Annotated in this window: 53 protein-coding genes and 2 riboswitches; of the genes, 16 read left to right on the top strand and 37 right to left on the bottom strand. The window is 69.5% G+C overall.

Annotation, left to right across the window (positions count from 1 at the left end; translation table 11 throughout):
* Window positions 1–31 precede the first annotated feature (31 nt).
* Window positions 32–601, bottom strand: coding sequence for a TetR/AcrR family transcriptional regulator (locus AC1MFI_RS10005; RefSeq protein WP_479816581.1), 570 nt, complete (start codon window positions 599–601; stop codon window positions 32–34).
* A gap of 54 nt (window positions 602–655) precedes the next feature.
* On the opposite strand from AC1MFI_RS10005, the gene AC1MFI_RS10000 reads away from it, so the two are divergent.
* Window positions 656–1,159, top strand: coding sequence for a DUF4188 domain-containing protein (locus AC1MFI_RS10000; protein WP_479816580.1), 504 nt, complete (start codon window positions 656–658; stop codon window positions 1,157–1,159).
* A gap of 253 nt (window positions 1,160–1,412) precedes the next feature.
* On the opposite strand, the gene AC1MFI_RS09995 is transcribed toward AC1MFI_RS10000, so the two are convergent.
* The 3 genes from AC1MFI_RS09995 to ychF form a co-directional block, all read right to left on the bottom strand.
* A complete protein-coding gene (locus AC1MFI_RS09995) occupies window positions 1,413–2,225 on the bottom strand; it encodes an aldo/keto reductase (RefSeq protein WP_479816579.1) in 813 nt (270 codons plus the stop codon).
* A gap of 379 nt (window positions 2,226–2,604) precedes the next feature.
* Window positions 2,605–3,417, bottom strand: a complete 813-nt coding sequence (locus AC1MFI_RS09990) for an aldo/keto reductase (RefSeq protein WP_479816578.1) — start codon at window positions 3,415–3,417, stop codon at window positions 2,605–2,607.
* A gap of 143 nt (window positions 3,418–3,560) precedes the next feature.
* Entirely contained in the window at window positions 3,561–4,646 is a 1,086-nt protein-coding gene (ychF, locus tag AC1MFI_RS09985) for a redox-regulated ATPase YchF (protein ID WP_479816577.1), read from the bottom strand.
* Window positions 4,647–4,728: 82 nt separating this feature from the next.
* Here ychF and AC1MFI_RS09980 point away from each other — a divergent pair, with 82 nt between their 5' ends.
* A complete protein-coding gene (locus AC1MFI_RS09980) occupies window positions 4,729–6,045 on the top strand; it encodes a DNA recombination protein RmuC (protein ID WP_479816576.1) in 1,317 nt (438 codons plus the stop codon).
* Between the two features lie 30 nt (window positions 6,046–6,075).
* Here AC1MFI_RS09980 and AC1MFI_RS09975 read toward each other — a convergent pair whose 3' ends face one another.
* The 3 genes from AC1MFI_RS09975 to AC1MFI_RS09965 all read right to left on the bottom strand — a co-directional run bounded on the left by AC1MFI_RS09975 (window position 6,076) and on the right by AC1MFI_RS09965 (window position 8,844).
* Window positions 6,076–6,741 carry a class F sortase gene (locus tag AC1MFI_RS09975; RefSeq protein ID WP_479816575.1) on the bottom strand — a complete coding sequence of 222 codons (666 nt, stop codon included), beginning with the start codon at window positions 6,739–6,741 and terminating at the stop codon, window positions 6,076–6,078.
* A gap of 101 nt (window positions 6,742–6,842) precedes the next feature.
* Window positions 6,843–7,940 (bottom strand): 4-hydroxy-3-methylbut-2-enyl diphosphate reductase, encoded by a 1,098-nt coding sequence (locus tag AC1MFI_RS09970; RefSeq protein ID WP_479816573.1) that lies wholly within the window; start codon window positions 7,938–7,940, stop codon window positions 6,843–6,845.
* A gap of 61 nt (window positions 7,941–8,001) precedes the next feature.
* Window positions 8,002–8,844, bottom strand: coding sequence for a hypothetical protein (locus AC1MFI_RS09965; protein ID WP_479816572.1), 843 nt, complete (start codon window positions 8,842–8,844; stop codon window positions 8,002–8,004).
* A gap of 198 nt (window positions 8,845–9,042) precedes the next feature.
* Between AC1MFI_RS09965 and xseA the strand changes: the two genes are divergently transcribed.
* The 3 genes from xseA to AC1MFI_RS09950 all read left to right on the top strand — a co-directional run bounded on the left by xseA (window position 9,043) and on the right by AC1MFI_RS09950 (window position 11,474).
* Complete coding sequence (gene xseA, locus AC1MFI_RS09960; protein ID WP_479820841.1) at window positions 9,043–10,359, top strand: exodeoxyribonuclease VII large subunit; 1,317 nt, start codon at window positions 9,043–9,045, stop codon at window positions 10,357–10,359.
* Window positions 10,360–10,524: 165 nt separating this feature from the next.
* Window positions 10,525–10,755, top strand: a complete 231-nt coding sequence (locus tag AC1MFI_RS09955; RefSeq protein ID WP_479816571.1) for an exodeoxyribonuclease VII small subunit — start codon at window positions 10,525–10,527, stop codon at window positions 10,753–10,755.
* Window positions 10,756–10,814: 59 nt separating this feature from the next.
* Window positions 10,815–11,474: a class I SAM-dependent DNA methyltransferase gene (locus tag AC1MFI_RS09950; RefSeq protein ID WP_479816570.1), complete on the top strand. Its 660-nt coding sequence runs from the start codon at window positions 10,815–10,817 to the stop codon at window positions 11,472–11,474.
* A gap of 17 nt (window positions 11,475–11,491) precedes the next feature.
* On the opposite strand, the gene AC1MFI_RS09945 is transcribed toward AC1MFI_RS09950, so the two are convergent.
* The 9 genes from AC1MFI_RS09945 to AC1MFI_RS09905 all read right to left on the bottom strand — a co-directional run bounded on the left by AC1MFI_RS09945 (window position 11,492) and on the right by AC1MFI_RS09905 (window position 20,196).
* On the bottom strand, window positions 11,492–11,863 hold the full coding sequence (locus AC1MFI_RS09945; RefSeq protein ID WP_479816568.1) for a VOC family protein: 372 nt from the start codon (window positions 11,861–11,863) through the stop codon (window positions 11,492–11,494).
* A gap of 76 nt (window positions 11,864–11,939) precedes the next feature.
* Window positions 11,940–12,764, bottom strand: a complete 825-nt coding sequence (locus AC1MFI_RS09940; protein ID WP_479820839.1) for a PPK2 family polyphosphate kinase — start codon at window positions 12,762–12,764, stop codon at window positions 11,940–11,942.
* A gap of 59 nt (window positions 12,765–12,823) precedes the next feature.
* On the bottom strand, window positions 12,824–14,041 hold the full coding sequence (locus tag AC1MFI_RS09935) for a pyridoxal phosphate-dependent aminotransferase (RefSeq protein WP_479816566.1): 1,218 nt from the start codon (window positions 14,039–14,041) through the stop codon (window positions 12,824–12,826).
* An 86-nt stretch (window positions 14,042–14,127) separates the two neighbouring features.
* Complete coding sequence (locus AC1MFI_RS09930) at window positions 14,128–15,105, bottom strand: ABC transporter substrate-binding protein (protein ID WP_479816563.1); 978 nt, start codon at window positions 15,103–15,105, stop codon at window positions 14,128–14,130.
* On the bottom strand, window positions 15,102–15,848 hold the full coding sequence (locus tag AC1MFI_RS09925) for an ABC transporter permease (RefSeq protein ID WP_479816561.1): 747 nt from the start codon (window positions 15,846–15,848) through the stop codon (window positions 15,102–15,104). Before AC1MFI_RS09925 ends, AC1MFI_RS09930 begins: the two co-directional genes overlap by 4 nt.
* Window positions 15,848–16,543 (bottom strand): ABC transporter permease, encoded by a 696-nt coding sequence (locus tag AC1MFI_RS09920; RefSeq protein WP_479816559.1) that lies wholly within the window; start codon window positions 16,541–16,543, stop codon window positions 15,848–15,850. Before AC1MFI_RS09920 ends, AC1MFI_RS09925 begins: the two co-directional genes overlap by 1 nt.
* Before the next feature lie 2 nt (window positions 16,544–16,545).
* Window positions 16,546–17,664 carry an ABC transporter ATP-binding protein gene (locus AC1MFI_RS09915; RefSeq protein WP_479820838.1) on the bottom strand — a complete coding sequence of 373 codons (1,119 nt, stop codon included), beginning with the start codon at window positions 17,662–17,664 and terminating at the stop codon, window positions 16,546–16,548.
* 271 nt (window positions 17,665–17,935) lie between these two features.
* Window positions 17,936–18,919 (bottom strand): N-acetylglucosamine kinase, encoded by a 984-nt coding sequence (locus tag AC1MFI_RS09910; RefSeq protein WP_479816557.1) that lies wholly within the window; start codon window positions 18,917–18,919, stop codon window positions 17,936–17,938.
* 35 nt (window positions 18,920–18,954) lie between these two features.
* On the bottom strand, window positions 18,955–20,196 hold the full coding sequence (locus AC1MFI_RS09905; protein WP_479816555.1) for an MFS transporter: 1,242 nt from the start codon (window positions 20,194–20,196) through the stop codon (window positions 18,955–18,957).
* 166 nt (window positions 20,197–20,362) lie between these two features.
* Between AC1MFI_RS09905 and AC1MFI_RS09900 the strand changes: the two genes are divergently transcribed.
* The 3 genes from AC1MFI_RS09900 to AC1MFI_RS09890 are packed head-to-tail and all read left to right on the top strand — an operon-like array spanning window position 20,363 to window position 21,949.
* Window positions 20,363–20,845, top strand: a complete 483-nt coding sequence (locus tag AC1MFI_RS09900) for an Lrp/AsnC family transcriptional regulator (RefSeq protein WP_479816553.1) — start codon at window positions 20,363–20,365, stop codon at window positions 20,843–20,845.
* A 46-nt stretch (window positions 20,846–20,891) separates the two neighbouring features.
* Window positions 20,892–21,767 carry an alanyl-tRNA editing protein gene (locus tag AC1MFI_RS09895; RefSeq protein WP_479816551.1) on the top strand — a complete coding sequence of 292 codons (876 nt, stop codon included), beginning with the start codon at window positions 20,892–20,894 and terminating at the stop codon, window positions 21,765–21,767.
* A gap of 11 nt (window positions 21,768–21,778) precedes the next feature.
* Window positions 21,779–21,949: a hypothetical protein gene (locus AC1MFI_RS09890; protein WP_479816549.1), complete on the top strand. Its 171-nt coding sequence runs from the start codon at window positions 21,779–21,781 to the stop codon at window positions 21,947–21,949.
* Window positions 21,950–21,966: 17 nt separating this feature from the next.
* Here AC1MFI_RS09890 and AC1MFI_RS09885 read toward each other — a convergent pair whose 3' ends face one another.
* Entirely contained in the window at window positions 21,967–22,839 is an 873-nt protein-coding gene (locus AC1MFI_RS09885) for a pentapeptide repeat-containing protein (protein ID WP_479816547.1), read from the bottom strand.
* Window positions 22,840–23,244: 405 nt separating this feature from the next.
* Entirely contained in the window at window positions 23,245–24,252 is a 1,008-nt protein-coding gene (locus AC1MFI_RS09880) for a DMT family transporter (protein WP_479816545.1), read from the bottom strand.
* 72 nt (window positions 24,253–24,324) lie between these two features.
* On the opposite strand from AC1MFI_RS09880, the gene AC1MFI_RS09875 reads away from it, so the two are divergent.
* Window positions 24,325–25,254: a LysR family transcriptional regulator gene (locus AC1MFI_RS09875; RefSeq protein ID WP_479816543.1), complete on the top strand. Its 930-nt coding sequence runs from the start codon at window positions 24,325–24,327 to the stop codon at window positions 25,252–25,254.
* A 182-nt stretch (window positions 25,255–25,436) separates the two neighbouring features.
* Here AC1MFI_RS09875 and AC1MFI_RS09870 read toward each other — a convergent pair whose 3' ends face one another.
* The 9 genes from AC1MFI_RS09870 to galU form a co-directional block, all read right to left on the bottom strand.
* Window positions 25,437–26,258, bottom strand: a complete 822-nt coding sequence (locus AC1MFI_RS09870; RefSeq protein ID WP_479816541.1) for a sigma-70 family RNA polymerase sigma factor — start codon at window positions 26,256–26,258, stop codon at window positions 25,437–25,439.
* Window positions 26,259–26,578: 320 nt separating this feature from the next.
* Window positions 26,579–28,954 carry a 5-methyltetrahydropteroyltriglutamate--homocysteine S-methyltransferase gene (metE, locus tag AC1MFI_RS09865; protein ID WP_479816539.1) on the bottom strand — a complete coding sequence of 792 codons (2,376 nt, stop codon included), beginning with the start codon at window positions 28,952–28,954 and terminating at the stop codon, window positions 26,579–26,581.
* Window positions 28,955–29,006: 52 nt separating this feature from the next.
* Window positions 29,007–29,918 (bottom strand): methylenetetrahydrofolate reductase, encoded by a 912-nt coding sequence (locus AC1MFI_RS09860; protein ID WP_479816537.1) that lies wholly within the window; start codon window positions 29,916–29,918, stop codon window positions 29,007–29,009.
* Window positions 29,919–29,929: 11 nt separating this feature from the next.
* A riboswitch (SAM riboswitch) is annotated at window positions 29,930–30,036 on the bottom strand.
* Window positions 30,037–30,143: 107 nt separating this feature from the next.
* A complete protein-coding gene (locus AC1MFI_RS09855; protein ID WP_479816535.1) occupies window positions 30,144–30,587 on the bottom strand; it encodes a PIN domain-containing protein in 444 nt (147 codons plus the stop codon).
* A 3-nt stretch (window positions 30,588–30,590) separates the two neighbouring features.
* Window positions 30,591–30,764 (bottom strand): hypothetical protein, encoded by a 174-nt coding sequence (locus AC1MFI_RS09850; RefSeq protein WP_479816533.1) that lies wholly within the window; start codon window positions 30,762–30,764, stop codon window positions 30,591–30,593.
* Between the two features lie 28 nt (window positions 30,765–30,792).
* Window positions 30,793–30,921, bottom strand: a riboswitch (SAM riboswitch).
* A 64-nt stretch (window positions 30,922–30,985) separates the two neighbouring features.
* On the bottom strand, window positions 30,986–32,275 hold the full coding sequence (locus tag AC1MFI_RS09845) for a phosphotransferase family protein (protein ID WP_479816531.1): 1,290 nt from the start codon (window positions 32,273–32,275) through the stop codon (window positions 30,986–30,988).
* A 62-nt stretch (window positions 32,276–32,337) separates the two neighbouring features.
* Window positions 32,338–33,312 (bottom strand): hypothetical protein, encoded by a 975-nt coding sequence (locus AC1MFI_RS09840; protein ID WP_479816528.1) that lies wholly within the window; start codon window positions 33,310–33,312, stop codon window positions 32,338–32,340.
* Between the two features lie 120 nt (window positions 33,313–33,432).
* Window positions 33,433–34,038 carry a GNAT family N-acetyltransferase gene (locus AC1MFI_RS09835; protein ID WP_479816526.1) on the bottom strand — a complete coding sequence of 202 codons (606 nt, stop codon included), beginning with the start codon at window positions 34,036–34,038 and terminating at the stop codon, window positions 33,433–33,435.
* 30 nt (window positions 34,039–34,068) lie between these two features.
* Window positions 34,069–34,971 carry a UTP--glucose-1-phosphate uridylyltransferase GalU gene (gene galU, locus AC1MFI_RS09830; RefSeq protein WP_479816524.1) on the bottom strand — a complete coding sequence of 301 codons (903 nt, stop codon included), beginning with the start codon at window positions 34,969–34,971 and terminating at the stop codon, window positions 34,069–34,071.
* A 57-nt stretch (window positions 34,972–35,028) separates the two neighbouring features.
* Here galU and AC1MFI_RS09825 point away from each other — a divergent pair, with 57 nt between their 5' ends.
* The 3 genes from AC1MFI_RS09825 (at window position 35,029) to AC1MFI_RS09815 (ending at window position 36,866) form a co-directional block, all read left to right on the top strand.
* Window positions 35,029–35,679 (top strand): 5-formyltetrahydrofolate cyclo-ligase, encoded by a 651-nt coding sequence (locus AC1MFI_RS09825; RefSeq protein ID WP_479816522.1) that lies wholly within the window; start codon window positions 35,029–35,031, stop codon window positions 35,677–35,679.
* A gap of 86 nt (window positions 35,680–35,765) precedes the next feature.
* A complete protein-coding gene (locus AC1MFI_RS09820; protein WP_479816520.1) occupies window positions 35,766–36,095 on the top strand; it encodes an FmdB family zinc ribbon protein in 330 nt (109 codons plus the stop codon).
* A gap of 99 nt (window positions 36,096–36,194) precedes the next feature.
* Complete coding sequence (locus AC1MFI_RS09815; protein WP_479816518.1) at window positions 36,195–36,866, top strand: SAF domain-containing protein; 672 nt, start codon at window positions 36,195–36,197, stop codon at window positions 36,864–36,866.
* A gap of 45 nt (window positions 36,867–36,911) precedes the next feature.
* On the opposite strand, the gene AC1MFI_RS09810 is transcribed toward AC1MFI_RS09815, so the two are convergent.
* The 4 genes from AC1MFI_RS09810 to AC1MFI_RS09795 form a co-directional block, all read right to left on the bottom strand.
* On the bottom strand, window positions 36,912–40,985 hold the full coding sequence (locus tag AC1MFI_RS09810; RefSeq protein WP_479816516.1) for a DUF4011 domain-containing protein: 4,074 nt from the start codon (window positions 40,983–40,985) through the stop codon (window positions 36,912–36,914).
* A 91-nt stretch (window positions 40,986–41,076) separates the two neighbouring features.
* Window positions 41,077–42,663 carry a glutamine-hydrolyzing GMP synthase gene (guaA, locus tag AC1MFI_RS09805; protein WP_479816514.1) on the bottom strand — a complete coding sequence of 529 codons (1,587 nt, stop codon included), beginning with the start codon at window positions 42,661–42,663 and terminating at the stop codon, window positions 41,077–41,079.
* Between the two features lie 96 nt (window positions 42,664–42,759).
* On the bottom strand, window positions 42,760–43,266 hold the full coding sequence (locus AC1MFI_RS09800) for a DUF3817 domain-containing protein (RefSeq protein WP_479816512.1): 507 nt from the start codon (window positions 43,264–43,266) through the stop codon (window positions 42,760–42,762).
* Window positions 43,241–44,137 carry an SURF1 family protein gene (locus AC1MFI_RS09795; RefSeq protein ID WP_479816510.1) on the bottom strand — a complete coding sequence of 299 codons (897 nt, stop codon included), beginning with the start codon at window positions 44,135–44,137 and terminating at the stop codon, window positions 43,241–43,243. The genes AC1MFI_RS09800 and AC1MFI_RS09795 overlap by 26 nt, the downstream gene beginning before the upstream one ends.
* A 131-nt stretch (window positions 44,138–44,268) precedes the next feature.
* On the opposite strand from AC1MFI_RS09795, the gene AC1MFI_RS09790 reads away from it, so the two are divergent.
* Genes AC1MFI_RS09790 through AC1MFI_RS09780 form a run of 3 tightly spaced genes read left to right on the top strand, consistent with a single transcriptional unit; the run spans window position 44,269 to window position 47,727 of the window.
* Window positions 44,269–44,889: a hypothetical protein gene (locus AC1MFI_RS09790; RefSeq protein ID WP_479816508.1), complete on the top strand. Its 621-nt coding sequence runs from the start codon at window positions 44,269–44,271 to the stop codon at window positions 44,887–44,889.
* The gene (locus AC1MFI_RS09785) at window positions 44,844–45,989 is read left to right on the top strand and encodes an ABC transporter transmembrane domain-containing protein (RefSeq protein ID WP_479816506.1); all 1,146 of its coding nucleotides are present in this window, start codon (window positions 44,844–44,846) and stop codon (window positions 45,987–45,989) included. The genes AC1MFI_RS09790 and AC1MFI_RS09785 overlap by 46 nt, the downstream gene beginning before the upstream one ends.
* Window positions 45,982–47,727 (top strand): ABC transporter ATP-binding protein, encoded by a 1,746-nt coding sequence (locus AC1MFI_RS09780; protein WP_479816504.1) that lies wholly within the window; start codon window positions 45,982–45,984, stop codon window positions 47,725–47,727. Before AC1MFI_RS09785 ends, AC1MFI_RS09780 begins: the two co-directional genes overlap by 8 nt.
* A 12-nt stretch (window positions 47,728–47,739) precedes the next feature.
* On the opposite strand, the gene AC1MFI_RS09775 is transcribed toward AC1MFI_RS09780, so the two are convergent.
* The 3 genes from AC1MFI_RS09775 to AC1MFI_RS09765 form a co-directional block, all read right to left on the bottom strand.
* Complete coding sequence (locus AC1MFI_RS09775; protein ID WP_479816502.1) at window positions 47,740–48,231, bottom strand: PTS sugar transporter subunit IIA; 492 nt, start codon at window positions 48,229–48,231, stop codon at window positions 47,740–47,742.
* Window positions 48,232–48,248: 17 nt separating this feature from the next.
* Window positions 48,249–49,388: a GuaB3 family IMP dehydrogenase-related protein gene (locus tag AC1MFI_RS09770; RefSeq protein ID WP_479816500.1), complete on the bottom strand. Its 1,140-nt coding sequence runs from the start codon at window positions 49,386–49,388 to the stop codon at window positions 48,249–48,251.
* Window positions 49,389–49,518: 130 nt separating this feature from the next.
* A complete protein-coding gene (locus tag AC1MFI_RS09765) occupies window positions 49,519–50,013 on the bottom strand; it encodes an FBP domain-containing protein (RefSeq protein WP_479816498.1) in 495 nt (164 codons plus the stop codon).
* Between the two features lie 322 nt (window positions 50,014–50,335).
* Between AC1MFI_RS09765 and AC1MFI_RS09760 the strand changes: the two genes are divergently transcribed.
* Window positions 50,336–51,118, top strand: coding sequence for a hypothetical protein (locus AC1MFI_RS09760; RefSeq protein ID WP_479816496.1), 783 nt, complete (start codon window positions 50,336–50,338; stop codon window positions 51,116–51,118).
* A gap of 77 nt (window positions 51,119–51,195) precedes the next feature.
* On the opposite strand, the gene AC1MFI_RS09755 is transcribed toward AC1MFI_RS09760, so the two are convergent.
* From AC1MFI_RS09755 to guaB, 3 genes are all read right to left on the bottom strand, one after another.
* Entirely contained in the window at window positions 51,196–51,525 is a 330-nt protein-coding gene (locus AC1MFI_RS09755) for a hypothetical protein (protein ID WP_479816494.1), read from the bottom strand.
* Window positions 51,526–51,880: 355 nt separating this feature from the next.
* Window positions 51,881–53,710, bottom strand: coding sequence for an ABC transporter ATP-binding protein (locus tag AC1MFI_RS09750; RefSeq protein WP_479816492.1), 1,830 nt, complete (start codon window positions 53,708–53,710; stop codon window positions 51,881–51,883).
* 45 nt (window positions 53,711–53,755) lie between these two features.
* Complete coding sequence (guaB, locus tag AC1MFI_RS09745) at window positions 53,756–55,282, bottom strand: IMP dehydrogenase (RefSeq protein WP_479816490.1); 1,527 nt, start codon at window positions 55,280–55,282, stop codon at window positions 53,756–53,758.
* Window positions 55,283–55,547: the final 265 nt, after the last annotated feature.

Below are 55,547 nucleotides of genomic sequence, written 5' to 3'. Positions count from 1 at the left end.
CGCCCATGGGCTGTTCGCGGACTGATCCTCCTCAGTGCCCGAGCGAGCGATCGATCTGTCGCATGGCGGCGTCATAGACCGCGTCCCAGGTCCAGCCGGCCGCCGGCGCACCCGCCAACTCCAAGGACACCAGCCCGTGGACCTGCCCCCACACAACGCCGACCATCGAGGCGATCTCGTCATCCGCTGCTCCAGGCAGCGCTGCGGCAATCGCGCCGAACAGTGGAGCGATCGACGGCTCAGCGGCACCCGGCGTCGGCTGGCACTGCACCTGACCGGCCAGTGAACCGCCGAACATCAGGCCGTAGAGGATCGGATGCGCCAGCGCCCAGGCTCGGTAGGCCCGGCCCAATACTTCGAGGCCGGCGGCGGCGGCCTCCTGTTGGGAGGCGGCAAAGGACGCGAAACCGTCATCGAGCACGGCAGTCAGCAGTCCTGCCTTCCCCCCGAAGAGCGAATACACCGCCGTCGTCGACGTCCCGGCGGCAGCGGCAATAGTGCGCAACGAGACGGAGGCGGCACCGTCACGGGCGATGAGGAGGGCTGCGGTGTCGAGAAGCCTGCGGCGCAGGGTCTCATCGTGGACCAGAGGTCTTGCCATGGGACCAGTATTCCATAACACTGTTCTGTAACAGCGTTATCAAAGGAGAAGCACATGTCGAAGCAAGTGCACGCGGGACGTTTCACCGCCGATCCCGGGGGTGGCCCGGTGACGGTCTTCCTGATCGGTATGCGCGCCAACCGCTGGTGGAAGTTCGGAAAGGTCGCACGGGTGGGGGCGGCCATGCCCAAGATGCTTGCCCACCTGGCCGCGACGCCGGACGCCGGGCTGCTGAGCTACCAGCAATGGTTCGGGCGGACGACCATCATGGTCAGCTACTGGAAGAGCCCGGAGCATCTCCAGCGGTTCGCAGCCGACAGGTCGGCGCCGCACCTCGAGCCCTGGCGCCGGTTCATGCGCGAATCGGCCGGCACGGGCGACGTCGGCGTATGGCACGAGACCTACGAGACGATGCCGGGCGGCAGGGAAAGCATCTACAGCGATATGCCGGTCTTCGGGCTGGCAACGGCCACCGGCCACGTACCGGTGGGAGCTGGACTGAACACCGCGCGCCAGCGCCTGAAGGCGGACGAGGTCAAGCGGCGTGTGCCCGAATGAGCCGTCCCCAGAAGGGGCTAGAGGTTGAAGCGTAATTCCACCGCATTCCGTAGCCGAATCACCTTGGATGGCGACATCCTTCACCCGCTGTCGGGAAGCCACGTCCTGTGCGATCGCAGCACGAACCTCGAGACGGCCCCGGGGGTGAACCACAGCTAGCAGAGCTGTTGCTCACCGGATCATCAAGCGCAGGAACGTCGTGACCCACAACATCCAGCGGCCGGGTTGGCGGTGATCCCGAAGCCACCGTGTATCAAAGCATTTCGAGGGGTTCTGGGTGTGTCGGCGGCGGGAAAGCGCGATCGAGGCGCTCGAGATCGGTGTCGCTGAGGTGAAGGTCGCGGGCGGCGGCGTTCTCGAGCACATGCTCGACGGTCGAAGCCTTCGGGATCGCGAGCACGCTGCTGGTGCGCATTGTCCACGCCAGAGCGACCTGCGCAGGCGTCGCGCCAAGCTCACGTGCGATCTGTGTCAGATCCGGGTTGCCGAGCAGTCGTCCCTGCTCCACGGGCGAATAGGCCATCACGGGCATCTTCATCGAAGTGGACCATGGCATCAGGTCGAACTCCGGACCGCGACGGGTCAGGTTGTACAGCACCTGATCGGTCTGGCACCCCTCAGGCAAACTCTGGAGCTCGTCGGTGTCGAGGTTACTCACACCCCACGCACGGATCGAGCCCTCTTCGATGAGGGACTCGAACGCTGCGACGGTCTCCTCGAGAGGGAATCTCCCCCGCCAATGCAGGAGGTACAGGTCCAGGCAGTCAGTGCCCAGACGGTCCAGGCTTGCATGACAGGCCTCGATCGTCCCTGATGCGGAGGCGTTCGAGGGTAGGACCTTGCTCACCAGGAAAACCTCATCGCGCCTACCCCTGATGGCTTCACCGACAAGGTCCTCACTGCGCCCGTTACCGTACATCTCGGCGGTATCGATCACGGTCAGACCCAGATCAATACCTGTGCGCAGCGCCCGGATCTCAGCGTTCCGGCTGGCAGGAGAGTCACCCAGGTTCCACGTTCCCTGCCCCAGAGCAGGAACCACAGTGCCGTCCGGAAAAGTAATCACACGCCAACGCTACAACCAGGGCCATCAGCTAACGAGGTGTGATGGTAACCAGACTGTGGGTCGGGTCAAAGTGCCACCAATCGGTGCAGCAGACCCTACACTGATGTTCCGGTTATTCGGACAACGCACGTAGATATATCGAACTAAACATTGAATCTAAACTCCACCGCATTCCGTAGCCGAATCACCTTAGATGGCGACATCCTTCACCCGCTGTCGGGAAGCCACGTCCTGTGCGATCGCAGCACGAACCTCGAGACGGCCCCGGGGGTGAACTACAGCTAGCAGAGCTGTTGCTCACCGGATCATCAAGCGCAGGAACGTCGTGACCCACAACATCCAGCGGCCGGGTTGGCGGTGATCCCGAAGCCACCGTGTATCAAAGCATTTCGAGGGGTTGTGGGTGTGTCGGCGGCGGGAAAGCGCGATCGAGGCGCTCGAGATCGGTGTCGCTGAGGTGAAGGTCGCGGGCGGCGGCGTTCTCGAGCACATGCTCGACGGTCGAAGCCTTCGGGATCGCGAGCACGCTGCTGGTGCGCATTGTCCACGCCAGAGCGACCTGCGCAGGCGTCGCGCCAAGCTCACGTGCGATCTGTGTCAGATCCGGGTTGCCGAGCAGTCGTCCCTGCTCCACGGGCGAATAGGCCATCACGGGCATCTTCATCGAAGTGGACCATGGCATCAGGTCGAACTCCGGACCGCGACGGGTCAGGTTGTACAGCACCTGATCGGTCTGGCACCCCTCAGGCAAACTCTGGAGTTCGTCGGTGTCGAGATTACTCACACCCCACGCACGGATCGAGCCCTCCTCGATGAGGGACTCGAACGCTGCGACGGTCTCCTCGAGAGGGAATCTCCCCCGCCAATGCAGGAGGTACAGGTCCAGGCAGTCAGTGCCCAGACGGTCCAGGCTTGCATGACAGGCCTCGATCGTCCCTGATGCGGAGGCGTTCGAGGGTAGGACCTTGCTCACCAGGAAAACCTCATCGCGCCTACCCCTGATGGCTTCACCGACAAGGTCCTCACTGCGCCCATCACCGTACATCTCGGCGGTATCGATCACGGTCAGACCCAGATCAATACCTGTGCGCAGCGCCCGGATCTCAGCGTTCCGGCTGGCAGGAGAGTCACCCAGGTTCCACGTTCCCTGCCCCAGAGCAGGAACCACAGTGCCGTCCGGAAAAGTAATCACACGCCAACGCTACAACCAGGGCCATCAGCTAACGAGGTGTGATGGTAACCAGACTGTGGGTCGGGTCAAAGTGCCACCAATCGGTGCAGCAGACCCTACACTGATGTTCCGGTTATTCGGACAACGCACGTAGATATATCGAACTAAACATTGAATCTAAACTCCACCACGTCGCCATCGGACATGACGTACTCCTTGCCCTCGATGCGCACCTTGCCGCGGGACTTGGCCTCACTCATCGACCCGGCGTCAATCAGGTCACCGAAGTGCACCACCTCGGCCTTGATGAATCCGCGCTGGAAGTCCGAGTGGATGACGCCGGCGGCCTCGGGCGCCGTCGCACCCTTCTTGATGGTCCAGGCGCGGGTCTCCTTCGGACCGGCTGTCAGGTAGGTCTGCAGGCCGAGGGTGTGGAAGCCGACGCGCGCCAGCTGGTCGAGGCCGGACTCCTCCTGGCCGTTCATCTCGAGCATCTCGCGGGCCTCGGCCTCGTCGAGTTCCACGAGGTCGGCTTCGAGCTTGGCGTCCAGGAAGATGGCGTCTGCGGGTGCGACGAGCTGGCGCAGTTCCGCCTGGCGCTCGGTGCTGCCGAGGACGGCGTCGTCGACGTTGAAGACGTAGATGAACGGCTTGGCCGTCAGCAGGCTGAGCTCGCGCAGGTGCTCCATCTCGAGCTTGTCGCTCGTGACGGACGCGAAGATCGTGTCCCCGCGCTCGAGCACGGACTGGGCGGCCTGCATGGCAGCCAGTTGCGCGGCCTCGCGCTTCTTGATCTTCACTTCCTTCTCGACGCGCGGGATCGCCTTCTCGAGCGTCTGGAGGTCGGCGAGGATCAGCTCGGTGTTGATGGTCTCCATGTCGGAGCGCGGGTCGACCTTGCCGTCGACGTGGATGACGTCGGGGTCATCGAACACGCGGATGACCTGGGCGATCGCCTCGGCCTCGCGGATGTTCGCCAGGAACTGGTTGCCGAGGCCCTCGCCCTCGGACGCACCCTTGACGATGCCGGCGATGTCCACGAAGGACACGGTCGCGGGCAGGATCTGCTTGGACCCGAAGACCTCCGCCAGCTGCGCGAGGCGCGGGTCGGGCAGGTTGACCACGCCGACGTTCGGCTCGATGGTCGCGAACGGGTAGTTCGCCGCCAGGACGTTGTTGCGCGTCAGCGCATTGAAGAGGGTTGATTTGCCGACGTTGGGCAGTCCGACGATGCCGATAGTAAGAGCCACGGGAGACAAGTCTACCGGGCGCCGACACACCGCCCGGCGGTAGCGAGGCCCGAATGTCGGAGGTCCCTGCGACAGTGTTGGCATGAGCACCACAGCTGTCCTCCTCGTCCTCCTCGCCTTCGTCCTCGGATGCGCGGTCGGCGCCTTGGTGGTGGCGCGCGCCCTCCGTGCACGCACAGAGGAACTCCGGTCCGAGCTCGACGACGCCACGGCACGTCTCGGAAGCACGACGTCGAACCTCGCGGCAGCCGTCGCCCAACGTGACCTGCTGCAGCAGCACAATCGCGAGCTGACGGGCAAGACGTCGACCGACAACGACGTCCTGCGTGCCCTGGCTCCCGTGGCCGAGAAGCTGACCCAGGTGCAGCGGCAGGTGGGTCTGCTCGAACGCGACCGCGTGGAGCAGTACGGCCAGCTCGCGCGGCAGCTCGAGGAGGCACGCACAGCAGATGCGTTGCTCCTCTCCACCACCCACTCGCTCGCGGGCGCCCTCCGCAGTAACAGCGCCCGCGGCCAGTGGGGCGAGGTGCAGCTGCGGCGCGTGGTCGAAGCGGCGGGCATGATCTCCCGTGTCGATTTCCTGGAGCAGGTGTCCTTCGCCGCAGGGGACGACGGCGAGCGGGCTCGGCCGGACATGGTGGTGCAGCTACCGGGCGACAAGCAGATCGTGATCGATGCCAAGGTGCCCCTGAGCGCCTTCCTCTCCGCACAGGAACTCGCGGCCCCGGGTGACGGTTCCGCAGGAGCCGAGGATGTCGGTGCCCTCGGCTCCCGACGCGCCGAACTGCTCAAGCAGCACGGAAAGGCCCTCCGCGCGCACATCGACGCCCTCGCCCGGAAGAAGTACTGGGAAGGCGCCGCCAACTCCCCCGAGCTCGTCATCTGCTTCATCCCGGTCGAGTCCGTGCTCTCGGAGGCACTGCGGGCCGATCCGGAACTGCTCGACTACGCCTTCTCCCAGAACGTCGCCCTGGCATCGCCGGTGTCGCTGCTCGGCATCCTCAAGGGTGCTGCGTTCAGCTGGCGGCAGGCCGTGCTGACGGACAACGCCCGCGAGCTCTTCGACCTGTCGAAGCAGCTCTACGAGCGCCTCGGCACAATGGGCGGTCATGTGACGCGCCTCGGGGCGTCCCTGAAGACATCGGTCGAGCGCTACAACTCCTTCGTCGGCGCCCTCGAATCCAGGGTCCTTCCCACGGCCCGCCGGATCGGTGCGTTCGATTCGGCGTCCCTGGACGTCGTCGACGCCGCAGTGGACGGCGCCGATGTGAGTGTCCTCGGAGCTGCACGCGCGCAACGTGCAGGCAGCACGGCAGGGCCGGCCGGCCAGGCGGCGGCGATCGACGCGACGCCCCGCTCCCTGACCGCCCACGAACTGCTCGACGGCACCGACGGGTAGGCCGGTGCCGTCAGCTCCGCAGGAGGCCTCTCAGGTGACGAGCTTCGCGTAGACGACGTAGTTGTCATCGAACTCTCCGGTGTCCGGATCGTAGCCGTCACAGGTGATGAGACGTAGCTCGGCTCCCTCCGTATTGCCATACACAGAAGCGGTGGGGAACGAGTCCTTGGGGTACTGTCCGGCGTGGTCCATGGTGAAGACGGCCGTTGTCCCGTCTTCCCGAAGCACTTCGATGGTGTCCCCCGCCTTCAGGGCCCGCAGGTCCGCGAAGACTCCGGGGCCGCCATCGGTGGCGTTGACATGTCCCAGCAACACTGCGGGTCCTCGCTCGCCCGGTGTCGGCGACTGGTTGTACCAGCTTGCGGGGGCGCCCGGCCCATCAGGTGGTACCTCGAGCGTCCCGTTCTCCCGCAGCCCGGTACTCAACACCTTCGAGGATGCGCCGGTGGAGGGAATCGTGAAGGACACGGGCGGTGACTCGGTGAGCACCGAGGGCAGGTCCGACGCCGCGACCTGCGGTGGCGGAGCGCCGCCGTCGGTCTCCGGCGACGTCGGTCCGGATGCCGGTGGCGATGCGCCATCTGGAGCCCCGGTGCCGGTTTCTGTCGGGGCGATGGCGCACCCGGTGAGAATCAGGAGGGTGACGGCCGCAGATACCAGGTGGCGCCTGCCAGCATCACCGCGCGGACCCATCATGGGACCAGGTGCCCGATCAGTGCGTACTGCTGTTACTGGTCCTCGTGAGGATAACTGCCGGCCCTCGTCCCCCGGCCCCGACGGTGAACGCGTCCGCATCATCAGTTCAGGGAGGTGCGGTCCTGCCGCTGGCCCCGGCCACCGCGGCCCTGCGACGGATCGCCCATCGCCTTGAGTGCGGCGCGGATCTCCTTCGGCAACGAGAAGATGATGTCCTCCTCGGCCGTCACGACCTCCTCGACCTGGCCGTAGCCGTACTCCGCGAGCAGCCTCAGCACGTCCTGCACGAGGTTCTCCGGAACCGAGGCACCCGAGGAGATGCCGACCGTGGACACTCCCTCGAACCAGGACTCGTCCACCTCGTTCGCGAAGTCGACCCGGTGCGCCGCCTTCGCGCCGTACTCGAGGGCGACCTCCACGAGGCGCACGGAGTTCGAGGAGTTGGCGGAGCCGACGACGATGACGAGGTCCGTCTCCGGCGCGATCTTCTTTATGGCCGCCTGGCGGTTCGACGTGGCGTAGCAGATGTCGTCGCTCGGCGGGTCCTGGAGCGTCGGGAATCGCTCCTTCAGGAGGTTCACCGTCAGCATGGTCTCGTCGACGCTCAGGGTGGTCTGCGAGAGCCAGATCAGCCGTTCGGGGTCGCGCACCTGCACCTTGTCGACGTCCTCCGGACCGTTGACGATCTGGATGTGGTCGGGAGCCTCGCCGGCCGTTCCCTCCACTTCCTCGTGGCCTTCGTGGCCGATCAGGAGGATGTCGAAGTCGTCGCGCGCGAAGCGCTGCGCTTCCTTGTGCACCTTCGTCACGAGGGGGCAGGTGGCATCAATGGTCCGCAGGCCGCGGTCCTCCGCGGACCGGACCACGGCAGGCGAGACCCCATGCGCCGAGAAGACCAGGAGCGCCCCTTCGGGGACTTCATCGGTCTCGTCGACGAAGATTGCGCCCTTGGACTCGAGCGTCGAGACGACATGCAGGTTGTGCACGATCTGCTTGCGCACGTACACGGGCGGTCCGTAGTGCTCCAGCGCCTTCTCGACGGCGATGACGGCGCGGTCCACGCCTGCGCAGTAGCCGCGGGGCGCCGCGAGCAGCACCTTCTTGTCCCCCGCTACCGGCGCAGCAGCGAGCACGTCCGCCGGGGAGCGGCGCCTGCGCGGAATGGTGGGCATGGGGACCTGAACGGTGGTACTGGTCATGAGCCGATTCTACCGGGTCGTCCACTCGCCACCGTCGGATCCGGCGTTGCTCAGCTGTGAGCTAAGCCCTACGCCTACGGGCGAGGGCGACGTGCGCGACGACGCCGATCACGACCGCGAGCAGGCCGCCGATGATCACGGGCGTGCTGGAGGCGGCGATGTCCGCTCCGGCCCGTTCGGCGAGGCCCCGGATGAACACATCGGCAACCGCACTCGTACCGGGCGCCCTGGCCGCCGTCGCGGGGACCCAGCCCGCGGCGAGGTATCCGAACACGCCGATCCCCACCACTCCGAGGCCGAGAAGTGCGAGCGTGGTGCCGCGCCGTCGTGCAATCACGAGTGCCAGCAATGCCAGCACCGCCGCGCCCGCGAGGAACAGGGGCCATGACTGCACCGCCTCGGCGACGCCGCTCAGCAGCCCTCCCCTTTTCAGGGAGCCGATGTCGATCGTGGTGTCCTCGGGGACCGGGACCTCCAGGCCCAGGCTTCCGTTCAGGCTGTCCGCCAGGAGTGCCGCGACCGGCGCGAGGTCGAGGGTGAGGATGGCAGGCGCGGGTTCCGACGGGTCGGGTGCGTGCGCGAAGGTGACGGCGTGCGACAGCCGCAGCGTCTCCGTCCAGGCCGCCGGATAGCCTGAGGCACCCGTCACCGTGCCCGCGGCGTCGCGGATGAGTGGTTCGACGAAGGAGCCGAACTGCTCGGGCAGGCCGGTATTCGCTGCGACCTCCTGAACGAGGGAATCGGCGAGCGCCGCCTGGAAGTCGGCGTCGTCGCCCAGCGGCGCAGCCAGCGCAACGAAGCCGGACTCCTCCACGAGGTTCTCGTGCAGCCAGGCCGATGCCAGCCCGGCAGCCATGGCGACGAGCGCGAGCAGGGCCAGGAAGGCAGAGACGACAGTGCGCATGGAGTCCTCGTGTTGGGGGGCGAACTTCCGATTATGCCCGTTCCCCCGTCCGGCGGCACGGCGGGTTCCCGTGTGTTCCACCCCTGCCGCAACACACATGCCACAGCTCGGGACAGCCCCTGGGGGTCGGGAGTGGTAGAGATGGACAGTGCAATCTCCAAGAACGGGAGCAGGGATCTTCCCGAGGACAGGACGGCCATGACGAGCGAGGGAACGCGGGCGCAACCCGCCGGCATCGCCGGCACCCCCCGGCAGGCGACCACCCTGCCCGGGACGGCGGCCGAGACCTCACCCGACTCCCCCTGGCCGCTTCACCTGCTGTCCGAGAAACTGAAAGCCCACATCGACCGCGCGCCCGCCGCGTGGGTCGAAGGACAGGTCATCGAACTCAACCGGCGCTCCAGCATGTGCTACATCACCCTGCGCGACGTCGACACGGAAGTCTCCCTGTCCCTCTCGGTCTACGGCTCGGTGATGGACAGGGTGTCCTCGCCCCTGGAGCGGGGGTCCCGCGTCGTCGCCCGCCTCAAACCGGACTTCTGGGTCAAGACGGGGCGCCTCTCGATGCAGACCATCGACATCAGGCCCGTAGGTATCGGGGACCTCCTCGCACGTATAGAGCGTCTCCGGCAGGCACTGGCCGCGGAGGGGCTCTTCGCCGCAGCCCGGAAGAAGCAACTGCCGCTGCTCCCGCATCGGATCGGGCTCATCACCGGCCGTGATTCGGACGCGATGAAGGACGTCATGCGCAATGCGGCGCTGCGCTGGCCGGCCGTCGAATTCGAGGTACGCGAGGTCGCGGTGCAGGGCGTCAGCAGTGTCGCCCAGGTCACCGCGGCACTCGCCGAGCTCGACGCGCACCCGCACGTCGACGTCATCATCATCGCGCGCGGCGGTGGCGCCCTCGAGGATCTCCTGCCCTTCAGCGACGAGTCGCTGGTCCGGGCGGTCGGCATGGCCGTCACGCCGGTGGTCAGCGCCATCGGGCACGAAGCGGACCGCCCCCTGCTCGACGAAGTGGCCGACCTCCGCGCCTCGACGCCCACGGACGCCGCGAAGCGCGTCGTTCCGGACGTCACGGAGGAACTCGGCCGGATCGGCCAGGCGCGCTCGGCGCTGGAGCGGTCCATCCGCATGCTCGTCCACCGCGAGAGTGAGAGCCTCGCCACTCTGCGCTCCCGCCCGTCGCTGGCCAAGCCGGAAGGCATGATCGACGTGAGGGAGGCCGACGTCGAGCGGCTGCGGTCCCGTGCCCTCCGATGCATGTCCGCGGCGGTGGAGCGGGAAGCGGACTCGGTCCAGCACCTGCGCGAACGCGTCCGTTCGCTGTCCCCGCAGAAGACCCTGGATCGCGGTTATGCAGTGGTGCAGAAGGCCGACGGCCACATCGTCCGGGCTCCGGCCGACGTCCGGCCCGGGGAAAGCCTGCGGATCCGCGTTGCCGGCGGGCCGTTCGGTGCTGTGTCCCAGGAGGCACAGGCACCCGACACTCAGACCCGGGCAGGATCGCCATGACGGCACTCCGGTCACGACTGTTCGTCCGGCCGCGAGGCGTTCGGCCGGGAAGCTCCGCCGCGGCGGCCGTCCGATGGCATCCAGGAATCCAGCCGCTCCATCGGCCAACCAGCGCGTCGACGACCCTGCCCGGGTGAAAGCAACTCACGGAACGAGGAACCTGCCATGACGGAGAACAACCAGACGCAACCGGCGGACGTACAGACGCTGTCCTATGAGCAGGCGCGGGAAGAGCTCGTTGCGGTCGTAACGCGTCTCGAGGCCGGAGGAGTGAGCCTCGAGGAATCACTCGCGCTGTGGGAGCGGGGCGAAGCGCTCGCCGACCGGTGCGAGGCATGGCTCGAAGGGGCGAAGGCCAGGTTGGCGGCCGCACGGGACAAGGCCGAAGGCCAGTAGCGAGTCCGTCCCAGCTGCCCCCGGCGCTGAACGACGCCCGAGGGACCTAGGCTGGCCGGATGACCGGACGACCAGCAGACAGCGCCACGGAAGCGGCCTACGACCGGGTGGCCGCGAGCTACGCCGCCGCCCTGCCGGACGATTCGTCCGAAGCTCCCGCGGATCGGGGGATGATCGCCGAGTTCGCCGGCCGCTTCCACGCGGGCGGCCGACGGGTGGTCGACGCGGGGAGCGGAGCCGGGCGCATGGCACCCGTGCTGGCCCGGCACGGCCTGGACTACATCGGCGTGGACCTCTCCCCCGCGATGGTCCGGACGGCAGCCGGCCTGCACCCTGACCGGCATTTCGTGGTGGGCGGCTTGGCGGACCTGCCGCTGCCGAATGGCCACGCCGATGGCGTCCTCTCCTGGTACTCGATCATCCACACCCCTCCGGACGGACTGCCGGAGGTCCTCGCGGAATTCCGGCGCGTCCTCACGCCGGGAGGAGTCCTGCTCCTCGGTTTCCAGGCCGGGAGTGGCCCCCGGGTCATCCGGAACGCCTACGGCCACGACGTCGACCTCACCGCGCACCTGCACCGGCCCGGTGACCTGGAGCGGCACCTCGAGTCACTCGGCTTCCTGATCGAGGCGACCCTCGTCCGGAGCCCTCGTGACGGGGAAAGGCACGACCAGGCGATGGTCCTGGCCCGGCTGCCCGCGCGCGGCTCATCACCCTGACTCCGCCTGCACCGGAGCTAGGAGCGCTGCACCAGCTCCTGCAAGGCCCAGGAATTACCGTCCGGGTCCTCGAAGTACACGAATCTCCCCCACGGCTGCTCGTCGAGGTCGCTGGCTTCGACGCCGCGCTCGAGGAGTTCCGACCGTGCCCGCGCTGCATCTGCCACGACCGCCTGGATGCCGCCCAGCGAGCCCGGGGCCATGTCGCTGATCCCCTCCCCGAGGGCGATGGAACAGGCGGAGCCTGGTGGGGTGAGCTGCACGAAACGGAGGCTCTCGCTGACGCGGTGGTCGTGGTCCAGGGTGAAACCGGCCTGATCGCGATAGAAGGCGATGGCGCGGTCCACGTCGCTGACGGGAACGGCGATGAGTTCGATCTTCCAGTCCATGAGAGCCTCCGTATCGTTGGAGCCTTCAGGCTAGGACCTCATGCGGTCAACCCGGGTCCGCGGACAGGGAGGGCCATCAGGAAGCCGCAAGACGCCGCTTCTCCGCCTCTACGTCGAACGTCGCCCGCGGCCAGCTCAGCTGCATGTCCTCCAGCGTGGCGGTGAGTAGCTGCTGCACGGCGAGCCGGGCGTACCACTTGCGGTCGGCGGGGACGACGTACCAGGGCGCGTTCGGCGTACTCGTCCGTTCGACGACCGCTTCGTAGGCCTCCTGGTACTGCTCCCAGTACGCGCGCTCGTCCACGTCCCCCGGGCTGTACTTCCAGTACTTGTCCTTGCGTTCGAGGCGTTCGGCGAGCCGCGCCTTCTGCTCGTCCTTGCTGATGTGCAGCATGACCTTCAGCACGCGGGTACCGGAGGTGGCGATCTCCTCCTCGAACCTCCGGATCGCGGGGTACCGCTTCTCCACCTCCGCCGGTGCCGAGAGGCCCCGCACGCGGTGGATCAGGACGTCCTCGTAGTGGGACCGGTCGAAGACGCCGATCACCCCGGGCTCCGGGAGCCGCCGGCGGACGCGCCACAGGAAGTCGTGGCGCTGCTCCTCCTCCGTCGGTGCCTTGAAGGCCTGGTGCTGCACGCCCTGGGGATCCACCAGCCCGACGACGTGGCGGACGATCCCGCCCTTGCCCGAGGTGTCCATGCCCTGCAGGACGAGCAGGACGGCGATCTCGCTCCCTGCCCGGCTCTCGGCGAACAGCTTCTCCTGGAGGGACGAGAGCACGTCCGCGCCGGCGGCGAGCGCGGCTGCGCCATCCTCCTTGCCGCCGTCGAACCCCGGCGTGGCGTGCGGATCCACCGCGGCCAGTGAGAAGTCCGGCCCTGCCATCAGGAGGCGCCGCATCTCGGCGGCAGTGCTCTCAGCGGTCGGGTCCACGGGTCCTCCTGCGATCGGGCGGGGGGTCAGGGCTTGTAGGTCGACAGGAAGTCGGCGAGCCGTCCGATGGCATCCTCGATGACTTCCACGCTCGGCAGTGTGACCATGCGGAAGTGGTCGGTATTGATCCAGTTGAAGGCGCTGCCATGCGAGATCAGGATCTTCTGCTGCTTGAGGAGGTCGAGGGCGAACTTCTCGTCGTCCTTGATCGGGTGGATCTCGGGGTCGAGCTTCGGGAAGAGGTACAGGGCTCCCTGCGCCACCTCGCAGCTCACGCCGTCGATCGCATTGAGCATCTGGGCAGCCTTGTCACGCTGCTGCTTGAGGCGCCCACCCGGCAGGATCAGGTCGTTGATGCTCTGGTGCCCGCCGAGGGCCGTCTGGATGGCATGCTGCGCGGGGACGTTCGCGCACAGGCGCATGTTGGCCAGGAGGTTGATGCCCTCGATGTAGTTCGCGGCGTCGCGCTTCGGCCCGGAGATGGCCATCCAGCCACTGCGGAACCCGGCGATCCGGTAGGCCTTGGAGAGTCCGCTGAAGGTCAGGCACAGGACGTCGTCACCGGCGACCGACGCCGCGTTGATGTGTACGGCGTCGTCGTAGAGGATCTTCTCGTAGATCTCGTCCGCGAACAGGATCAGCCCGTGCTCGCGGGCGAGGCGGACGATGCCCTCGAGGATGGGCCGGGGGTAGACGGAACCGGTGGGGTTGTTCGGGTTGATGAGGACGATGCCCTTGGTGTTCGGCGTGATCTTCGACGCCATGTCCTCGAGGTCCGGCCACCAGTGGTTGTCCTCGTCGCAGAGGTAGTGCACGGGGGTACCGCTGGCGAGCGCCACGGAGGCGGTCCAGAGCGGATAGTCCGGGGTGGGGATCAGGATCTCGTCGCCGGCGTTGAGCAGCGCCTGCATCGAGAGGGTGATGAGCTCGCTCACGCCGTTGCCGAGGTAGACGTCGTCCACGTCGATCGAGTTGATGCCGCGGCTCTGGTAGTACTGCACGACGGCGGTGCGCGCCGAGAAGATGCCGCGGGAGTCGCTGTAGCCCTGCGCCTTGGGCAGGTTGCGGATCATGTCCACGAGGATGGCGTCCGGAGCCTCGAAGCCGAAGGGCGCCGGGTTGCCGATGTTCAGCTTGAGGATCCGGTGGCCCTGGGCCTCCATGATCATGGCGTGTTCGAGCAGCGGCCCCCTGATGTCGTAGAGGACGTTACGGAGCTTTCCCGACTGCTTGTAGGTGGCCATTGGATCAGGATGCCACAGCAGGGGCCCGGCACGCGGCATAGCAATGCCGGGCACCGGGCCCCTGCTGACGGATCGGACAGCGTGGACTAACCCGCGAGCCCCTTCTCCTCAAGCCAGTCGGCCGCGGCGTCCGCGGGATTCCGCTTCTCGTCGCCGCTCACTTCGCGGTTCAGGGCCAGCAGGTCCTCGGTGGTCAGCTGCGCCGACACCTCGTTGAGGACGGTGCGCGCTTCCTCCGCGACCGTGTCGGTGTTGACGAGCGGCAGCACCTGCTGGGCGATGAAGTTGTTCTCCGGGTCGTCGAGGACCACGAGGTCGTTGTCGGCGATGGACGGCGTCGTCGTGTAGATGTCGGCCGCCTGCACGTCGTCGTTCAGCAGCGCCTGCAGCGTGATGTCACCGCCGCCGTCGTTGATGGCCTCGAAGCCGCCGGGCTCGCAGTTGTACTTCGCCTTGAGGCCGGGCAGGCCGTAGGCGCGCTCCTGGAAGGTGCTCGGCGCGCCGATGGTGATCTCGCCGCACACCTTCGCCAGGTCGGCGATCGACTTCAGGTTGTACTTCTCGGCCGTGGCAGCCGTCACGACGAGAGCATCCTTGTCCTCGGCCTCCGAGGGCTCGAGCACGCCGAGCTTCACGTCGGGCGACTTCGCGGCGAGCGCATCGGGCAGTGCCGCCACGATGTCCTCGGCGGATTCCGCCGTCGCAGCAGGATCAGCGAACAGCAGCAGGTTGCCGCTGTAGTCCGGGATGATGTCGATCGACCCGTCCTCGATGGCGGTGTAGTAGATCTCCCGCGAACCGATGTTGAGCTTGGTCGTCGCCTCGACGCCGGCTGCGTTGAGCGCTCCGGCGTAGATCTCCGCGATGATCTGGCTCTCGGGGAAATCAGCCGAGCCGACGACGACGGAGCCGCCGGCCTCGGCGGACGCGGATGCGGGATCCTCTGATTCACCCTGGGGGTCGCTGTTGGCACCGCAGGCAGTCAACGCCAGCGCGGCCGTCAGGCCGCCAGCCAGTCCCATCAAAGCGCGCCGCCTGGCGCGTTGTACTGACAGGTTCTTCATGTTGTTCCTCCTTGTGCACTGGCGACGGCCTTCTGCCGGCCAGATCCTTGGGCCCTTCCCTGACCGGAGACGCGCAGTCCCGGGGGTATGGCGAATTTCTGCAGCAGTCCCAGAAGCAGATCGACGGCGATCGCCAGGGCTGTGATGACGACGGCGCCGCCGAAGAGGCGCCCGTAGTCCGCGAGCTGTGTTCCCTCGACGAGGAAGACCCCGAGGCCCCCGAGGTTGATGAAGGCGACGACGGCGGCGGTCGCGATGACCTGCAGCACCGCGGCACGGACCCCGCCGAGGATGACCTGCAGGCCGTTGGGCACCTCGACCCGGAACAGGATCTGGAGTTCGCTCATGCCCATGCTCCGTGCGGCATCCACCATGGTGCGGTTCACGGACGAGATCCCCGCGTAGATCCCGCTCAGCAGCGGGGGGACGGCGAGGAGCACGAGTGCCCAGATGGGAGGCATGAGGCCGAGGCCCGCGAGGAGCACGAACAGGAACACCATCCCGAGCGTCGGCAGGGCCCGGAGTATGCCCACGCCGGAGACGATCACCACGCGGCCGCGACCGGTGTGACCCACGTAGAGCCCGATCGGGACCGCGATCACGAGGGCGATCAGCATGGTCAGCCCGGTGTAACCCAGGTGCTCGACGACGCGCGTGGGGATGCCGCGGTCGCCCTCCCAGTTGGCGGGAGCAGTCAGCCACTCCCCCATCTGGACGAAGAGGTTGTTGCTCGAGTAGTCCATCAGGCGCCCGCCACCTTCGCCTCGAGCGCCACGATCTTCTCGCCGGGCCCGCCGCTGGCCGGGGCCCTGCGCGCCCAGGGGGTCAGCAGGCGTTCCGCGAGCACGAGGGCGAGGTCCATCACGAGGGCCAGGAGCAGGATGATCACGATCCCGACGGCGATCTCGGTCGGGAACGACCGGAACAGGCCGTCCGTGAACAGCGTCCCGAGGCTCGGCACACCGATGAGCGCCCCGACGCTGACGAGTGAGATGTTGGTGACCGAGACCACGCGCAGCCCGGCGAACAGCACGGGCAGCGACAGCGGGAGGTCCACGGTCAGGAACCGCCGCACGGGACGATAGCCCATGGCGACGGCGGCCTGCCGCACGCCGTCGTCGATCGATTCGAGCGCGTCCAGCGTGGACCGGACGAGCAGCGAGAACGCATAGACGGCCAGCGCGACGATGACGTTGACGGGATCGATCACCTTGGTGCCCAGGACCACCGGGAGGAACACGAACATCGCCAGCGACGGGATGGTGTACAGGATGGACGAGCCCGTCAGCAGGACGGAACCGACAACCGGGTTGAGCCGTGCGAGCTGGGCCAGCGGCACCGCGGCGAGGACGCCGAGGATCAGGGGGACGATGGCCTGGACGAGGTGCAGGCGGGTGTGCAGCCAGATGAAGTCGAGGTTGGAGACGAACCAGTCCACGCCTACACCGCCGTGTTGTGGTCGGCCCGGCCCCGGTCGAGCCGTGCGGCTTCGATGAGTTCGAGGATCTCGGTGGCACGTACGACGCCGACCGCCCGGCCGTCGTCGTCGACCGTCACGCCGAGGCCCGAGGGCGAGGACAGGGCGGCGTCCAGCGCGCGTCGCAGGGTGTCGCCGCGTGTGTACAGGGAACCGCCGGGAACCGCCTCGGCCTGCCGCGTGATGCTTCCGCGTGTGGCCCGCGGGACCCAGCCGTGCGGGCGGCCCGCGGCGTCGACCAGCAGTGTCCAGGGCGAGAGCACCGAGACGGTCGGATCGGCGAGGCGGTCCACCTCGATGGTCTCGATCGGATGGATGGTCACCCGGTCACCCTCCTGGAAGGAGAGGTGACGGAATCCCCGGTCGCGTCCCACGAAGCCCGCCACGAAGTCGTCGACGGGCGCGCGGAGGATCTCCTCCGGTGCCGCGAACTGCGCGAGCCGCCCGCCGACGGCGAAGACGGCCACCTTGTCGCCGAGGATGGTGGCCTCGTCGATGTCGTGGGTCACGAAGACGATGGTCTTGGCGAGGTCCCGCTGCAGGCGCAGCAGCTCCTCCTGCAGCTCCGCGCGCACCACGGGGTCCACAGCGCTGAACGGCTCGTCCATGAGGAGCACGGGCGGGTCCGCGGCGAGGGCCCGGGCCACGCCGACGCGCTGCTGCTGGCCGCCCGAGAGCTGCCCCGGGTACCGGCGGCCCAGCTCCTGGGCGAGGCCGACGACGTCGAGGAGTTCCTGCGCACGCCTGCGCGCCTCCGCCTTCCCGACGCCGTTGAGGCGCGGGACCGTGGCGATGTTGTCGAGCACCGACCGGTGCGGCAGCAGCCCGGAGGACTGCATGACGTAGCCCATCGAACGCCGCAGTTCTGCCGCCTTCTGCCGGGAGACGTCCTGCCCGTCGAGGAGGATCCGGCCCGAGGTCGGTTCGACCATCCGGTTGATCATGCGCAGAGAGGTGGTCTTGCCGCAGCCCGACGGACCGACGAACACGGTGATCTTCCCGCGGTCGATGTCCATGCTGAGGTCGTCCACCGCCGGCCGGCCGCCGTCGTAGGTCTTCGTGATGTTGCGGAACTGGATCATGGAGCGACCGGAGGAGTGCTCGGAGATGGTCATGGCAGCTACGCCTTTCATGGCAGGAGCTTCTCGGCCGGGCTGCGCCCGCGGGCCGCACGAGATGCGGTTCCGGCTTGCCGTCTGGTCGGATGCTGGGCTCGGCGCGCAGCGGTCAGTTCAAGCTGTCGGAGTTCTGAGTCTAACCCTGTGTTCGGAGCAGACAAGGGTGCATATGGGTCAGGAATGCGTCCCGCTGGGGCACCGGCGATCCGGGACGACTGCGCGCTCGGGGCCGCAGCTACGTCCGCCCGGTCACGAGGAACCGGACGCCCATCACCGGGTCCTCCTGCAGGAACACGACGTCGGTGATGTCCTCGGCCGCCAGTCGTGTCCGGAGGTTCGACTGCAGGTCCGGCTGGTGCATGGCGAGGCCGCCACCGAGCACCACCGGGCCGGGTACGCCGATCACGCTCACGACGTCGAGCACGAGGCGCGTGAGGTCGGCGGCGGCACGGTCGATGATTCCTGCCGCGTCCCTGTGGCCCTTGGCCGCGGCGTCGAAGACCGCGCCGGACTGCGCGGCCCAGTAGGTCCGGCCGGCTCCGGAGTGGAAGAGCCCGATGAGTTCGGGCGGAGTGGCGATACCGTTCCGTGCGAGGACCACCGAGTCCAGGTCATCCGGCTGCGCGCCGATGTCATGCCGGTGGAGTGCCCGGCGCACGGCTTCGCGGGCCACCCAGTACCCGCTGCCCTCATCGCCCAGCAGGTAGCCCCAGCCACCCGAACGCGCCTCCCTGCCGTCCTCCCCGACGCCCCAGGCCACGGAGCCGGTCCCTGCGATGACGGCGATACCCGTGCTCGCCCCGCCGGACGCGAGGATGAGCCGCGTGTCGTGGACGACGTCGATGCGGGCTCCCGGCACGTACGGACCGATGAGGGCGCGGAGGCGATCGGCGTCCGCGGGCGTGTCCACTCCACCCAACCCGGCGACGACGCGCCCGACGACACCGGGAGTACCGCCGCGCTCGTCGGACAGGAGCTCACCGAAGAGCCGACCGAGGCTCCGAGCGGCTTCATCCGGCGTCACGTTCTGGACGTTCGCGCTTCCCGCCCTGGCCTCGGCGACGAGCACCCCGCCGCGCCAGAGGGCTCCGTGGGTCTTGGAACCGCCGATGTCGAGGCCCACCAGGACCTGCTGACCCTGGCCGGCAGGCCGGCCCTCGTCGAGCCGGCGTGTGCCTGGGGAAGCGGGCGGACCGGAGGCCTCAGGGGTGTTCGACATGTCTACAGCCTACAAAAAGCCGAGGGCGGCCTGTCCTAGCGAGCAGTGCGGAGGCGGGCGACCAGCGATCCCGCCGCGAGCACCGCGCAGACGCCGGACACCGCGAGCGCGAAGACGGTCACCGAGGCGTTCAGGCCCCAGATCCCGGCGGCGGCGCCGAGCCCCAGGACGGGGACGGCGCTGCCGAGATAGGTGATCACGTACACGGCGCTGATCGTCTGGGCGTGCAGCGCCGGATCGACCTTCACCGACACCTCGTTGAAGACCACACGGAAGGCCATCCCCTGACCGAACCCGGCGACGACGCATGCGCCGACGAGCAGGGGCAGGCTGCCGGCACCTTCCGCGACGGGCAGCAGGCCGACTCCCAGCGCCATGGCCACGAGGCCCACCGGCACCACGAAGCGCCCGCGCGGCGACACCAGCTGGCTGACCGCGGACGACCCGAGGACGAGGGCCGCGAGCAGGCCGATGAGCGGTCGCGACGACGTGCCGGCGATCCCGGCGAACCAGGTGGGCGCGAGGCTCAGCGTGAAGCCGAAGACGGCGAAGCTCAGGAACCCGACGGAGGACGCCGTCCAGAAGGACCGGCGGGCATCCCGGGACACCGCCGGGCGGCGGGGGCGCAGCGCGGCCAGCGGATTGTCAGCGGCAGCCGCCTTGATCGCGGGCCGTGCCCGGAGCAGCACGAGGGGAACCAGGAGGCTCCCGAGCAGGACGAGGTAGACGACGAAGGGCGTCCTCGTGGGCGCGGGCAGGAGGGAGAGGAGGCCGCCGATCACGGGCCCCGCCGCGACTCCCCCGGCGGAGGCCATCAGTGTGAAGCGGGACGCCCAGTCGGGCCGGGTCGGGAGCAGGTCGCGGAGGGCGGCGGCGCTCGCACCGGTGGCCAGGGCCACCGCGCCGCCCTGCAGCGCGCGTCCGGCGGCGAGCATCGGCAGCGAGGTGGCGACGGCGAACAGTGCGGCTCCCAGCAGGCCCAGGACCACGGCGAGGACCAGCGCCGCGCGCCGCCCGATGTGGTCCGACCAGTGGCCGGCGAGGACGAGCCCGCCGATCAGCGCCACGACGTAGGACGCGAAGGCGATCGTGACGGCGAAGGGCGTCAGGCCGAGGTCCGCCTGGAGCAGCGGGTAGATGGGCGTGGCGAGGTTGGCGCCGATCAGGAGGGTGGAGATCACGGTCACGGCGAGCGCGAGTCGGACGGCCAGGGAGGCGTCCCAGCTGCGACGCTCGGCGGCGGCCGGCCTCATGCGCAGCTCGTTGATGACGCTCATCCCACTCCTCCTCGATCGCACGCGCCCAGACTAGGCGCTGCACCGGGCGCCGTTCTGCCCGGATGTCTATAGGATGGGACCGACTGACCGCCCTGCAGTGATCCTGGTGCCGATTTTGCGCGCCGTGCGCAACACGGGTGGAGCCGACTGACGGGAAGTGAGCTTCGTGAGCAAGCTGGACAATCTCGACCTCCGCCTGCTGCTCGAACTGGTGCGCGACCCCCGCGCACAGGTGAGCGAGCTGAGCGAGCTCCTGGGCGTCGCTCGCAACACGGCACAGAGCCGGATCCGCAGGCTCCTCCGCGCTGGGACTCTGCGCCGGAGCGGGCGTGAACTCGATCTCGAGGCCCTCGGGTACGACGTCGTCGCCTTCATCACCATCGAGGTGTCGCACCGCGAGCTCGACGCCGTGATCGCCGGGCTGCGTACCCTGAACCAGGTCCTCGAGGTGCACGAGATCTCCGGTCGTGGCGACGTCTGGTGCCGCGTGGCAGCTACCGACACCCACAACCTGCAGGCCGCCTTGCGGTCCGTCCTCAGGATCAAGGGCGTCATCCGCACCGAGACGGTGCTCGCCCTGCACGAGCACATCCCCTACCGCACCGAACCGCTGCTCGAGCGACTCGCGCACCTGCCCTCCGACGCCTGAACGGGCATCGCACAACCGACCACGCACCACCTCCGAGGAGAGCACCATGGCCCTGCCCACCACCGACACGCGCGTCACCTATCCGCAGGGCGCCGTCGAGTCGGCGTCCCGCGTGCTCCATGTCGAGGTCCGCGACGACGGCCGGCGCGCGGTCCTGCTCGACACCACGGCCTTCCACCCGGTGGACCACGCGTGGCCCGACCAGGGCCCCGACCGCGGCGAGCTCGTGGCCGGCGCCCGTCGGTGGAGCGTCGTCGACTGCGTCGTCGGCGCCACGGACGGGACGGCCCTGTACCTCGGCGCGGAGTCGCCCGTCCGGAAGGGCACGGACGGGTGGGCGTTCGTCGTCGTGCACCTGATCGAGGACGGGGACGGGCCGGCGGAGGGCGACGACGTCGTCGTCCGCGTCGATGCCGCGTACCGCGCAGCGGTATCCGCCGGGCATACGGGCTGCCACCTCGCCTCGCTGGCCCTGAACCGGGCGCTCGCGGGTCGGTGGAAGAAGGATGTGGCGCCGGATGCGCTCGGGGCACCGAACTTCGACGCGCTCGCGGTCGAGACGACGGTCATCGGCGAGTTCGGATCCGTCGACACCTACCGCCTCGGCAAGTCCCTGCGACGGAAGGGATTCAGCACGGAGGACCTCGACACCGGGGCGACGGCCGCCGCCGTGAACGCGACGCTGGCGGAATGGACGGCGACGGAGGCATCGATCGGCATCGCGGCGGACGGGCCCGGCCTGACGGACCGTCGCCGGTGGATCTGCGAGCTCCCCGGTGAGCGTGCCGGAATCCCCTGTGGTGGCACCCACTTGGGCTCCCTCGCCGGGACCGACGTCACCGTGCGGCTCGAACTGGCCGACGCGGACGGAACTCCCGTGCTGCGGATGGACACGCGGGTCGGCGGTCCCGTCTCCGCCTGAAGTCGGTATTCATGCTGGACGCCGCCCTCGTCGACGACCTCGTGACCGAGTCGTACCTCCTCGTCGTCGAGAAGCTACCCAAAGATCAGCGGCCCGTCGACCCGACCACGTTCGGTCAGCCCCCGGCTACCCGAGCGGCACGGACCGGCAAACAGCTGCTGTGTGGAATTGCCTGCCGGTGAGCGCCGGAGTGGTGTCCTCAGGTGTCACTGAGCCAATGCGTAGGGCTGTCGACGTCGGAGGGGAGGAGTGTTCGTGCATCGCCTCGAGCGGCGTTGAGTTGTGCCTGTGTCAGGTAGAGGGCCCGGGAGAGATCGGCCCCTTCGAGACGCGCGTCCCGAAGGTCAGCGCCGAGGAGATCAGCGCCGGACAGGTCGCAGCCTCGCAGGTCGGCAGCAATGAGGTAAGCGCCTCGAAGATCCGCCCCGCACAGTGATCGCGACCTCATCCTCCTACCCATGAGGTCCGCTCCCGGGACAAGGGCAGCATCGAGGTGTTCATCCCCGGTGGCGAGGTACGAGGACCTGACTTCTTCGCTGACGTCCATCAGTACGGCTCGAACGCGGTCATGCACCTCGCCGAGATCCAGGGCCAGGACCTGCTGCGTATCGACCATGGCCTTCTCGATGGCCGTTCTGAGTTCGACGACGTGGTGCGAGGTGTCCGGGTCGAAGGTCCGGTTCGTGGCTTCGCTCAGGTACCACAGCATCTCGTGGAGTTGCCGGACGACCTTGAACGCCGGGAACATGTCTGTCGCTGTTCCGGGGTCCGTTCTCCAGCTGATGCCTCGAAAGAGCTTCTGCGAGACGTTCTGGCCGGCACCGAAGCAGTCGAAGACGGTGCACCCACGGAAGCCCCGCGGGCGCAGGCTGTCGTGGATGGTGCAGGAGAAGTCCGAGTCGAGGTTCTGGCAGGGAGTTCCTGCTGGTTTGTCGATGGCGAAGTCCGTGGTGCGGGAGAAACCCAGGGCCGTGCAGCAGAGCGCGAAGCAGTTACCGCAATCAGGGCGCAGTGATTCCCGGTCGAGAGTCGGCGAGGAGGATGCGGCGGAGTGGTTCGACGGAGAGGGCATGTGATCTTCTCGGGTGAGTTCGGTGAAGGACCGGGTGCCAGGGGAACTCGTGGAGGAGTTCCCTTCGAGGGCGTACGGAATCATCGCTTCCAAGGGAAGCGCGCGGGAACCGCTGCGTCGACTCTGGGTCACAGAGAAAGTAAGAATGTCACTGCGGTCAAAACTAGCATCGCGTCCGCCCTGTCCGTCAGCCGCTGGTTCGAGAAACGCGGTGTGATGCGCTCGAGCGTGCACGGACGTGGTGTTCCCTCCGGCCTCGAGCAGCCGTCAGCAGCCGACCACTGCGTCGATCAGACCCAGGATCACGCTGGGATCAGGGTCGAGAGATGGAGGCGCCGCTTCAGTCATGACGGCACCCTATGCCTCGCTCGAGCACGAGTGCCCGCTGGACGTGTCGGTTCCGTGTCAGGGTTCGGTGCGGCCGCCCGGGTGCAGGAGGACGGGCCCGTGGTGGTTCCTGTGGCGGGTTTCGGCTCGTAATCCGAGGTATGTCCCGGTGATGATGAGGGCCGCGCCGAGGAGTCCGAGGAGGGCGAGGGTGTCCTGCCCGATGGTGAGTCCGATGAGGACGGCCCAGATGGGCTCTGTGCCCATGAGGAGGCTGGCCCGTGAGGCGGAGGTCTGCTGGATCGCCCAGGTCTGGACGAGGAATGCGAAGACGCTGCAGGCCAGGCCGAGATAGAGGACGCCGAGCCATTGCGTCGGGTTGAAGACTCTGATGGCTTCGAGGACACCGGTGTGGTCCGCGGCGGTGTAGACGACGGCGCACACGGCGCTCTGTACCAGTGTCAAAGTCAGCGGACTGCAGTCCCGGCCCCGGGTGAGTCCGGAGACAGCGGCGACGTGGATGGCGCGGACGATCGCGGCGGCGAGCATCAGGGTGTCGCCCGGGGTCGGGGTCGCGAGCCCGTCCTCGGAGACCAGTAGACACACCCCGACGACCGCGATGACGCCGGCTCCGAGTACCATGCGAGGCAGCTTGACCCGGAAGGCGATGCACTCGGTGACCGGGGTGAAGACGACGACGAGGCTGATGATCAAACCGGCGTTCGTAGCACTGGTACCGGCTATCCCGTGGGTTTCCAGGATCAGCACGGCCGCCTGGGTCAGACCGAGTACGACGCCGACAACACTCTCATGCACTCCCACCTTGCGCCGGTTCCATATCAGTGCGATCACAACCAGCGCGGCGGTGGTGATGAGGAACCGCAGGGAAAGGATCACGGTGACACCGACGGTATCGGTGAGGGTTTTTGCTGCCAGGTAACTGCTACCCCACACCACGGCGACCAGCAGGAGCAGGACATCGACGCGTCGTGCAATGAAAAAGGAAAGAAAGGAACCCTGCCGGCCCTGTTTCACAGGCCGATCGAAGAATTCCGGTGAGGTCAGGGGCGAAAGGGATGATGGCACTCCTCGAGTCTCGCGCGTCCCGGCCAGTTAGACGAGAGGGCAGCTGTTGAAGTGATGGTTTAGCGTTCACTTATGGATATGCATCAGTTACGGCTGCTCAGGGAGCTGGGGGAACGTGGGAGCCTGGCTGCTGTGGCGCGGGCGTTCCACGTTTCACCGTCTGCTGTGTCCCAGCAGCTCACCGCGTTGCAGCGCCGGGTCGAGGTGCCCCTGACAGAACGCAGAGGCCGGAACCTGGTCCTGACCGCTGCCGGGCAGGCACTGGCCGAAGCCGCCGTCGAGATCAGCGTCGCGATGAGCTCCGCCGAGCAGGCCGTGAGCCGGTACGTTCAGGACCCGACCGCGACAGTGACGATCTGCGCGTTCAACAGTGCGGGCCTCACCTACTTCGGCCCGCTCCTGGGCTGCCTTGCGGGTGAGGGGAATCCACGCCTGATCTGTCACGACCGGGACGTGGGGCAGGACGCTTTTCCTGCCCTCGCAGCGGATTATGACCTCGTGGTCGCTCACCGCCTCGAGCACAGCCCGCCCTGGCCATCGTCCCTGACAGCGCTACCCCTGGTGAGCGAACCCCTGGATGTGGCCATGTCGGATCAACACCCTTTAGCCGGTCGACCCAGCATCGGTGTCTCGGAGCTGACCGATGAGGAATGGGTATCCGTCCAGGACGGGTTCCCCCTGGTATCCGCTCTGCAGAGCATTGCCGCACATGCAGGGAAACCGCTGAACATCACACACCGGATCAACGAGTTCTTCATCGCCGCCGCCATCATCGCGGACAGCCCCGCCATCGCGCTCATGCCCCGCTACACCGCAGCACCTCCACGAGGCAGCCGCATAGTCCTCAAACCCCTCCGGGACGTACAGCTCAGCAGACACGTCGCCATCCTCTGCCGCCCCGAGACGCTGCACCGCACAGCGGTCCAGAAAGTCGTCAGCACCCTTCAAGGCCTTGCTGCACCTGCCCAGCCAGGCGGCAATGACACCTCGGCACCGTGCTGAACGGGTCCGACGCGTGGACAACGGCCGCCGTGAAGTGCACTCCTGCAGCTCGTCGAACGCCTGCAGGTCGTGCCCGCCCACACGGAGCCGTGCACCCATCCGAGTGCCGAGCGACCGGAGGAATCCGAGCATGCCTGTCACATCTGCAACAGCAGAAGTGCTGAAAGACGGCCGAAGTCCCGCTAGGACGCCAGGGTGAGGGCCCGCGGCCGGGCGCTGGTGGTGTAGTCATGGGTGCGCGGAGAGAGCGCCGCCCCCAGCGTCGAGAGGTACTCGGCCCGGCGTTTCGGCGAGATCCTGGACACAGGACCGGGTGCGGCACCGGCCCCGTCGGCGTAATGCGTGGCGAGGCCATCCTGCAGGAGGCGGAGAGCCTCGGACTTCTGCTGGGACACCGCCGAGTGCGTGGTGCCCAGCTCCCCCGCGACCTCGGTCACCGACCGGCCCTCGAAGAAGACCTGTTCGATGATGTGACGCATGCGGCCCGGCAGGTGGGCGACGGCGGCGCGGAGGTGGCGTACCTGCTCGTCGGCCAGGAGCGAGGCCTCGGGCAGTGGATCGACGGCGGGAACGATGTCGAGGACGGTCTCGTCGAGGGTCTGCACGGAGCGGCCGGCGTCGTCGAGCGCCGCCTGGACCTCCTGGCGGGTCAGGCCGAGCGTGAGGGCGAGCTCCTCCGTGGTGGGTGTGCGACCGAGCGAGGCGGCGAGGGAACCCTGGGCGGCAAGGGTGTCGCCGATGCGCCGGCGGACCGATCGCGGCGCCCAGTCGTTGGCCCGCATCTCGTCGGCGAAGGCGCCGGTGATGCGGCGGCGCGCGTAGGCGCCGAAGGGAACGCCCAGCGTGGGATCGAACGAATCCGCCGAGGTGATGAGCGCGATGGCGCCCACCGAGGCGAGATCCTCCCTGGACAGGTGCGTCGCACGCGCGCACAGGGCGGAGACGAGATAGCCCACCAATGGCAGGTTGTCGACGATGAGTTCTTCACGGTCACGTGAATGCATGAGCAAGCTCCCCAGCTGGCTTCGAAGGAAATGCGAACCAGCTCGCGCAGTACGCGGCGCTGTCCGGCGGCATCTTTCAAGGTGACGCTAACAGCCGTCCTGCAGTCGCCCTGTCGCCACATGATGAGTTGACCCAAAACTGAGCGAAGGTTGCGCATTCCACCAGTTTCCAGCGGCAGGGGCAGCGAAACGGTGTGCTGCCGAAGGCCCGACCAGGGAGGGCCCCCTGGGCCTTCGGCTCGAACAGCCGGGGGCAGGGCCACGCCGGTGGTCCTGCCCGGGAACGGCTCGGCACCCGGGCAGTGCGTGCCGCGCGGCGGTCAGGAGCCGGCCAGGGACTGCTCAGCCCGCTGGACGGCGGTGCTCCCGCGGGCCGCCTTCGCTGCGGTGACGAGGTTCCGCAGCGAGAGGACGGTCTCGTCGTAGCCTCGGGTCTTCAGGCCGCAGTCCGGGTTGATCCACAGCTGCTGCGCCGGAAGGGCGGCCAGCGCCGTCTCGATGAGGCCGGAGATCTCCGGCTCGGAGGGTACGCGGGGCGAGTGGATGTCGTAGACCCCCGGGCCGATCCCGCGGGAGTACCCGAAGCCGGCCAGGTCCGCGACCACCTCGAGGCGGGAGCGCGCTGCCTCGATGCTGGTGACGTCGGCATCCAGTCCATCGATCGCGGCGATGACCTCCCCGAATTCGGAATAGCACAGGTGCGTGTGGATCTGGGTGTGGTCGGCGGCACCGGCCGTCGCCAGCCGGAATGCGCGGACGGACCAGTCCAGGTACGCCGGGTGATCAGCAGAGCGCAGCGGCAGCAGTTCGCGCAGGGCCGGTTCGTCCACCTGCACTAGCGCGATGCCGGCCGCCTCCAGGTCCGCGATCTCGTCCCGCAGGGCGAGCGCCACCTGATTGGCCGTCTCGCCCAGCGGCTGGTCGTCGCGCACGAAGGACCAGGCCAGGATGGTGACCGGGCCGGTGAGCATGCCCTTGAGCGGCCGCTCGGTCAGCGATTGGGCGAAGCCGATCCACGGAACCGTGAACGCGTGCGGGCGCGTGACGTCGCCCCACAGGATGGACGGGCGGGTGCAGCGCGAGCCGTAGGACTGCACCCAGCCCTGCTCCGTCGCCGCGAAGCCGTCGAGGTTCTCCGCGAAGTACTGGACCATGTCGTTGCGCTCCGGCTCGCCATGCACCAGTACGTCCAGCCCGAGTCCCTCCTGCAACCGCACCACACGGGTGATCTCCTCCCGCAGGAACTGTTCGTACTCCGCCTGCGAGATGCTGCCGCTGCGGGCCGCAGCACGGGCAGCACGGACCTCGCCTGTCTGCGGGAAGGAACCGATGGTGGTGGTCGGCAGCAGGGGCAGTCCCAGCCTCTCCTGCTGCAGGTCCGCCCGGTGTGCGGCGGGGCCGCGGGTGAACGCCTCCTCCGTCAGTCCGTTCGTGCGCGCGCGCACCCGCTCCACGACGACGCCGTCGAACAGCGCGCGCTCGCGCAGCACCGCGTCCGCAGCCCGGAGCTCATCGGTGACGGCCGTGGGGCCCTCGGCGAGTCCGCGCGCCAGGACCACCACCTCGCCGATCTTCTGGTCGGCGAACGCGAGCCAGGACGGCAGGTGTTCCGGCAGGGCGGACTCGGCCGCGACGTCGTGCGGCACGTGCAGCAGCGAGGTGGACGTCGCCGTGCTGACCGCTCGCGCGGTCTCCGACTGCAGCTCCTCCAGCACGGCCAGGGAAGACCGCAGATCGTTCCCCCATACGTTCCGCCCGTCCACGACGCCGGCCACGAGGCGCGTGTCGCCCAGTGCCTGCAGGGCCCCGACCGAGGGCCGGGTCCCCCGGACCAGGTCCGCGTGCACCGCTTCGACGCCCGCCGCGGCGAGCACTGCCAGCGACTGGCCCGGTTCCGCCGGATCACCGCCGGTACCGTAACCCGAGGTCACCAGGAGAGCCGGCCGGTCCGCGGCACCTGCCAGCTGCCGGTACACCCGGTCCACGAGCCCGCCGGGTGCTGCCAGCTCGCCGCCGCGGTCGCCCACGAGGCCCGGCTCGTCCAGCTGCACCCATGCGGCGCCCGCTTCCGCCAGTGCCGCGAGGATCCCCGCGTAGGCCGCCACGGCGTCGTCGATCCGGGACAGCGGGTCGAACCCGGCGGGCGCTTCCTCCTCGGCCTTGGCCAGCAGCAGGTAGGTCACGGGACCCACCAGCACCGGGCGCAGCACGGCGCCGCGGTCCTTCTGCCGGCGGACGATGGACGTCAGGCGGTGCGCCACCGCGGCGAACGTGGTCCCCGGGCCGATCTCGGGCACCAGGTAGTGGTAGTTCGTGTCGAACCACTTGGTCAGCTCCAGCGGCGCACGGTCGCCGTCTCCCCGGGCCAGCGCGAAGTAGGCGGCGGTGTCCACGGAACCGTCCTCACCCGCCAGATCCGCGAAGCGGGACGGCAGCGCGCCCAGGGCGGCCGTGGCGTCGAGGACCTGGTCGTAGAGGGCGAAATCCGCGGGGATGGAGGAATCTGCCTCCTTCAGGCCCAGCTCGGCGAGCCGTGCAACGGTGCGGTCCTGCAACTGCTCGGCCGCACGATCCAGCCCTGCCTCGTCCAGGCGGCCTGCCCAGTAGGCTTCCAGGGCCTTCTTCAGCTCCCGGTCCGGCCCCATGCGCGGGTAGCCGAGGATCGTGGCGGCGGGGAAGGTGTCGGCGGTGCTCATACGGTGCTCCTTGGAGATTGGTGTCGGGTTCGGATCTGGAGGCCCCGGGCGTTCAGGCCGGGACGGCGCCGGCGCGGCGAGCCGCCGGGAGATCGAGCTCTTCGACGACGTCGACGGACGCGCGGAAGTCGTTGAAGGTGTACAGGTGGAGGCCAGGGGCTCCTGCCTCGAAGGCCGCACGGGCCAGCACGGCCGCTGCCCGCACGCCGATCCGCCGTCGTTCGGCCTCACTCGACGCCGTTTCCAGGCGGTGCAGCAGCCCGGCGTCGGGACGTACGCCGGTCATGAGGGCCAGCCGCTCGAGCCGCCGGACACTGACGGCGGGCATCACGCCGGGGATGATCGGGATGGTCACGCCGGCCGTCCGGGCTGTACGGACCAGGCGCACGTACTCGGCGGGGTCGAAGTACACCTGCGTGATCGCGAAGTCGGCGCCGGAGCGCTGCTTCGAGATCAGCACCTCGACATCGTGCAGGAACGACGGCGACTCGGGGTGCCTGGTCGGGTAGGCCGCGACCCCCACCGCGAGCCGGCCGCCGGCGAGTGCGGCGCCGTGCCTGGCCTCGACCCCACGGATCAGTTCCACCAGATCCCGGGCGAAGGGCAGCTCGCCGCGGAACGCCTCTCGATCCGCCGGCAGGTCACCGCGCAGTGCCAGGATCCCCCTGACCCCGAGCCCGACGAACTGCCGCACCAGCAGGTCCAGGCCCTCCCGCGTCTCCCCCACGCAGCAGAGGTGGGCCACCGCTCGGAGCCGGGTGCTGGTGACCAGGTGCCCGATGAGCTCGACGGACGCCCGTCGTCGTGCCGGTGCGCCGCTGTAGGTCACCGAGACGTAGTCGGGTCGGGTGGCTCCGAGTTCGTCGATGGTCCGCAGTACGGCGTCGCCGGCCTCCGGGGTGGCCGGCGGGTACAGCTCGTAGGAGAGCGACGGCGGTACCGCTCCGTCTCCGGGACATGCCATTCGAACTCCAGTCTCCATCGGTTCTGGCATTAGCACCGGTTCCGCTGCCCCCGAGGGAACAACTGATGGGTTGCTGCGGCGTCAACAAGCCAGATCTCTCGGCCGCTCTTGATGGTTGGTGGGATCACTCTAAGCAGGGCGACCTGCGGGGCGGCACACCTGACGCAACATGTCGGCGTGTGACCTTGTGCGACACGGCTTCCGTCACATAGCGCGATCGCGACGTCATGGAACGGGCCCGGGGGGATCCAGGGGCTGCTCTCCGGCCGTCCAGGGGTTGATCGCCGGGACCGCCAGCCTCCGGTACGGTTCGACGTTCCCCGACACGACCGAGAGTCCCCTGTGGCGGGCCGTCGCCGCGATCAGGGAATCGGCGAGGGCCACGTCGGAAAGGTCCGCAAGGGCCGCCCAGGCCACGGCGACGGCGGCGTCGACGGACAGGATGTGGGACCCGAACCGTTCCGCGAGTTCGTGCAGCCAGGCTTCCAGGTCCGGGAAGTGCTCGTTCCGGCGGCCCAGCGAGGACAGCTCGCCGATGGTCAGCGCGGAGACGAAGATCCGGAAGTGACGGCGCCGGTGGAGGAAGCCGGTGACGGCTGGATGAGGGCTCGGGCTACGCAGCTCCGCGATGACGTCGGTGTCCAGGAGGAGGCCGCTCGGTGGTGCCATTCCTCAGCCACCCGCCGGTCGGGGGCCCGTCCTCACCGTGGAGCCGCCCCTGGACGTCGGCGCGAGGAGGAAGGCGACGAACGCCTCTCGCGGAGCGGTGAGCACCTCGTAGTCCTCGATGCTGAGGGCCACCATCGGAATCTCTGCGGCGGATGCGCCGGCGGGGAAGGGAGTCATGGGCGGACGGCGCAGGGCCGCGTCCTTTCGCGAGCTCTTGCCCGCACCAGATGCCCGAGGAAGGGGCGAATGCGGACCGCTTCGTCATCCGAACCACCCTGTGAGCGCGGGGTTGGTATGCGGCCCAGTCGGAGCTTGGCGGCCGCAGTTCTTGAAGCTGTTGGAAGTATAACCAGGCAGGGCCCGGCATCATCAACGCCCCGGTCACGGTGCCGTACGCGTCAGGAGCGTCGGCGCCCGGCGAGGGCGCGTGCCTCGGCGAGGAACTGCTCGGCGACCGCCAGCCGCGACAGCGCCTCCACCTCCCCGCCGTCGCCCCCTGTACGGCTCCGTGCTCCCGCGATGAGCGTGAGGCTCACGGCCGCGGCCCGGCTCCGGAGCGCGGCCGGGTCCACCTGCTCGTCGAACGTCCGCAGGAAGCGCGGGAGGGCCTGCGGCACGTGGGCGTACCCGACGTGGAGTCCCGGGAGGACGGCGACGTGGCCGAGGAAGCAGGCGAGGTCATCGACGAGATGCCCCGGTCCGAGTGCATCGACATCCAGCAGTCCGGACACGGCACCGTCCGTGATGAGGAGGTTTCCCTCGTAGAAGTCACCGTGGGCGGGCACGAGCGGTCCCGCGTCACTCGAGCGGACGGCCTCGTCGATGGCTGCGGCGAGACCTCGGATCCGGGCGGCTTCGGAGGGCAGAGCCGCCACCGCTCCTTCGCCGTAGTCCCTGACCCGGGCCGCCCAGGGCGGTCGTACGGGCAGGGCGAGAACCGCGGGCGGCAGGGAGGTGAGGACGTGCACCAGGGCCCCGGGGTCGACGTCGGCCGCGCCGTCCCGCATGAGGAGCTCGGCGAGGGGCGTGCCCGGAGCAGGGTGCATGGCCACCACGTCCTGCATCGGCTCGCCGGCGAGGACCGGAGCGGGCACGCCGGCGGCCCGGAGCATCCGGTGCCGTTCCGCGAGCGCTGCTGCGCCCTGGCGCCGCAGTACCTTCAGGTAGCGGCGCTCGTCCCCGTTCCGCGCCAGGACCACGGCCCGGCGCAGGGGGCGGTAGCTGCGGAGCTCGAGGAGGGTCTCGCGCGGCTCACACCCGGGGCCGAAGGCGAACGGGGTGCTGCGCTCCGGGTCGAGGGCCAGCGGGAGTCCCGGCAGGAGCGGATCGAGGGGATGCACCCACACCGAGAGCGCCACTGCGCCGCGGCGCTGGAAGACCGCGACGGCGTCCGACCCCTGCTGGATGACGCAGGAGGTGATACAGGCGTGCGTCGGGACGGGCGGCGGTGTCGGACCCGGGACCGGGGACCTGCGACCCGCGGCGGCGCCCCCGCCAGGCCGGACGTCGATGGAGTACACACCCGTGACGCCGGCGCCGGGACGGTGGTGGACGGCCCCGAGCTGCCAGGACTCGAGCTCCCACCCGGCGGTGGCCAGCGCCCGCTGCAGGAACCCGGCCGGCGCGTCCGACTCGAGGAGCGCGATGGTCTCCTGCTCGCGGATGATGCGTGCGTCCTTCGCCCTCATGCGAACCTCAGGGGTCGGTCACGGGCGCGACCGGCATCCGGCTTCCCGTGGCATGGGTACGGTCAGGCGCGGCGACGCTGCAGGACGTCGTCGAGGTTGATACGCCCCGCAGAGGGGACGGGGTTCGCCGACTCGGCTGCGGCGTCGTCCGCCTCCGCAGCGACGCGGGCGGCAGCCTCGGAGGCCTTGATGGGAGTCCGGGTCGTGGGTTTCGGCGCCTCGGGGAGGTCCAGCGGGGCCGGAGCCTGCCGTTCGGCCTTCGCCGCGTCCACGTAGGTGGGGCGCGGCACCTCGACCGGAGCCCAGGCGGTGGACCCTGCGGTTCCGGAGGTCTCGGGCGTCTCGGTCGCCGCGGTCGGCTCCGTCCCGGTGACTTCCGGTGACTCCGCGCGTACATCCACCACGGAAGAGCCGTGAGCCACGGCGAGAGCGGCCGTGCGCAGTTCCATCGGGCTCAGCCGGCGGGCGCCGGTCTCCTCGGCGTCGAACAGCGAGGTGGGACGCCGGGGCGCCGCCGGTGCCGCGTGCCGGGGCGGCACCTCGGGTACCGCTGCGGTCTCCCGGACCGGGGCCATGGCGGCTGCGAACGCGCGGTTGACGCGTGCGGCCCGCTCGCGGATCGCGAGGAACCGCAAGAGGGCGACGGCGCCGGTGGCGACGGCGACGCATGCCAGGGGAACGAGGAGGGATACGATCCCGAAGGCTCCGAGCACGAGCGTGACCAGTGCGGCGGCGAGGGCGACGAGGCCCACGAGGGCAGCGCTGATGCGCCCCCACCGCGGGGTGAAGGACGGGCTCGTGGAGGGCACCCCACCGGAGGGGACGGTGGCCTTCGGCGGGGCCGGGGCCTGCCTCTGCACGGGATTTCCTGAACGGTCTGCCTCGTCCTGCGCGGTCATGGTCATCATGCTCCCTCCAGGACGGCGGGTCCCGGCTTTCGGTGATCGGCGGGTACCGCCGGCAGTTGCAGGCGTGGTCTTCCGGAGGACGGAGGGAGCCACCCACACCAGCCACAGGCCGACGATCGCGACGAGCACCAACGAACTATCCAGGGAGAAGACCACACCTAGAACGGTAGGAGCAGTTGGCACCGGGTCCCGGCATTCAGGCGGGCGTGTCGGGGCGTAATATGCTCGACGCGGCATTGGACGGCCGGCTCAGTCCTGGTAGGGCCGGGCCCTCTCGAGCCAGGGCGCCAGCAGGCCTCGCGGGACTTCCTCCGCCGTCAACGCAAAACTCCTGTGATCCGCCCAGCGCCCTGCGATGTGGAGGTACCGCGGACGGAGCCCCTCGTCGCGGAAGCGCAGCTTCTCGACGACGCGCAGGCTCGCCTGGTTCTCGGGCCGGATGTTGATCTCCATGCGATGCAACCCGAGGTCCCCGAAACAGTAGTCGGTGGCCAGGGCCACTGCCGTCGGGGCGATCCCCCGGCCGGCCCGCGCGGAATCCACCCAGTACCCCAGCGTCGCGGTCATCGCCGAACCCCAGGTGATCCCGGACACCGTCAACTGCCCGACGAGTCGGGCGTCGCGGGAGCCGGGCTGCTGCTCGGCGATGAGGAACGGAAGCGCCGAACCCGCCCGTGCCTGCGCCGTCAGGGACCTCACCATCTGGTGGTAGGTGGGAAGGAAACCCTCCGGATCGGGGTTCGAGGCCTCCCAGGGCGCCAGCCATGAGGCGTTGCGGTGGCGCAACGCCGTCCAGTCCGCCTTGTCCCTGTGCCGGATGGGCCGCAGGACCAGGGATCCGGCCCTGAGCGTCACAGGCCAGCTGGTTGCCGACCGCACGGCGTGCTAGTCCGAGATGTCTTTGCTGAAGTCCTTGATCCAGGCACGGAGGTCCGGACCGAGGTCCTCGCGCTCCGACGCCAGCGTCACGACGGCCTTCAGGTAGCTCAGCTTGTCGCCGGTGTCGTAGCGGCGGCCACGGAAGACGACTCCGTACACACCGGAGCCCTCGCCGTCGGCTGCCGCGAGGGTCTGCAGGGCGTCGGTCAGCTGGATCTCGTCGCCCCGCCCGGGCTTGGTGGTCTCCAGGACCTCGAAGACGCGAGGATGCAGGACATAGCGGCCGATCACGGCGAGGTTGGAGGGCGCGTCCTCGACGGCGGGCTTCTCCACCAGGTGGTTAACGCGGACGTGCTCCTCACCCTCGACCTCGGTGATGTCGGCGCAGCCGTAGGCGCTGATCTGCTGCGGATCCACCTCGATCAGGGCCACCACCGAGCCACCGGTCTTGGCCTGGACCTCGATCATGGTCTCGAGCAGCGAATCGCGGTCGTCGATCAGGTCGTCACCGAGCAGCACCGCGAACGGCTCCTGGCCCACGTGCAGCTTCGCGCGGAGGACGGCGTGGCCCAGGCCCTTGGGGTCGCCCTGGCGCAGGTAGTGGATGTCTCCGAGTTCCGACGGGCGGCGGACGGCAGCCAGCTTCTCGTGGTCACCCTTGGCCTCGAGCGTCTGCTCGATGAAGGGAACGCGGTCGAAGTGGTCCTCGAGGGCCCGCTTGTTACGCCCGGTGATCATGAGGACGTCGGACAGGCCGGCGTCGACGGCCTCCTGGACGACGTACTGGATGGCCGGCTTGTCCACCACGGGAAGCATTTCCTTCGGCATCGCCTTGGTTGCAGGAAGGAAGCGGGTCCCCAGGCCGGCCGCAGGGATAACGGCCTTCGTCACGCGTGATTGCAGAGTCATGACCACCACACTACATAACGGGCGCGGAAGTCCCGGGGTGGTGCGCACAATGGTGGAATGACGCGTTCTCCTCGTGATACGGACAAGCACCGCCTGCGCGAGGCGCTGCGCACCGCGCGGGCCGCACTGGATCCAGCAGATCGGCAGCGCCAGTCGGAGGCACTGGGCCGCGCCGTGGTGGAGCACCTCACCGGCCCCGCCTCCCGCCCAGGCACGGCAGGGCACCGTCCGACGGTCGCCGCGTACCTCGGCGTCGCGCCGGAACCCGCAACCGTCCCGCTGCTCGAGGACCTGCACCGGCTCGGGTTCGGCGTCGTCGTTCCGGTCTGCGAGCCCGACTATCAGCTGTCCTGGGCCACATGGCTCCCCGGCGTCACCCTGCAGCGCTCCGTGCGTGCCCCGGTGGAGGAACCGACCGGGCCCCGCCGCCCCTTCGACGAGGTGCCGGACATCGGACTCATCCTCGTGCCCGCCCTGGGCATCGATCGATCGGGGCATCGCATCGGCCAGGGCGGGGGGTACTACGACCGCTTCCTCGCCCACCATCCGATGGGCGTGCCCGGGGCGATCCCGCGGCTGGGGGTCGTATACCGGTCCGAGGTCCTGCCCGAGGGCACCGTTCCGGCCGAATCCTACGACCAGCCGCTCGCCGGAGCCTTCACGCCGGACGGTCTGCTGCACTTCGGAGCGGACGCCCGCCCCGTGTAGACTGGCACTCGACCCCGGAGAGTGCCAAGAGCAGTCGCCCGGAAGAGCCATCCGGGGCCCATGACGTTCCGTCCAGGAGGATATCCATGCCGATGTACGCCTATGCCTGCAAGGACTGCGGCCACGCCTTCGACATCCAGCAGTCGTTCTCGGACGACTCGCTGACCGTCTGCCCCGAGTGCGGCGGCGGGCTGCGCAAGAAGTTCAACAGCGTCGGCGTGGTGTTCAAGGGCTCCGGCTTCTACCGCAACGATTCCCGGGCGACGACGACGAGCACGGACTCCGGCTCGTCGTCGAGCGTGTCGGCGTCGTCCTCGGGCTCTTCCACGGCCGGCTCGGCAGCAGCCGCGTCGTCCGGGTCATCGACGGGGAGCACGGCGTCCGCGACGACCGGCGGGTCCGCCGCGGCGTCCTGAGGCTGCCGCCCGCCCGCCGGCTCGCGCTGATGCCCACCTGATGTCCACATAGCGCGACCTCCCGGACGGCCCTCGGGTAACCCTGCCTAGGCTCGGTCCATGAACCCGACCGGCCACCCCCAGGGAATCCCACTCCGATACCGCTTCCGCCGGCTGGTCCACCGCCGCAAGCGGCTCCTCGCGTGCCTGCTGCTCAGCGCCGCCGCGGGCGTGGCCGTCGAGGCGGCGGCGGGGAACGACTACCCGACGACGCCGGTGGTCGTCGCTGCAGACGACCTCGCGGCGGGCACCGTCCTGACGGAACCCGACATCGCGATCATCCGGCTTCCCGAGCAGGCCGTGACCGGGAGTGTCTTCGAGCAGCCGCGGCAGGTCGTGGGCCAACAGCTGGCGGGTCCCCTCTCCCAGGGTTCCCTCGTCCAGGCGACGGCGCTCGTCGGGGACGGACTGCTCACCGGGACCGAACCCGGCACGGTCGCGGTCCCGCTCCGGCCGGCCGACCCCGCCACCGTCCAGCTCCTCGCTCCCGGCCAGCTCGTGGACGTCATCCTGAGCACCGGCAACGGGTACGACGTCGCAGCCGAATCGACGGTCCTGGCGCGCGCCGTCGCCGTCCTCTGGACAGCTCCCGGTGGCGCCGTCGGCACCTGGCCCGGTGCGGGGGACGACGGCGGGCTCGTGGTGGTGGCTGCGGGGGCCGACACCGCCGCAGCGCTCGCCGGATCCTCCAGTTCGGGGGACGTACACCTCGTCCTGACCACGGCTCCCTGAGCGGTCAGCACGATGCCTGCACGGACCAGCACGGCGCTGCAGCCGTCAGCCCCAGTGCGGGGGCCGCTGCTCCCGGAGCCACTCGTCGTGATCTCCCTCGGCGTCGCCCCAGGACCGGGGGTCGTCCTCTCCCGCGGTCTTCGGGACCACGGGCGTCGATTCGCCCTCCTCGGAGGAGTCTCGCCCCACATTGGTCCCACGGCCCGGGTGCTGCTCGTCCTTGCGCATCCTGGCGGCGTCCTTTCGTGTCCTCGGCTGGTCGGCGGTCTCGCGCGGCGGCAGGCCGATCAGCGCGGATGCCCGTTCGGCGCACCCGTCGGGATCGGTGAAGACCTCGATGGTCCACAGCGGCATGTAGCGCCACCCCATCCGTTCGAGGACCTGGGGGCGCAGCCTGCTCCGTTCCCGCACCGACATGGCACCGTAGCGGCCGGTGCCATCCGACTCGATCGCCAGCGGAGCGGGTCGTTCGTCCTTGACGGCGGCGGCGCCCCCGTCCGCGCGCAGATCGGCGGGCCGCACGGCCACGATGTCGAGGACACCGGCGTAGTGGTCCCATACCTCCGCCCCGCGGTACCGCAGCCGGTCCACGAGGTCCGCGACCAGGGGATCCTCGTTGCCGCCGGACACCGCCGGGGCATGCCCCGTGTCCGCGCCGAGTTCGCGCTGCAGCAGCTCGAAGAAATCGAGGGCGCCCGCGGTGAGGCGGTCAGGGTCCAGGTCCGACGGCTGGAAGCAGGTCAGGACGTGCAGGAGTCGACGTGCACGCGTCATCGCCATCACGAAGTTCCGGCGTCCGTCGGGTCCGGAGAGCGGACCGAAGGAGTGCAGGGCGCGCCCGTGCGGAGTCCTCCCGTATCCCAGCGAGAAGATGATGTCGTCGCGGACCAGGCCGCCCGCCCGCTCGACGGGAACCACGCGGAATGCCTCCCTGCCGGGCGTGAAGAAGTCCGCAGCCCACGGGAACTCGGCCATCTGCAGCCGGATGGCCTCGCCGACGCGAGCGGCATGCCGGGCGCTGGCGGTCACGACGGCCAGCGAGAAGCTCGGGCGGTGCCGGATGTGGTCGAAGACCAGCTCGACCACCCGCTTCACCTCCACGGCGACGCTCTCGACGCCGTCGTGTTCCGAACTCGGCATCCCGGTGCCGTTCGGGAGGTATTCGACCGCGAGTCCGCGGCCCTCACCCGTGACCTCGGAGGCCTGAGGCAGGCGGGAGAGCTTGCCGTCGTAGAAGGACTCGCTGAGGTAGGTGTCCAGGCTCCTGTCGACGCCGCGGTAGATCTGGGTGAGGCCGCGGACGGGCAGGATGTCGCGCAGGGAATCGAACGCGCTGGGCAGCGGCTCGAGGGTGGAGGCACGGTCCGCCGCCTGCACCTCGATGCTGAAGCGGGTCGGTCCGGCCAGGCGATCGTCGCCGAAGACGACCACCTGCGCGGAGCGCGCGATGCACGGCACCGCGCTCTGCAGGGACATCGACTCGCCGTCCAGCACCACGACGGTGTCGAACATGGAACCCTCCGGGACGGCACCCCGGATGGTCAGGGGGCTGACGGCCCAGATGGGCAGGAGGGCGGCCACGAGGTCCCGGTGGAGGCCGGCGAAGACCTCGAGGGTCAGCGTGTCGTCCTTGAGCTCCTGCCGGAGGCGCGCCGCATCCTCCGCGTGGGTGGCGACGGCACTGCGCCAGCGTTCACCCAGGGTCCAGCGGATCCGCGCCGGCCCGGACGCGATATGCGCGTTGTCCGCGAGGCGGAACTCCGCCTCGAGCTTCCGCAGGCTGTCGCCGTCGGACATGGCGAGGTAGTCGTCCCCGGTGATCATGGCTTCGAGGGCCGACTGCCACCAGGCGAGCTCGAGTTCCGGACCGACCCGCTCCGCCGGCACCTCACGCAGCGCCAGGTCGGCGAGCAGCTCGCCGAGGCCCTGCTCGCGCATCTCATCGAGCAGCAGGGTGCGCTCGGGCAGCGTCTCCAGGGTCGCCTTGTCCGCCGCGAGGTCCCGCAGGAGTGCTTCGAGGCCGTCCAGGTCGAGGGACGCGAGGTCCGGGTGGCCGGCGGTGGGCCGGAGGATGGCGGTCAGTTCCGCCAGTCGGGCCTCGACCGCGCGGTAGGACGCGTGGATCTCGGCCAGGCCCGTCGCGACGGACGGGTGGCGTTCGGTGAGCGCATACCGCGTCCACAGAGTGCGCTGCTGCTGGACCTCGAGGAGGGACGTGTGGAGATCCGAGATGTGCACTCCGGGGCGGATGTACTCCTTGGCCACACGCCGCAGCCTGGACCGCGTCATCGAACTCATCTCGATGTCACGTTCCTTGCGCCAGGACGACGGCGCCGTGGCGGAGATGAGGTCCGTCACGGGACGGTCGAAGATGTCGGGAGTGAACTTGTCGAGGCTTCCGCGCACCGCGACGAGGAGCTGGAGCTGCTCGCCCCACTCCCGGAAGGTCGCTCCGAGGGTGATGTGCGAGTGCTCGGCGACGTGCTGCACCTTGCCCCGCAGCTCGGGGATCCCGGTGGCGAGCTCCTCCGCGAGGCCGTGCGCGTGCTCGGTCTCCTTGCGGTTGAGCAGCTGTGCGCCGTACCAGGGGCTCTCGGTCGAGGTCTTGCTGAAGCTGCCCAGCTCCGCCGCCCGCCGGAGCCGTTCGGTGAGTTCCGAGCGGTCGGCGACCGAGTCGAGGACGCTGCGCTTCAGGCGCACCGTGGTGGACGGCGCCGGGTCCAGGGCGGTGAGCCCCGCAAGGGACTGCATGGCCTGGTAGGGCGAGCAACCCCACCGGCTCCGGATGTTGTGCAGGCTGCGCACGTGCTCCATGAGCTGGTGCCTGTGCCCGGTCAGGGTGTCGTGGAGCGTCCCGAGCTGGGGCTCGGTGGCCTTCTCGTTGCGGACGAGTGCACGGATGACCGCTTCGCGCAGTTGAGCGGGGCCCGTCTGGCTACCGAGCTGGAGGACGAGCGAACCGAGGTCGAGCCCGTCGAGGTCCTGCACGAACTCGTTGAGGCTCCCCCGACGCTCGGCAGCGACGAGCACGCGCCTGCCGTCCGCCGCGGCCCTCACGGCGACGTTCAGCGCGGTCTGGGTCTGTCCGGTGCCGGGAGGGGTCGCGACCGCGACGCTGATACCCGCGGAGACGAGGTCGAGCACCTCCTGCTGCGCCCGGTCCGCATCGAGGATGAGCAGGTCCTCGGCCGGATCCCGCTCGTCGGCTGCCGGGAAGGAGAGGCCGTCGGCTGTCCCGGTGAGGGCCGAGGCGGCCTCGGAGTCTCCCCGGGCCGAGGCCATGAGGGCAGCCAGCACCGGATGCTCGGGATGAAGCGCCGGATCGCCCTTGACGCCGGCGAGGTCGGCGAACGTCGACACCAGGATCCGGTGCTCGACCGACATGCCCCGCACACCCTCGCTGAGGGCCCTCATGCGCTCGAGCACGGGGTGGGGATCGAAGCGCGCGGTGCCGTAGGCCAGCCGGGCGATGCCGGCGGGGTCCACGGTCAGCCCCTGCTGGTTCCGCAGGTGCCGGACGAGCGCCGGATTCATCCGCGCCTGTTCGGTGATCTGCAGCTCGTAGTCGTCCTGCGAGGCGTGCACCGTCAGGGACACCGCGGTGAGGAGCACCGGGGCGTTGAGGGTCTCGGAGCGTCCTGTGTCGTCCACGGACCGCCATGAGGCCGTACCTGCGGCGAGGTAGCCGACGTCGATGCCGCGTTCGGTGCCGAGTTCGAAGATCTTCGCCCGCAGGGCGCGCGCGGCGGCCTTGGCGGCGCTGTACTGCACGGGATCCCGCAGCAGGGTCGAGAGGCGCGTGCGGCGGCCGGCGAGGAGCTGCGCGAGGCCCGAGGGGTGGGCATGGGTCAGGTCGATGCTCGTACCGGCGGAGGGCCGGAAGTGGAGGAGCGTGTCCCCGCTCGCCTGCGGGCCGAGGCCCTCGAGCCAGGGCACGAGGAAGTCCTGGGCGGACGTCCCCTCGGCGGCCTGGCCCGGGTGCTGCTGCTGCGGCCCGGCGCCCTGCCGGTCCACCGGCGACGGCTCCACCGGCGCCCCTGCCGCATCCTGCTGGTCCTGCTCCGGCACGGCCGCCTTCTTCCCTGCATTGTCACGTGCTGATCTCGACCAGATTGGCATGTCTTCCAAGCTATCCGAAAAGCGAACGGACCCCGCGGATAGCAACGCGGCCCGGGCGGACAGGAGCGGGTTCAGGCCCGCTCCTGTCCGCCTACTCCCATTCGATGGTTCCCGGCGGCTTGCTCGTCACGTCGAGCACCACACGGTTGACGCCGTCCACCTCATTGGTGATCCGGTTCGAGATGCGCGCGAGCAGGTCGTACGGCAGGCGCGACCAGTCGGCGGTCATGGCGTCCTCGCTGGACACCGGACGCAGGACGATCGGGTGTCCGTAGGTACGCCCGTCACCCTGGACGCCGACGCTGCGGACGTCGGCGAGGAGCACCACGGGCATCTGCCAGACCTCGTTGTCGAGTCCGGCCGCCGTGAGTTCCGCGCGGGCGATGGCGTCGGCCTTGCGCAGCAGCCCGAGCCGCTCCTCCGTGACCGCTCCGACGATCCGGATACCGAGCCCCGGGCCCGGGAACGGCTGGCGTCCCACGATCTCGGCGGGCAGTCCCAGCTGGGCACCGACGGCCCGCACCTCGTCCTTGAAGAGGGTTCGGAGCGGTTCGACGAGCTCGAACTGCAGGTCCTCGGGCAGGCCCCCCACGTTGTGGTGGCTCTTGATGTTGGCGGCGCCCTCTCCCCCGCCGGATTCGACGACGTCGGGATAGAGCGTCCCCTGCACGAGGAACCGGATGGGCTCTCCCTCGGCCTCCGCCTCGCGCATGATGGCGCGTTCGGCCTCCTCGAAGGCCCGGATGAATTCACGGCCGATGATCTTCCGCTTGGTCTCGGGATCCGAGACGCCGGCGAGCGCGTCCAGGAAGCGCTTCTGCTCGTTGGCGACGTAGAGCTTCACGCCGGTGGCGGCGACGAAGTCGCGCTCCACCTGCTCGGCCTCGCCCTCGCGCAGCAGACCGTGGTCCACGAAGACGCACGTGAGCTGGTCGCCGACCGCACGCTGCACGAGCGCCGCGGCGACGGCGGAGTCGACGCCGCCGGACAGCCCGCAGATGACGCGCGAGTCGCCGATCTGCTCGCGGATGCGCCCTACCTGCTCCTCGAGGATGGTGCGGGTGGTCCAGTTCGGATCGATCCGGGCACCCCGGAAGAGGAAGTTCTCGATGACGGCCTGGCCGTGCTGGGAATGCTTGACCTCCGGGTGCCACTGCACGCCGTAGAGGCCTTTCTGCTCGTTCGCGAAGGCGGCGACGGGCGCGCCCGCGGTGCTGGCGAGCACGTCGAAGCCCTCGGGTGCGGCCTGGACGCTGTCGCCGTGGCTCATCCACGCGTTCTGCTGTTCCGGGGTGCCGCTGAGGATGGAGCGGGATGCGCCGTCGGAGCGCACGTCCGTGGCCCCGTACTCCCTCAGACCGGTCTTCGCGACGGTACCGCCGAGGGCGTTCGCCATCGCCTGGAAGCCGTAGCAGATGCCGAGAACGGGCACGCCGGCGTCGAACAGGTCCGCCTCGACCCGGGGGGCGCCCTCCGCGTAGACGCTGGAGGGACCGCCCGAGAGGATGATCGCGGCAGGGTTCTTCGCGAGGATCTCCTGTGTGCTGAGGGTGTGGGGCACGATCTCGGAGTAGACGTCGGCCTCGCGGACGCGGCGCGCGATCAGCTGGGCGTATTGTGCGCCGTAGTCCACGACGAGGACAGGGCGGTGTTCAGAGCCGTTCTCGGGGGTAGTCACCCATCAACAATAGTCTGCGCCTACCGGGCCCCGCACATCAGTGCGCCCTGGATACCGCGGCCCTCCAGGGAGCGAAGCTCCGCCCGCCTGCTGCGTTCAGTACCTCGGCGCCGCTTCGGGGTGCGCAGCGAGGTCCTCTTCCGCCTGCCGGTGGATGCGCTTCTCGACGAAGAAGGACAGAAGGGGCACCACACCGCCGAGTGCGATCAGGATGAACCGGCTGAACGGCCAGCGCAGGAACTGCCAGAGCCGGAAATCGGCGATGAGGTAGACCACGTAGAGCCAGCCGTGCACGATCAGCACGGCGGTCGAGAGGTTGAAGCCTCCGGCCGTCTCCGCGACCACCTCGGGCAGGAGCTGGATGGGCGCCCCGCCGCCTGCGACGATCTCCGAACCGTACCCGTACTTCGCGACCATCTCGACCACGACGAGCAGCAGCATCACGCCCGTCGCGTAGGCGAGCACCCTGTAGAACGTCAGTGCCGAGCGGATCTGCGCGTGCGTGCCGCCGAACCGCCGTTTCGGCTTCCCCCGCGCCGGCGTGCGTCCGGTTCCTGAGGCAGGGTCGAGGGCTGGTTCAGTCACGGTAGGCACCGCTTTCATGATCGGGTACGGAACGGGTGGGCGGAACGACGGCGGCGGGCCCGACGGAGTGCGGGTCGGGGCTTCCGGCCCGCGCTTCCTTTGCCGCCTCGGCCTCGTCCGCCGCGTCCTCGAGGGTGCGGCGGTGATCGTCCGCGACGAGGCGCCACCACAGGAAGAAGGCGAAGCCGGCGAAGACGACCCACTCGACGGCGTAGAAGATGTTCAGCCAGTTGACCGGCGTCTCCTGCGGCTGCGGGCCGACGACCACCTTCTCCAGGTCGGCCGCGAAGGGCACATCCGCGCCGCCGGCCGTCACCTCGGAGGCCACCACGAAGGCCGCGTAGGACGTCACGTCCCAGCGGTTCGAGAGCTCGGCGGTGGACAGCGTGGGGACCTGCCCCTCCACGGGGCGCTCCACCTCCGGCGCTTCCGGCGGCAGCAGGCGCCCGATGACGGCCGCGGCCCCCTCCTGCTCGGTGACGGACGCGGCCCGGTCCGCATGCTGCACCCACCCCAGGACGACGGGGATGGCGGCGTCCTCGGCGCCGGGCTCCGACGGCTCTCCCGACGAGCCGTCGACGGCGAACCCCTGGACGACCCAGAAGCCCTCCTCGCCGTCGAGCAGCCGGTTCCCGACCAGCACCTGCGTGCCGGGCAGGAACTCGCCGTCGAACCGGACCATCTGGTCGGCGCTGGAGGCGTACAGCGGAGTGAGGGGCGCCAGGACGTCGGTCAGCGGGCGGACGTTCTCCGTGGTGCTCGGCGCGGGAGGCGGCGTTTCCCTGGACGAGCTGAACTGCCACTGGCTGAGGAGCACGAAGACCGAGGCGATCGCCATCGCGAGGATCAGCATGAGGATCCATCGGGGCTTGAGCGCGGTCTTCAACACCCCTCAACGGTACTTCGTGCCGCTGTAGAAGAGCGAATGCCGCCGACGCCGGACACCGCGCGCGGGCCGCCCGCGAGACTGATTGGCACATCTCTATCACTTGGTCCGGATGCCGTCTACGATTGGTCCTCGTGCGCTCCTTTCCCTATGCCCTGACCGGCCCGCCGGACCTGCGCTCCCCCACGCGCTACCTGCTGTGGCTCGGCGCGCAGCAGAGGGGGACGCTCGCCGCGGGGATCCTCCTCGGCACCGCCTGGATGGCCTCCCAGGCCGTCATGCCGTTCGTGCTGGGACGCGCCATCGACGACGGCGTGATCGGCGGTGACGGACGGGCGCTGCTCGGTTGGGCGGGCGCGCTGCTCGGCCTCATGGTCGTGCAGGCGGTCTCGGACACCGCGACGCATCGTGCGGGCGTCAGCAACTGGATGCAGGCGGCCTTCCGATCGGTGCGGCTCGTGGGCCACACCATCAGCAGGACCGGCGACGCCCTGCCCACCGCCCTCTCGACGGGCGAGGTCGTCTCGACGGCCGCCTCGGACGCCTTCCGCCTCGGTGAGGTGTACGAGGTCCTGACGCGCCTGGCCGGGGCGGCAGCCGCCTGGCTCGTCGTCACCGCCCTCATCTGGCAGACCTCCCCCGTCCTCGGCGTCGTCGTGCTCGTCGGCGTCCCGGTGTGCTGCGGGCTCCTCCTCTTCGGGTGCGGCCCATGCAGGCGAGGCAGCGTGAGCAGCGGGAGGCGTCGGGCAGGATGACCGCGGTCGGCGCGGACACCGTCGCCGGCCTGCGCGTGCTGCGCGGCATCGGCGGCGAGCACATCTTCGTGCGCAGGTACCGGGTGAAGTCGGCGGCGACCCGCGACTCCGGTATCCGCGTGGCGCACTCCCTCGCGGACCTCGAGGCCTCCCAGGTCTTCATCGCCGGCGCCTTCAGTGTCGTCTTCACCTGGGTCGGCGCGTCCCTGGTCCTCTCGGGAGAGATCACGCCCGGGGAGCTCGTGGCGCTGTACGGCTTCTCGATCTTCCTGATGACGCCGATCCGGGCGGCGGCGGACTCCGTGGCACGCTTCATCCGCGCCCACGTGGGAGCCCGGAAGATCATCGCCGTGCTGTCGGTGGACGCGAACGTCAGCGCGAGCACGGCACCGGTCCCGGCTCCGCCGCCCGGTTCGGCCCTCGTGGACGAGAGGTCCGGCGTCGTCGTCGAACCGGGACTCCTCACCGCCGTCGTCTCGCGGGAGCCTGCGGAGTCGGCGGCGGCCGTCACGCGGCTCGGCCGCTTCGAGGACGCCGTCCTGGCAGAGGCCACGGTCCGGTGGGGCGCCGCCGACCTCCGGCAGGTCGACCTCGCGGACATCCGCGAGCGCATCGTGGTCAGCGAGGCGAGTCCTCAGCTCTTCAGCGGGCCGCTCCGCAGCCAGCTCGACCCCCACGGGAGGCACGACGACGACGCGATCCTCGCGGCGCTCGAGGCCGCCAGTGGGCTGGACATCCTCGACGGGCTCGAGGGCGGCCTCGCCCACGAGGTCACCGAGCGCGGCAGGGGCTTCTCCGGCGGGCAGCGGCAGCGCCTCGTCCTCGCACGCGCCTTCCTGACGGAGGCGGAGAACCTCGTGCTGGTGGAACCGACGAGCGCCGTCGACGCCCACACCGAACAGCACATCGCCGCCCGCCTGGCCGGCGCGCGCCGGCACGAGGGACTGACGACCGTCGTCGTGACCGCGAGCCCCCTCATGCTGCGGGCCATGGACCGTGTGGTGTTCCTCGAGGACGGCCGCGTCACCGCCCAGGGCAGCCACAAGGACCTCATGGCCGCCAGTACCGCCTACCGGAACGTGGTGATCCGCAGTGAGTAGCACCGCCAGTCTTCCCGTCGCCGAGCCGGCGACGGTCCGGAACGAGGCCTCGAGGCTGATCCGCCACCACCGGCGGGGCCTCGGCGCGGTGATCGCCCTGTACATCGGGTCGGCCGTCGCCGGGCTCGCCGGGCCGCTGCTGCTCGGCATCCTGATCGACGCCGTGTCCGCGGGCACGACGGCGGGCTTCGTCGCGTCCGTCTCGCTCGGGATGCTCGGATTCCTCGCGGTGCAGTCGGTGCTGCGGCGCTACGCGGTCCGCTCGGGCATGGTGTTCGGCGAGCGCGTGTTCGCCGAACTGCGCGAGGACTTCCTGGCGGACGTCACGGCCCTGCCGCTCTCCACCGTGGAGAAGGCCGGCACGGGCGACCTCGTGGCCCGCACGACGAACGACATCGACGCGGTGTCCCACACCGTGCGCTTCGGTGTGCCGCAGGTCGTCGTGTCCGTGGTGACCATCATCCTGACCCTCGGTGCAGCCGTCGTCACCTCGCCCGTCCTGTCCCTGGCGCTGCTCGTGGGCCTGCCGCTGCTGTGGCCCGTGACCCGGTGGTACCTCAAGCGCAGCGCCGGCGGGTACCTGCGTGAACGGGAGACGTACGCCGTCGTGAACGGGACGATCACCGAGACCATCGAGGGCGCGCGCACGGTGGACGCACTCAGCCTCGGCGAGCTGCGCCGCGACGACCTGGACGCCGCACTCGGCAGGAGCTACCAGGCGGAGCGGTACACGCTCTGGCTGCGCTCGGTCCTGTTCCCCGCGGCCGACATCGCCTTCTGGCTGCCCGCCGCAGCCGTGCTGCTGTGGGGCGGGTGGCTGGCGGGGCAGGGCCTGGTCACGCCGGGCGCCGTCGCGGCCGTGGCCCTGTTCGCCGTGCGCCTGATCGACCCGGTGGACCTGCTCATCATGTGGACGGACGAGATCCAGGTCGGCGCCGCGTCGCTGGCGCGGATCGTCGGCATCAAGGACGTCGAGCCCGACCGCGAGGCGACGACGGCGGAACCGGCGAACGAGGACATCGTCGTGTCCGGCGCGACCTACGCGTACCGGCCGGGCCACAACGTGCTGCACGGTGTCGACCTCACGCTGGTGCGCGGCGAGCGGCTCGCCGTCGTCGGGCCCTCCGGCGCCGGTAAGTCGACGCTCGGGCGACTGATCGCCGGCATCCACCCGCCGACGTCGGGCTCCGTCACCGTGGGAGGCGTGCCCCTCGTGGACCGGCCGCTCGACGACCTCCGGCGCGAGGTAGCCCTCGTGACGCAGGAGCACCACGTCTTCGTGGGCTCTGTCTCGGACAACGTGCGCCTCGGGCGCGCGGACGCGGCCGACGGCGAGATCGAGGACGCCCTGCGCAGCGTGGGCGCCCTCGACTGGGTGAAGCAGCTTCCGGAGGGGATGGACACGGAGGTCGGCTCGGGTGCGCACGAACTGACACCGGCCCAGGCGCAGGAACTCGCCCTGGCACGGCTGATCCTCGCCGATCCCCATACCCTCGTGCTGGATGAGGCCACGTCCCTGATCGATCCGCAGGCGGCCCGGGACCTCGAGCGCTCGCTCAACGCCGTCCTCGAGGGGCGCACCGTCATCGCGATCGCCCACAGGCTGCACACCGCGCACGACGCCGACCGCGTGGCCGTGGTGGAGGAGGGCCGCATCGCCGAACTGGGCTCGCATGAGGAACTCCTCGCCCTGGACGGCGCCTACGCGTCGCTGTGGAATTCCTGGCGGAGCGAGTAGGCGCAGCGGCGCCTAGTGGTCGAAGAACACCAGCGACGAGTTGATCAGCTCGGCGATCACCTCGGCATCATGCGCCCGGCGCAGCGATTCCCGGAAGTTCTCCTTGAAGAGGCTGCGGGCGATCGTGGCGAGCACTTCGAGGTGTTCCGAGAAGGACTGCGCCGGGGTGGCCATGAGGAGCACGAGCGTGGCCGGGCCGTCGACGGCACCGAAGTCCAGGCTGTACCCGAACCGCGTGACACCGACGGCGATGGACGTCTGGTTCACGTACTCGCTGCGGGCATGCGGGAGCCCCACGCCCCCGGGAAGCCCGGTGGCCATCTGGTGCTCACGGGAATTGACCTGGTCGAGGAACGCCTGGAGGTCCGAGATGCGACCGGCGGCATGCAGGCGCGCGGCGAGCTGGGCCGCGGCGTCCTCCTTGGAGGACGCCTCCATCTCGAGGATCACGAGGTCCGGCGTGGTGAGTTCGGCGTCGTGCAACTCGAGGGACAGGTCGCTCACGGTATGCCTTTCGGAGGTCAGTCGGTGGAGACGTACGGCGAGAGGACCACTTCGACCCGCTGGAACTCCTTGAGGTCGGAGTAGCCGGTGGTGGCCATCGCCCGGCGCAGGGCGCCGATCAGGTTGGACGTTCCGTCGGTGTGGTGCGAGGGCCCCCAGAGCACTTCCTGGAGCGGTCCGACGGTGCCGATGTTGACCCTGTCGCCGCGCGGGAGTTCGTGGTGGTGCGCTTCCTGGCCCCAGTGCCACCCCTTGCCGGGTGCCTCCTCGGCGCGGGCGAGCGCGGAGCCGAGCATGACGGCGTCGGCCCCCATGGCGATGGCCTTGACGATGTCGCCGCTCGCGCCCATGCCGCCGTCGGCGATGACGTGCACGTAGCGCCCGCCCGATTCGTCCATGTAGTCGCGGCGCGCGCCCGCGACGTCGGCGATGGCGGAGGCGAGGGGCGAATGGATGCCGAGCGCGCGGCGGGTCGTCGTCGTCGCGCCTCCGCCGAATCCGACGAGAACCCCGGCGGCACCGGTGCGCATGAGGTGCAGCGCGGGCGTGTACCCGGCGGCGCCGCCCACGATCACGGGGACGTCGAGTTCGTAGATGAATTTCTTGAGGTCGAGCGGCTGCTCGTTCTTGGACACGTGCTCGGCGGAGACCGTGGTGCCGCGGATGACGAAGATGTCGACGCCGGCCGCGAGGACCGTCTTGTAGAACTGCTGGGTCCGCTGGGGCGTGAGCGACCCTGCGACGGTGACTCCCGCCTCGCGGATCTCGGCGAGGCGGCTCGTGATGAGTTCGGCCTGGATGGGCGCTTCGTACAGCTCCTGCATGCGCCGGGTGGCCGCAGGACTGAAGTTCTCGGTGCCCAGGCCGGCGATCTCCTCGAGGACCGGCAGCGGATCCTCGTAGCGGGTCCAGAGCCCTTCGAGGTTGAGGACGCCGAGACCGCCGAGGCGGCCCATGGCGATGGCCGTGGCGGGCGACATGGCCGAGTCCATGGGGGCTGCGACCACCGGCATCTCGAACTGGTAGGCGTCGATCTGCCAGCTCACGGAGACGTCGAGCGGGTCGCGGGTCCGCCGGGAGGGCACCACCGCCACGTCGTCCAGCGAATATGCCCTGCGCCCGCGCTTGCCTCGGCCAATCTCGATCTCGTAAGTCACTGCTCTAGATTAGCCCAGCGCGGCCCCCGGACCCGCTGGGCGTTCCGCTCCGTGACCCGGCACCGCGTGCCCGCCCGCGGGTTCGCGGACGGACACGCGGACGGACACGCGCCGGTATGGGGCGGAGCGACTACCGCTGCAGCACGCGCGCCATGAACCGCTCGGTCCGCTCGCGCAGTTCACCTACCTGGCGCTGCACGACGGCGGCCGGGTCCGGATGGATCTCGTTGGCGGCCGGTTCCCGCCGCACATTGGCGGAACAGATGAAGTCCGCGCAGATGAGCGTGCCGACGGTATTGCCGTCCCGGCCGGACCGGCCCGCGTGGCGTGCGACCCACAGGAGGACGTCCTCCTTGGAGAACACGTCCCGGCAGAGCTCACAGAGCACCGATCGGTTCTTGCGCGCTCCGCCCTCCGGTGCCCGGAGGAGGATGCCCGAGAGACCCCGCGCGGTCGGCATCACGAGGTAGCCGCGCAGCGGCATCTTCTCGTCCCGCCAGCCCAGGAAGTCGAGGTCGTCCCAGTTCAGGGACTCGAGGTTCTTCGGCGGCGTGAGCTTCGTCGTCTCGGAGCGGGTGGCGTTGATGAAGGAGGAGCGGATGGCCTGGAGGGAGATCGGTTGCATGGGGAATCGCCTTTGCGGTGGAAGAGGATCGGAAATGATCGGTTCTGCCGGCAGAGGGCGTGCGGAAGCTCCGGACCCAGGCGGGAGATGTCCTCGAAGCGCTGGTCAGGAGATTCAGCTGCAGGAGCTGTGCACTGCCCATGGGGAAGCCGGCCGGGGCCGAGGCGCACAGCAGGCCGGAACGGCCACCCCGCTCACCATGGCCATACCGTCCCCGGAGGTCCGCAGCATGCTCATTCATCCTTGTTCGTCGACGCTTCGTGCGCGCCCATCCTCCCAGACCCGTGCGGATCCGCGCAAAGGGGGTACGGGGCACCGGCGCGTGACGGAACAGTGCACCGATGCCGCAGGGACTGCCGTTGATACGCTCGGTGATGCCAGGGAATCGGCGACGGACGCCGGCGAGGGCGCCTGGTCCGGGCCCCCGGCTGAGACCGAGGCACCGCGCCTGCCCCCACTGCCCCCTCGAAAGGTCCTGATGTCCGAGACCACGGTGTCCCTCACGGAACACGAGATCCTCGCCCTGCTCGCGTTCAACGACACCGAGCCTGCCGCCTACACCCGCGAGGTGCTGCGCCTGTCCGGGGCCGAGCAGCGGGAGACCCTGGTCCGCGCCGGACTGGCCACCCTGCTGGTGCGGGAACAGGCCGTCCTGCAGGGTGAGAACCTCGTGCTGCAGGGCGCCGTCCAGCAGATCGCGGGAATCATGGCGACGGCCGGCGGCTGGCTCGAAGTCGCCGTGAGCACGCCGCAGACAAGCTACATGCTGTTCGCGGTCCAGTCGGCGGGCGGCAGTTTCATCATGAGCGCCGGTACGCATGGCGTGCACTCGTTCAATCCGATGCCGCAGGACAAGCCGATCCTCCTGTTCGCGCTCGACGTCGCGAAGCACTACCTCGAGTCCACCGATCCGGTCTCGAAGGTCTCCGTCCGCGCAAAGCACCACGGCTTCGGCACGGAAGCGCGCGTGGCGACGCTGCTGCGGAACACCGACGGGACGGTGAGGCTCGCCCTCGACGACGCCCCCGAAGCTGCGCTGACGGAGCCCGCCACCGGGCACGAGCTCGAGGAGTTCGCCCGGGCGCTGGCTCTCGACGGGCGCTAGGCGGACGGAGGACGACGGCGCCGCGGTCCGCCGCTTCTCCTGCCCTTCCCTTCCTGCCCGTGCTGTCCGCGCCGGCGTCAGGAGCCGAGGTTGCGTCGTATCTCGAGGTACCGGGCCGTTGCCGCGGTGCTCGGTTCACCCTGCCGGCAGAAGTTCAACCCGGCGAGCTTCGGGCGCGACCGCTGCACGACGACCCGCCCGTCCACCATGGTCGCTTCGAGGGCAGCCAGCGCTTCCAGGAATCGTGGATCCTTCCTCGCGGTCGCGTAGAACGAGAGCGTATGGACGTAGAAGAAGAGGTTGTAGCTCGCGAACGGATAGGAGACCCGCAGGAACAGGGAGCCGATCCCGAAGTGGCATGGACCGAGGGGCGCACGGGTGGTCCAGTGGGCGAGCAGGAATTCCACCGCTGCGTCGAGCCCTTCGGAGCGGGCGGTGCCCCCTGCCAGCCGGAAAGCGTCGAGGGCGGCGAGCGTGGGGCCCGGGTTGGAGGCATTCGTCTCCGGTCCCCGCCCGTAGCTGAACTTCCGGCACCGCCAGCCGCCGTCGTCGTAAGGGGTCTGCCACAGGTGGTCGAAAGCCGCAGCGAGCCGGGGATCCGCGGCGTGCCCCAGGTGACACAGTGCCCGCGTCGCGTTGATGGTGTGGCAGGGGTAGATCGCGCCCTGCGGCGAGATCCTGAACCGGCCGCAGGCAACCCACAGAGTCGAAGGTCCCGGGCCGTCCCTGTGGTGCCGGTCGCCGGCAGGGGCGGTCCGGGTGTCAGTCCTCCGGGAGCTGGCTCTCGAACATGCGGTAGTACCGGCCGCGCAGGGCCACCAGCTCGCGATGCGTCCCGGATTCGACCACCCGCCCGTCCTCGAGCATGTACACCATGTCCGCCTTCTCGATCGTGGCGAGCCGGTGGCTGATCGCGATGATCGTCCGGGACCGGTCGGCGAAGAGGCGCGTGAAGATCCGGTGCTCGGCGAGGGCGTCGATCGCCGAGGTGGGCTCGTCCATCACGATGAAGGGGGCGTCCCGGTAGAAGTTCCGCGCCATCGCCAGGCGCTGCCACTGCCCTCCCGAGAGGCCGCTGCCCTTCCGCCCGCGCGGGTCCTCCATCCAGTTGCTGACGTAGTTGTCGAAGCCGTTCGGCATCCTGCCGATGAACTCCGCCGCCTCCGCGTCAGCGGCCGCCCGGCGCACTCGAGCGTCGTCGCGCGGCCGGTGGACGTCCCCGAAGTAGATGTTGTCGGCGGCCGTGGCGAACTCGTACCGCAGGAAGTCCTGCGACATGACGGCCAGGTGCTGGTGCCAGTCGTCGATCCCGATCTCCCGCAGGTCCTGCCCGTCGAGGAGCACCTCTCCCCTGCCGGGCTGGTACAGCCCGGCGAGCACCCGGATCAGGGTTGACTTGCCCGCTCCGTTCTCACCGACGATCGCCACGTGCGTGCCGCGCTCGAAGGACATCGAGATGCCCTTCAGTACCTCCGCCTCACTCCCCGCGTAGGTGAAGTGGATGTCCCGCAGTTCGACGACGGACGGCACCTCTGCGAGCCGGCCGGACGCGCCGGTGGACAGCGGGAAGTCCATGAACTGCTCGTAGTCCTTGAGGTTCGCGAGGTCCTCGTCGATGGAGCTGAGGGAGGACACGAGGTTGTTCGCGGTGCTGAGCGCGCGGCTCACGATCTGCTGGACGTAGAGGAACTGGCCCACGGGCTGGGCGCGCGCGATGATCTGCCCCACGATCCAGACGAGTGCGAGCAGCTCGGCCCCGTACTGCAGGGCGTCCGCGAGGAGCTGCTTGGGGATGTACCGCTTCTGGAAGTCGAGCCGCCGCTTCTCGTCGGCGTCCCGCAGGGTCGAGCGCAGGTCCATCAGGTAGCCCACGATCCCGTAGAGGCGCATCTCGGCGATGTGCTGCGGCTTCATGAGGTTGGTCTCGATCATGCGCCGTTGCCGCCGGGAATCGACCTGGGTGTTCCAGTGCGCCATCTGCTCCCGCGAGAGCCGGAACTGCAGGTAGACGCTCGGGATGATCGCGACGAGCACGATCAGCGCGACCCACCAGCTGACCAGCAGCAGCGCGCCGATGGCGAGGACCACGGAGGCCAGCTGCGTGAAGATCGCGGCGATGCGGTCGAGCACCCTCGCATAGGAGTCGGAGAACCGGCGGGCACGGTCGTAGAGGTCCACCGTCTCCTTGTCGTCGTACCGCCAGAATTCGAGCGCCAGGAACCGCCCGTACATGCGGTCCCCCACGATTGCTCCCACGCGGAAGCTCAGGACCTGCTGGATGTACCGGTCCACGCTCGTGAAGGCACCCCAGAGCAGCCCGAGGACGGCCGTGACGATCACGTAGGTGACGGCGGTCCGCCCGGCGTCGGGGTCCCCCGCGTAGGCGGCGGCGAGCGCCGTCGTCGTGAGCGACGCGAAGTAGGTGGTGACCAGCGGAAGGACCGCCGAGACGAGCGAACCGGCGACCTTCATGGCGACGGCGCCCGGTGACGCCTTCGCGCTGACCACCAGCACCTGCCCGACGGCGCGGGCGTAGGGGCCGAGGCGGAGCTTGCGGCGGGCGGCGGCCTCGGGCGGCGGGAGGACGCTCATACGCCATCGGCCCCCTCGGGGAGGGGGCTGATGGCGGCGGTCGGGTTACTTGGAGCCGTAGTTGGGTGCCTCGACCGTCATCTGGATGTCGTGCGGGTGCGATTCCTTCAGGCCGGCCGCCGTGATGCGGACGAACTTGCCCTTGGCCTTCAGCTCGGGGATGGTGCGCGCGCCGGTGTAGAACATCGTCTGGCGCAGCCCGCCGACCAGCTGGTACGCCACGGAGGCGAGGGGCCCCCGGTAGGCGACCCGGCCCTCGATGCCCTCGGGGATCAGCTTGTCGTCACCGGAGACGTCGGCCTGGAAGTAGCGGTCCTTGGAGTAGGAGGTGTTCTTTCCGCGCGTCTGCATGGCTCCGAGCGAGCCCATGCCGCGGTAGGTCTTGAACTGCTTGCCGTTGACGAAGATGAGCTCGCCCGGCGCCTCGGCGGACCCGGCCAGGAGGGACCCGAGCATCACGGTGTCGGCGCCGGCCACGAGGGCCTTGCCGATATCGCCGGAGTACTGCAGTCCGCCGTCGGCGATCACGGGGACGCCGGCGGGGATGGCCGCCTTGGCGGATTCGTAGATGGCCGTGACCTGCGGGACACCGACGCCCGCGACGACGCGCGTGGTGCAGATGGAGCCCGGGCCCACGCCCACCTTGATGCCGTCGGCACCGGCGTCGATGAGGGCCTGCGCCCCCTCGCGGGTCGCCGCCTGGCCGCCGATGATGTCGACGTGCGCCGCCGACTTCTCGGCCTTCAGGCGCGAGATCATCTCGAGTACGCCGGCACTGTGTCCGTTGGCGGTGTCGACGAAGAGCGCATCGACGCCGGCCTCGACCAGCGTCATGGCACGCTCCCAGCCGTCCCCGAAGAAGCCGATGGCCGCGCCGACGCGGAGGCGTCCGTCGTCGTCCTTCGTGGAGAGCGGGTACTGCTCGGCCTTCGTGAAGTCCTTGACGGTGATGAGGCCGCGCAGGACGCCCTCGTCGTCGACGAGGGGAAGCTTCTCGATCTTGTTCGTGGCGAGGAGGTTGATGGCGTCGTCACCGCTGATGCCCACGCGCCCGGTCACGAGGGGCATCTTCGTCATGACGTCCTTGACGAGGATGCGCGGGAAGTCACGCTCGAGGACGAAGCGCGTGTCGCGGTTGGTGACGATCCCGAGCAGGTGGCCGGTCGCGTCGACGACGGGCAGGCCCGAGACGCGGTAGTGGCCACACAGCTCGTCGAGTTCCTGCAGGGTCGCCCCGGGCCCGATGGTCAGCGGGTTGGTGATCATGCCGGACTCGCTGCGCTTCACGCGGTCCACCTGGTCCGCCTGGTCCGAGATGGACAGGTTGCGGTGGATCACGCCGAGGCCGCCCTGGCGTGCCATGGCGACGGCCATGCGGGATTCCGTCACCGTGTCCATCGCGGAGGAGAGCAGCGGGGTCTTCACGGTGATGCGCTTGGAGATGCGCGAGGACGTATCCGCCTCGGAGGGGATGACGTCGGTGTGCCCTGGCAGCAGGAGGACGTCGTCGTACGTCAGGCCGATGAATCCGAAGGGGTCGTGGGTCTCGTTCTGGCCGGACTGCTCGCTCACTGCTGCGCCTCTTTCGGTGTCACCGGGTGGGGGTTGGGGCCTTCGGCGGTGTGCGCCGGCGGGCCCTGTCAGTCTAGAACTATTCGCGGTAGCCCCCTATTCCGGTGGCGACCCACTGACCGCGCGGGAGCGCAGACCGGCCGTCCACCGTCCGGCTCATGGCCCTGCGAGACGTGCGGCCCGGGCCGATCCGCCGGGACGCCGCCGAACCACGTATCCTAGAAGGAGTATCTCCCCGGGAACGCCGGGGACCACCTGAACGGCA

The sequence above is a fragment of the Arthrobacter sp. BC5 genome (assembly GCF_056680255.1).
This window is presented reverse-complemented; position numbering and strand designations above follow the sequence as displayed.

What these genes read in the sequence shown, in the direction of transcription:
- AC1MFI_RS09890 (WP_479816549.1), top strand. Translation starts at nt 21,779, where the DNA reads ATGCTGGACGCCGCCCTCGTCGACGACCTCGTGACCGAGTCGTACCTC.
- AC1MFI_RS10005 (WP_479816581.1), bottom strand. Translation starts at nt 601, where the DNA reads ATGGCAAGACCTCTGGTCCACGATGAGACCCTGCGCCGCAGGCTTCTC.
- galU (WP_479816524.1), bottom strand. Translation starts at nt 34,971, where the DNA reads ATGACTCTGCAATCACGCGTGACGAAGGCCGTTATCCCTGCGGCCGGC.
- AC1MFI_RS09820 (WP_479816520.1), top strand. Translation starts at nt 35,766, where the DNA reads ATGCCGATGTACGCCTATGCCTGCAAGGACTGCGGCCACGCCTTCGAC.
- AC1MFI_RS09945 (WP_479816568.1), bottom strand. Translation starts at nt 11,863, where the DNA reads ATGGACTGGAAGATCGAACTCATCGCCGTTCCCGTCAGCGACGTGGAC.
- AC1MFI_RS09885 (WP_479816547.1), bottom strand. Translation starts at nt 22,839, where the DNA reads ATGCCCTCTCCGTCGAACCACTCCGCCGCATCCTCCTCGCCGACTCTC.
- AC1MFI_RS09930 (WP_479816563.1), bottom strand. Translation starts at nt 15,105, where the DNA reads ATGAAGAACCTGTCAGTACAACGCGCCAGGCGGCGCGCTTTGATGGGA.
- AC1MFI_RS09915 (WP_479820838.1), bottom strand. Translation starts at nt 17,664, where the DNA reads ATGATCCAGTTCCGCAACATCACGAAGACCTACGACGGCGGCCGGCCG.
- AC1MFI_RS09980 (WP_479816576.1), top strand. Translation starts at nt 4,729, where the DNA reads ATGAGCACCACAGCTGTCCTCCTCGTCCTCCTCGCCTTCGTCCTCGGA.
- AC1MFI_RS09955 (WP_479816571.1), top strand. Translation starts at nt 10,525, where the DNA reads ATGACGGAGAACAACCAGACGCAACCGGCGGACGTACAGACGCTGTCC.
- AC1MFI_RS09935 (WP_479816566.1), bottom strand. Translation starts at nt 14,041, where the DNA reads ATGGCCACCTACAAGCAGTCGGGAAAGCTCCGTAACGTCCTCTACGAC.
- AC1MFI_RS09940 (WP_479820839.1), bottom strand. Translation starts at nt 12,764, where the DNA reads ATGCGGCGCCTCCTGATGGCAGGGCCGGACTTCTCACTGGCCGCGGTG.
- AC1MFI_RS10000 (WP_479816580.1), top strand. Translation starts at nt 656, where the DNA reads ATGTCGAAGCAAGTGCACGCGGGACGTTTCACCGCCGATCCCGGGGGT.
- AC1MFI_RS09910 (WP_479816557.1), bottom strand. Translation starts at nt 18,919, where the DNA reads ATGTCGAACACCCCTGAGGCCTCCGGTCCGCCCGCTTCCCCAGGCACA.
- AC1MFI_RS09825 (WP_479816522.1), top strand. Translation starts at nt 35,029, where the DNA reads ATGACGCGTTCTCCTCGTGATACGGACAAGCACCGCCTGCGCGAGGCG.
- AC1MFI_RS09800 (WP_479816512.1), bottom strand. Translation starts at nt 43,266, where the DNA reads ATGAAAGCGGTGCCTACCGTGACTGAACCAGCCCTCGACCCTGCCTCA.
- metE (WP_479816539.1), bottom strand. Translation starts at nt 28,954, where the DNA reads ATGAGCACCGCCGACACCTTCCCCGCCGCCACGATCCTCGGCTACCCG.
- AC1MFI_RS09855 (WP_479816535.1), bottom strand. Translation starts at nt 30,587, where the DNA reads ATGGCACCACCGAGCGGCCTCCTCCTGGACACCGACGTCATCGCGGAG.
- AC1MFI_RS09925 (WP_479816561.1), bottom strand. Translation starts at nt 15,848, where the DNA reads ATGGACTACTCGAGCAACAACCTCTTCGTCCAGATGGGGGAGTGGCTG.
- AC1MFI_RS09850 (WP_479816533.1), bottom strand. Translation starts at nt 30,764, where the DNA reads ATGACTCCCTTCCCCGCCGGCGCATCCGCCGCAGAGATTCCGATGGTG.
- AC1MFI_RS09875 (WP_479816543.1), top strand. Translation starts at nt 24,325, where the DNA reads ATGGATATGCATCAGTTACGGCTGCTCAGGGAGCTGGGGGAACGTGGG.
- AC1MFI_RS09950 (WP_479816570.1), top strand. Translation starts at nt 10,815, where the DNA reads ATGACCGGACGACCAGCAGACAGCGCCACGGAAGCGGCCTACGACCGG.
- AC1MFI_RS09870 (WP_479816541.1), bottom strand. Translation starts at nt 26,258, where the DNA reads ATGCATTCACGTGACCGTGAAGAACTCATCGTCGACAACCTGCCATTG.
- AC1MFI_RS09815 (WP_479816518.1), top strand. Translation starts at nt 36,195, where the DNA reads ATGAACCCGACCGGCCACCCCCAGGGAATCCCACTCCGATACCGCTTC.
- AC1MFI_RS09975 (WP_479816575.1), bottom strand. Translation starts at nt 6,741, where the DNA reads ATGATGGGTCCGCGCGGTGATGCTGGCAGGCGCCACCTGGTATCTGCG.
- AC1MFI_RS09785 (WP_479816506.1), top strand. Translation starts at nt 44,844, where the DNA reads ATGCAGGCGAGGCAGCGTGAGCAGCGGGAGGCGTCGGGCAGGATGACC.
- AC1MFI_RS09765 (WP_479816498.1), bottom strand. Translation starts at nt 50,013, where the DNA reads ATGCAACCGATCTCCCTCCAGGCCATCCGCTCCTCCTTCATCAACGCC.
- AC1MFI_RS09895 (WP_479816551.1), top strand. Translation starts at nt 20,892, where the DNA reads ATGGCCCTGCCCACCACCGACACGCGCGTCACCTATCCGCAGGGCGCC.
- AC1MFI_RS09965 (WP_479816572.1), bottom strand. Translation starts at nt 8,844, where the DNA reads ATGCGCACTGTCGTCTCTGCCTTCCTGGCCCTGCTCGCGCTCGTCGCC.
- AC1MFI_RS09810 (WP_479816516.1), bottom strand. Translation starts at nt 40,985, where the DNA reads ATGCCAATCTGGTCGAGATCAGCACGTGACAATGCAGGGAAGAAGGCG.
- AC1MFI_RS09750 (WP_479816492.1), bottom strand. Translation starts at nt 53,710, where the DNA reads ATGAGCGTCCTCCCGCCGCCCGAGGCCGCCGCCCGCCGCAAGCTCCGC.
- AC1MFI_RS09905 (WP_479816555.1), bottom strand. Translation starts at nt 20,196, where the DNA reads ATGAGCGTCATCAACGAGCTGCGCATGAGGCCGGCCGCCGCCGAGCGT.
- AC1MFI_RS09860 (WP_479816537.1), bottom strand. Translation starts at nt 29,918, where the DNA reads ATGGCATGTCCCGGAGACGGAGCGGTACCGCCGTCGCTCTCCTACGAG.
- xseA (WP_479820841.1), top strand. Translation starts at nt 9,043, where the DNA reads ATGACGAGCGAGGGAACGCGGGCGCAACCCGCCGGCATCGCCGGCACC.
- AC1MFI_RS09845 (WP_479816531.1), bottom strand. Translation starts at nt 32,275, where the DNA reads ATGAGGGCGAAGGACGCACGCATCATCCGCGAGCAGGAGACCATCGCG.
- AC1MFI_RS09970 (WP_479816573.1), bottom strand. Translation starts at nt 7,940, where the DNA reads ATGACCAGTACCACCGTTCAGGTCCCCATGCCCACCATTCCGCGCAGG.